General features: G+C 68.1%; 49 protein-coding genes, 3 tRNA genes and 1 other RNA gene (2 of these 53 only partly in view). 16 read left to right on the forward strand and 37 right to left on the reverse strand.

From position 1 onward, the window contains the following. The 14 genes from ACPYN9_RS02185 to ACPYN9_RS02250 all read right to left on the reverse strand — a co-directional run. Positions 1-254: the 5' portion of an isochorismatase family protein gene (locus tag ACPYN9_RS02185; protein ID WP_424463518.1), read on the reverse strand. The gene continues 313 nt to the left of window position 1, outside the view; the window shows 254 of its 567 coding nt (coding positions 1-254); the start codon lies at positions 252-254; its stop codon lies beyond the left edge, outside the window. A 113-nt stretch (positions 255-367) separates the two neighbouring features. Continuing rightward, a complete protein-coding gene (dacB, locus tag ACPYN9_RS02190) occupies positions 368-1,780 on the reverse strand; it encodes a D-alanyl-D-alanine carboxypeptidase/D-alanyl-D-alanine endopeptidase (RefSeq protein ID WP_424463520.1) in 1,413 nt (470 codons plus the stop codon). A 112-nt stretch (positions 1,781-1,892) separates the two neighbouring features. Further along, entirely contained in the window at positions 1,893-2,675 is a 783-nt protein-coding gene (locus ACPYN9_RS02195; RefSeq protein ID WP_424463522.1) for a dihydrofolate reductase family protein, read from the reverse strand. A gap of 62 nt (positions 2,676-2,737) precedes the next feature. Then, entirely contained in the window at positions 2,738-3,664 is a 927-nt protein-coding gene (folP, locus tag ACPYN9_RS02200; protein ID WP_424463523.1) for a dihydropteroate synthase, read from the reverse strand. 71 nt (positions 3,665-3,735) lie between these two features. Further along, positions 3,736-3,811 (reverse strand) — tRNA-Thr (locus ACPYN9_RS02205). A gap of 87 nt (positions 3,812-3,898) precedes the next feature. Further along, on the reverse strand, positions 3,899-5,497 hold the full coding sequence (locus tag ACPYN9_RS02210; protein ID WP_424463525.1) for an alpha/beta hydrolase: 1,599 nt from the start codon (positions 5,495-5,497) through the stop codon (positions 3,899-3,901). Then, positions 5,494-6,663: a DNA polymerase III subunit delta' gene (locus ACPYN9_RS02215; RefSeq protein ID WP_424463527.1), complete on the reverse strand. Its 1,170-nt coding sequence runs from the start codon at positions 6,661-6,663 to the stop codon at positions 5,494-5,496. Before ACPYN9_RS02215 ends, ACPYN9_RS02210 begins: the two co-directional genes overlap by 4 nt. Before the next feature lie 2 nt (positions 6,664-6,665). After that, positions 6,666-7,304, reverse strand: coding sequence for a dTMP kinase (gene tmk, locus ACPYN9_RS02220; protein ID WP_424463528.1), 639 nt, complete (start codon positions 7,302-7,304; stop codon positions 6,666-6,668). Then, on the reverse strand, positions 7,301-10,165 hold the full coding sequence (gene topA / locus ACPYN9_RS02225) for a type I DNA topoisomerase (RefSeq protein WP_424463530.1): 2,865 nt from the start codon (positions 10,163-10,165) through the stop codon (positions 7,301-7,303). Before topA ends, tmk begins: the two co-directional genes overlap by 4 nt. Before the next feature lie 169 nt (positions 10,166-10,334). After that, positions 10,335-10,685 (reverse strand): Rv3654c family TadE-like protein, encoded by a 351-nt coding sequence (locus ACPYN9_RS02230; RefSeq protein WP_424463531.1) that lies wholly within the window; start codon positions 10,683-10,685, stop codon positions 10,335-10,337. After that, entirely contained in the window at positions 10,682-11,047 is a 366-nt protein-coding gene (locus ACPYN9_RS02235; RefSeq protein ID WP_424463736.1) for a TadE/TadG family type IV pilus assembly protein, read from the reverse strand. The genes ACPYN9_RS02230 and ACPYN9_RS02235 overlap by 4 nt, the downstream gene beginning before the upstream one ends. Further along, positions 11,047-11,265 carry a DUF4244 domain-containing protein gene (locus ACPYN9_RS02240; RefSeq protein ID WP_424463533.1) on the reverse strand — a complete coding sequence of 73 codons (219 nt, stop codon included), beginning with the start codon at positions 11,263-11,265 and terminating at the stop codon, positions 11,047-11,049. Before ACPYN9_RS02240 ends, ACPYN9_RS02235 begins: the two co-directional genes overlap by 1 nt. Positions 11,266-11,326: 61 nt before the next feature. Then, the gene (locus ACPYN9_RS02245) at positions 11,327-12,397 is read right to left on the reverse strand and encodes a type II secretion system F family protein (protein ID WP_424463534.1); all 1,071 of its coding nucleotides are present in this window, start codon (positions 12,395-12,397) and stop codon (positions 11,327-11,329) included. Further along, on the reverse strand, positions 12,394-13,569 hold the full coding sequence (locus ACPYN9_RS02250) for a TadA family conjugal transfer-associated ATPase (RefSeq protein ID WP_424463536.1): 1,176 nt from the start codon (positions 13,567-13,569) through the stop codon (positions 12,394-12,396). The genes ACPYN9_RS02245 and ACPYN9_RS02250 overlap by 4 nt, the downstream gene beginning before the upstream one ends. Positions 13,570-14,181: 612 nt before the next feature. On the opposite strand from ACPYN9_RS02250, the gene acs reads away from it, so the two are divergent. Beyond that, on the forward strand, positions 14,182-16,149 hold the full coding sequence (gene acs, locus ACPYN9_RS02255; protein WP_424463537.1) for an acetate--CoA ligase: 1,968 nt from the start codon (positions 14,182-14,184) through the stop codon (positions 16,147-16,149). An 85-nt stretch (positions 16,150-16,234) separates the two neighbouring features. Here acs and ACPYN9_RS02260 read toward each other — a convergent pair whose 3' ends face one another. Together ACPYN9_RS02260 and ACPYN9_RS02265 are read right to left on the reverse strand one after the other, a co-directional pair. Then, positions 16,235-16,696: a RidA family protein gene (locus ACPYN9_RS02260; protein ID WP_068476798.1), complete on the reverse strand. Its 462-nt coding sequence runs from the start codon at positions 16,694-16,696 to the stop codon at positions 16,235-16,237. Next, positions 16,693-16,857, reverse strand: a complete 165-nt coding sequence (locus ACPYN9_RS02265) for a hypothetical protein (protein WP_424463539.1) — start codon at positions 16,855-16,857, stop codon at positions 16,693-16,695. The genes ACPYN9_RS02260 and ACPYN9_RS02265 overlap by 4 nt, the downstream gene beginning before the upstream one ends. Before the next feature lie 98 nt (positions 16,858-16,955). On the opposite strand from ACPYN9_RS02265, the gene ACPYN9_RS02270 reads away from it, so the two are divergent. The 5 genes from ACPYN9_RS02270 to ACPYN9_RS02290 all read left to right on the forward strand — a co-directional run bounded on the left by ACPYN9_RS02270 (position 16,956) and on the right by ACPYN9_RS02290 (position 24,235). After that, positions 16,956-19,478 (forward strand): transglycosylase domain-containing protein, encoded by a 2,523-nt coding sequence (locus ACPYN9_RS02270; RefSeq protein WP_424463541.1) that lies wholly within the window; start codon positions 16,956-16,958, stop codon positions 19,476-19,478. Positions 19,479-19,511: 33 nt separating this feature from the next. Continuing rightward, positions 19,512-20,465 carry a metallophosphoesterase gene (locus ACPYN9_RS02275; protein ID WP_424463542.1) on the forward strand — a complete coding sequence of 318 codons (954 nt, stop codon included), beginning with the start codon at positions 19,512-19,514 and terminating at the stop codon, positions 20,463-20,465. A gap of 4 nt (positions 20,466-20,469) precedes the next feature. After that, complete coding sequence (locus tag ACPYN9_RS02280; protein WP_424463544.1) at positions 20,470-22,998, forward strand: transglycosylase domain-containing protein; 2,529 nt, start codon at positions 20,470-20,472, stop codon at positions 22,996-22,998. Between the two features lie 78 nt (positions 22,999-23,076). Then, a tRNA-Pro gene (locus tag ACPYN9_RS02285) sits at positions 23,077-23,150 on the forward strand. 188 nt (positions 23,151-23,338) lie between these two features. Next, positions 23,339-24,235: an aminoglycoside phosphotransferase family protein gene (locus ACPYN9_RS02290; protein WP_424463546.1), complete on the forward strand. Its 897-nt coding sequence runs from the start codon at positions 23,339-23,341 to the stop codon at positions 24,233-24,235. 49 nt (positions 24,236-24,284) lie between these two features. On the opposite strand, the gene ACPYN9_RS02295 is transcribed toward ACPYN9_RS02290, so the two are convergent. Then, positions 24,285-24,797 carry a mycothiol transferase gene (locus tag ACPYN9_RS02295; protein ID WP_424463548.1) on the reverse strand — a complete coding sequence of 171 codons (513 nt, stop codon included), beginning with the start codon at positions 24,795-24,797 and terminating at the stop codon, positions 24,285-24,287. Then, positions 24,794-25,900 (reverse strand): glutathione S-transferase family protein, encoded by a 1,107-nt coding sequence (locus tag ACPYN9_RS02300; protein ID WP_424463550.1) that lies wholly within the window; start codon positions 25,898-25,900, stop codon positions 24,794-24,796. The genes ACPYN9_RS02295 and ACPYN9_RS02300 overlap by 4 nt, the downstream gene beginning before the upstream one ends. Before the next feature lie 158 nt (positions 25,901-26,058). On the opposite strand from ACPYN9_RS02300, the gene ACPYN9_RS02305 reads away from it, so the two are divergent. Both ACPYN9_RS02305 and ACPYN9_RS02310 read left to right on the forward strand, forming a co-directional pair. Beyond that, entirely contained in the window at positions 26,059-26,841 is a 783-nt protein-coding gene (locus tag ACPYN9_RS02305) for a glucose 1-dehydrogenase (RefSeq protein WP_424463552.1), read from the forward strand. A 62-nt stretch (positions 26,842-26,903) separates the two neighbouring features. Continuing rightward, positions 26,904-27,296 (forward strand): DUF1801 domain-containing protein, encoded by a 393-nt coding sequence (locus tag ACPYN9_RS02310; RefSeq protein ID WP_424463554.1) that lies wholly within the window; start codon positions 26,904-26,906, stop codon positions 27,294-27,296. Positions 27,297-27,307: 11 nt separating this feature from the next. Here the strand turns inward: ACPYN9_RS02310 and ACPYN9_RS02315 are convergent, their stop codons facing one another. The 3 genes from ACPYN9_RS02315 to ACPYN9_RS02325 form a co-directional block, all read right to left on the reverse strand. Then, on the reverse strand, positions 27,308-28,903 hold the full coding sequence (locus tag ACPYN9_RS02315) for a polysaccharide deacetylase family protein (RefSeq protein WP_424463556.1): 1,596 nt from the start codon (positions 28,901-28,903) through the stop codon (positions 27,308-27,310). Positions 28,904-28,986: 83 nt separating this feature from the next. Further along, positions 28,987-29,649 (reverse strand): hypothetical protein, encoded by a 663-nt coding sequence (locus ACPYN9_RS02320; protein ID WP_424463558.1) that lies wholly within the window; start codon positions 29,647-29,649, stop codon positions 28,987-28,989. Positions 29,650-29,773: 124 nt separating this feature from the next. Further along, on the reverse strand, positions 29,774-30,388 hold the full coding sequence (locus tag ACPYN9_RS02325; protein ID WP_424463560.1) for a TetR/AcrR family transcriptional regulator: 615 nt from the start codon (positions 30,386-30,388) through the stop codon (positions 29,774-29,776). A gap of 207 nt (positions 30,389-30,595) precedes the next feature. Between ACPYN9_RS02325 and ACPYN9_RS02330 the strand changes: the two genes are divergently transcribed. Further along, positions 30,596-31,858 carry an MFS transporter gene (locus ACPYN9_RS02330; RefSeq protein ID WP_424463562.1) on the forward strand — a complete coding sequence of 421 codons (1,263 nt, stop codon included), beginning with the start codon at positions 30,596-30,598 and terminating at the stop codon, positions 31,856-31,858. Beyond that, positions 31,855-33,495: an amidohydrolase gene (locus ACPYN9_RS02335; RefSeq protein WP_424463564.1), complete on the forward strand. Its 1,641-nt coding sequence runs from the start codon at positions 31,855-31,857 to the stop codon at positions 33,493-33,495. Before ACPYN9_RS02330 ends, ACPYN9_RS02335 begins: the two co-directional genes overlap by 4 nt. Before the next feature lie 38 nt (positions 33,496-33,533). Here ACPYN9_RS02335 and ACPYN9_RS02340 read toward each other — a convergent pair whose 3' ends face one another. From ACPYN9_RS02340 to ACPYN9_RS02350, 3 genes are all read right to left on the reverse strand, one after another. Next, a complete protein-coding gene (locus ACPYN9_RS02340) occupies positions 33,534-33,791 on the reverse strand; it encodes a type II toxin-antitoxin system RelE family toxin (protein ID WP_424463566.1) in 258 nt (85 codons plus the stop codon). Continuing rightward, positions 33,788-34,051 carry a type II toxin-antitoxin system Phd/YefM family antitoxin gene (locus ACPYN9_RS02345; RefSeq protein ID WP_424463567.1) on the reverse strand — a complete coding sequence of 88 codons (264 nt, stop codon included), beginning with the start codon at positions 34,049-34,051 and terminating at the stop codon, positions 33,788-33,790. Before ACPYN9_RS02345 ends, ACPYN9_RS02340 begins: the two co-directional genes overlap by 4 nt. A 93-nt stretch (positions 34,052-34,144) precedes the next feature. Beyond that, on the reverse strand, positions 34,145-35,086 hold the full coding sequence (locus ACPYN9_RS02350) for a LysR family transcriptional regulator (protein WP_424463569.1): 942 nt from the start codon (positions 35,084-35,086) through the stop codon (positions 34,145-34,147). A 121-nt stretch (positions 35,087-35,207) separates the two neighbouring features. Between ACPYN9_RS02350 and ACPYN9_RS02355 the strand changes: the two genes are divergently transcribed. Both ACPYN9_RS02355 and ACPYN9_RS02360 read left to right on the forward strand, forming a co-directional pair. Next, entirely contained in the window at positions 35,208-36,200 is a 993-nt protein-coding gene (locus ACPYN9_RS02355) for a DUF1852 domain-containing protein (protein ID WP_424463570.1), read from the forward strand. Positions 36,201-36,220: 20 nt separating this feature from the next. Beyond that, entirely contained in the window at positions 36,221-37,246 is a 1,026-nt protein-coding gene (locus ACPYN9_RS02360; RefSeq protein ID WP_424463572.1) for a methionine synthase, read from the forward strand. A 105-nt stretch (positions 37,247-37,351) separates the two neighbouring features. On the opposite strand, the gene ACPYN9_RS02365 is transcribed toward ACPYN9_RS02360, so the two are convergent. Beyond that, a complete protein-coding gene (locus ACPYN9_RS02365; protein ID WP_424463573.1) occupies positions 37,352-37,954 on the reverse strand; it encodes a thymidine kinase in 603 nt (200 codons plus the stop codon). A 104-nt stretch (positions 37,955-38,058) separates the two neighbouring features. Beyond that, positions 38,059-38,568, reverse strand: a complete 510-nt coding sequence (locus ACPYN9_RS02370; protein WP_424463575.1) for an N-acetyltransferase family protein — start codon at positions 38,566-38,568, stop codon at positions 38,059-38,061. 107 nt (positions 38,569-38,675) lie between these two features. Between ACPYN9_RS02370 and ACPYN9_RS02375 the strand changes: the two genes are divergently transcribed. Further along, complete coding sequence (locus tag ACPYN9_RS02375; RefSeq protein ID WP_424463576.1) at positions 38,676-39,917, forward strand: APC family permease; 1,242 nt, start codon at positions 38,676-38,678, stop codon at positions 39,915-39,917. 352 nt (positions 39,918-40,269) lie between these two features. Here the strand turns inward: ACPYN9_RS02375 and ACPYN9_RS02380 are convergent, their stop codons facing one another. The 7 genes from ACPYN9_RS02380 to pta form a co-directional block, all read right to left on the reverse strand. Then, positions 40,270-41,760 (reverse strand): malate:quinone oxidoreductase, encoded by a 1,491-nt coding sequence (locus ACPYN9_RS02380; RefSeq protein WP_424463578.1) that lies wholly within the window; start codon positions 41,758-41,760, stop codon positions 40,270-40,272. 190 nt (positions 41,761-41,950) lie between these two features. Beyond that, positions 41,951-43,003 carry an aspartate-semialdehyde dehydrogenase gene (locus ACPYN9_RS02385; protein WP_424463580.1) on the reverse strand — a complete coding sequence of 351 codons (1,053 nt, stop codon included), beginning with the start codon at positions 43,001-43,003 and terminating at the stop codon, positions 41,951-41,953. Positions 43,004-43,028: 25 nt separating this feature from the next. Beyond that, positions 43,029-44,300 carry an aspartate kinase gene (locus ACPYN9_RS02390; RefSeq protein ID WP_424463582.1) on the reverse strand — a complete coding sequence of 424 codons (1,272 nt, stop codon included), beginning with the start codon at positions 44,298-44,300 and terminating at the stop codon, positions 43,029-43,031. A 146-nt stretch (positions 44,301-44,446) separates the two neighbouring features. Beyond that, positions 44,447-45,043 (reverse strand): recombination mediator RecR, encoded by a 597-nt coding sequence (recR, locus tag ACPYN9_RS02395; protein WP_424463584.1) that lies wholly within the window; start codon positions 45,041-45,043, stop codon positions 44,447-44,449. 42 nt (positions 45,044-45,085) lie between these two features. Further along, positions 45,086-48,067, reverse strand: a complete 2,982-nt coding sequence (locus ACPYN9_RS02400) for a DNA polymerase III subunit gamma and tau (protein WP_424463586.1) — start codon at positions 48,065-48,067, stop codon at positions 45,086-45,088. A gap of 157 nt (positions 48,068-48,224) precedes the next feature. Beyond that, positions 48,225-49,412, reverse strand: coding sequence for an acetate/propionate family kinase (locus tag ACPYN9_RS02405; protein ID WP_424463588.1), 1,188 nt, complete (start codon positions 49,410-49,412; stop codon positions 48,225-48,227). Between the two features lie 54 nt (positions 49,413-49,466). Then, a complete protein-coding gene (gene pta / locus ACPYN9_RS02410; RefSeq protein ID WP_424463589.1) occupies positions 49,467-51,581 on the reverse strand; it encodes a phosphate acetyltransferase in 2,115 nt (704 codons plus the stop codon). A 102-nt stretch (positions 51,582-51,683) separates the two neighbouring features. Between pta and ffs the strand changes: the two genes are divergently transcribed. The 3 genes from ffs (at position 51,684) to ACPYN9_RS02425 (ending at position 52,822) form a co-directional block, all read left to right on the forward strand. Beyond that, an RNA gene (ffs, locus tag ACPYN9_RS02415) (signal recognition particle sRNA small type) lies at positions 51,684-51,780 on the forward strand. 194 nt (positions 51,781-51,974) lie between these two features. Then, entirely contained in the window at positions 51,975-52,628 is a 654-nt protein-coding gene (locus ACPYN9_RS02420; RefSeq protein WP_424463591.1) for an SDR family oxidoreductase, read from the forward strand. 106 nt (positions 52,629-52,734) lie between these two features. Continuing rightward, positions 52,735-52,822, forward strand: a tRNA-Ser gene (locus tag ACPYN9_RS02425). Positions 52,823-53,041: 219 nt separating this feature from the next. Here the strand turns inward: ACPYN9_RS02425 and ACPYN9_RS02430 are convergent. The 4 genes from ACPYN9_RS02430 to rplJ all read right to left on the reverse strand — a co-directional run. Further along, positions 53,042-54,181 (reverse strand): hypothetical protein, encoded by a 1,140-nt coding sequence (locus ACPYN9_RS02430; protein ID WP_424463593.1) that lies wholly within the window; start codon positions 54,179-54,181, stop codon positions 53,042-53,044. A gap of 266 nt (positions 54,182-54,447) precedes the next feature. Continuing rightward, positions 54,448-55,821, reverse strand: a complete 1,374-nt coding sequence (locus ACPYN9_RS02435) for a hypothetical protein (protein ID WP_424463594.1) — start codon at positions 55,819-55,821, stop codon at positions 54,448-54,450. A 249-nt stretch (positions 55,822-56,070) separates the two neighbouring features. Further along, the gene (gene rplL, locus ACPYN9_RS02440; protein ID WP_424463596.1) at positions 56,071-56,460 is read right to left on the reverse strand and encodes a 50S ribosomal protein L7/L12; all 390 of its coding nucleotides are present in this window, start codon (positions 56,458-56,460) and stop codon (positions 56,071-56,073) included. Between the two features lie 45 nt (positions 56,461-56,505). Beyond that, a protein-coding gene (rplJ, locus tag ACPYN9_RS02445) for a 50S ribosomal protein L10 (protein ID WP_424463597.1) crosses the window boundary here: on the reverse strand, positions 56,506-56,966 show its 3' portion. 55 nt of this gene lie beyond the right edge of the window; 461 of the gene's 516 nt are visible here — the last part of the coding sequence; the start codon falls outside the window, past its right edge; the stop codon is at positions 56,506-56,508.

The raw sequence follows: 56,966 nt of genomic DNA on the forward strand, positions 1-56,966 counted from the left end.
TCGGCGCCCGCAGTGCCTGCCACGCAGTGCTCGGGCCAGCTGTCGACGAAGTCGGGTTGCGGGTGGAAGTGGCCGCCGTTGTCGCTGTCTGGGTCGTGCCAATCGCGGGAGGCCGCGATGACCGTGTAGTCGCCGCTAGTGTCGGCCAGGTGCTCGGTGATGCCGGCGGCAACGGCCGCGCCTCCGTCGGTCTCGAGGGCGCCGCCCTCGGTGAAGTCGTTCTGGACGTCGACGATCAGCAGTGCTCGGCTCATGTGCCCAGTCTGCCGCAGGCCGCCTGGATGAGCGAGGGCGGGGTGGCTGGCTCGTCGTGCTGCTGCGGCGACGCGGGCTGCTGTTGGGGCGCCGTCACGCGCATCCGCACCGGTCACCAATTGGCGAGGGATGCTCCACACGAGTACGTGCGTGCGGCGATGGCGTCGAGAGCGTCGCGGTTGGCGGGCGTGACCGCACCGACGACGAAGAAAGCGAAGGTGAGGCGGCTTCCGTCGGCCGCGGTGACGTACCCGGCGAGCGCGTAGACCTCGTTGATCCACCCGGTCTTGGCGGTGATGGCGCCGGGTGGGACACCGAGCTGTGTCAGCCGGCTCTGGAGTGTGCCGGTCTGTCCGGAGGCCGGCAGATCGTCGAGAAGCTGGGACGCAGCGACCTCTGGCTTCGAGATGACCTGGAGCAGATCGGCGACGAGCTCGGGCGGCACGCGGTTGTCGGCGGAGAGGCCCGAGCCGTCGGCGAGCACAAGCCCTTCGGTGTCGAGCCCGAGTCCCGCGAGGGCTTGGCTCGTGGAAGCCTGGATGGCACCGAAGTCGGTTCCAACGCCCTGCTCGATCGCAACGAGCCGCGCGAGCATCTCGGCGACGTTGTTGTCGCTGTCGATGAGCGCGTAGTGCACCAGTTCTGAGACGGGTTGCGACCAGACCTCCGCGAGCAGTCTCGCGCCGTCCGGCACGTCGGCGGCGGCGCCCGTGGTTGCGACCCCCAGCTTGGCGGCGAAGGCCGACGCGGCGGCACCGCTCGGGTTGTCGGTGCGCGGCGAGACGAGGCTGGCGGGGTTCTGGCGGCCGCCGTCGACCATGAGCGCGGAGATGGGGCTGATGTAGCCGTCGGTGCGATCGGCCTGCGACCACGAGGGCTGCCATTGCGCTCCGCTGAAGGCAGACGTGTCGACGAGAACCTGTGAGAGCGGCGTGCTGGAGAGCGTGGGGTCGCTCGACCAGGCTGCGCGGGTCTGCGCCGCAAGCTCAGCGAGCGTGGCCGTGGCGCCGGAGTAGTAGCTTGCTGCGCCGCTGTCGGTCGAGGCGAGCGTCACGTCGCCCCCGCCCACGATGATGACGGTGCCTGGGTCGCTGCCTGCGAATACCCTCGTCGGAATGCGGAAGTCGGGGCCGAGGACCTCGATCGCGGCAGTCGTGGTGAGCAGCTTCATCACCGATGCGGTCGGGACGGCGTCCGTCGCCTTGCGTTCGTAGATGGCCTCGCCGCTCTCGGTGTCGACGACGACGCCGTGAAAGTCGAGGGCACCCGCTGCGCTCGCGACGTCCTCGATCGAGCAGGTGCGCACCGGCTCGGCAGCTGCGGGGGCCGAGGGAGCCTCCCTGACCGCGCCGAGCGTCTTCGGGGCGGGCTCCTGAGCCTCGCTGGCGAGGGCGGGAGCCACGAGGGCAAATCCACCGCCACCTACCGCGAAGCCCGCGCCGAGGGCGAGGATCCCGGCCAGGGCGAAGCCGATGATGCGGCCGGCGCCTGAGCGTCGCTGCCGCGAGCTTCCCGCTTCGGCCATGTCACCTCCGAGTGTGTCCGATCGCCGCTTCCTCGCTCGACGGCGCGGCAAGCTGCCAGTCTACTCGGCGCCCCGATGCGCCCTCCAGCGCGCGACCGCGCGACCGCCCGCGTCAGTTCAGGCCGGCGGAGCGACGGTAGTGCAGCAGGATGGTGTCGTCGCACTCGAGGACTCCGGCAAGGGCGAGCGGATGCTGCGCGAGCGTCTCGGAGTGCGCGATGCGGGTCCCCTGCCCGCCGACCACGGCTGGGGAAACGGTGAGGCAGAGTTCGTCGAACCCGCCCTGGGCGTTGACCTCGCCGAACAGCGATGGGCCGCCCTCGCAGAGCACCTCGCGGTGTCCGAGGTCGTGCAGCATGGCCCGCAGTTCGGCGACGTCGAGGTTCCCCGGGCGATCGGGGTGCTCGGGCACGCTGAGCACGGTCGCGACTTCGTTGAACGGCGCCAGCCGCTCGGGGTCGGACACGGGCGTCACGACGATCGGCGGGACCGGCGCATCCGCGAACATCTCATGCTTCGGGTCGAGGGCGAGCCGGTTCGAGACGATGCCGAGCGTCGGGTGTGCGGGACGCCCTCGTTCCTCCCGCCATGCAACGGAGGCTTCTGAGACCCTGAGCCCCACGTATCCCTCATCACGGAGGGTGCCCGCGCCGACGAGCACAAGGTCGGCGAGTCGCCTCAGCAGCTCGAAGACGCGGTGGTCGGCCGCGGTGCCAAGGCTCCCCGACCGCCCGTCGCCGCCCATCGCAGCCCCGTCGACGCTCGCGACGAAGTTCAGGCGAAACGCACCGTTCGCGGGGTAGGCGTAGTGCGCGAGCAGCTGCTCGTCGTCGAGCCATTCGCGGTGACCGGCGGGACCGAGGAGCGAACGGATCACGGGCGTTGGGGCGTTCATGCAGAGAGCATGCCACGCGGATGTGCGTGGCACTGGTGAATCGAATGCGAGGCGGGTGAGCGCTACACGTTGTGTCGCGTGTAGGCGGGGGCTCGCAGGCCGAGGATGGCCTCGGTCATGCGGGTCGCGTCGACGGCCTCTGGCACGTTGTGCATGCGGACGATCCGGGCGCCGAGCAGGATGCACGCCACGGCGGAGGCGAGCGACCCTGCGAGCCGCTCTCGTTTCTCCCGGTCGAGTGTCTCGCCGATGAAGTCCTTGTTGGAGACGGCCGCCAGCGATGGGAACCCGAGCGACGAGATCTCGTCGAAGCGACGAGTGAGTTCGAGCGTGTGCAGCGTGTTCTTGTTGAGGTCGTGCCCCGGATCGATGATCAGCTGGTCTTCCCCGACGCCCAGCTCGAGGGCACGATCGGCTCGGGTCTGCAGGAACGCACGCACCTCCCCCACGACGTCGCCGTACCGGGGACGGCTCAGCGTCGCCCTCGGCGCGGCAACGCTGTGCGTGATGACGAGTTGGGAGCCGGAGTCTGCGACAACTCGCGCCAGGTCCTCGTCTCGCAGGCCGCTCGTGTCGTTGATGATGCCGGCACCGGCCCGGATGCACGCCTCGGCGACGCGGGCCCGATAGGTCTCTGCCGAGATGGGCACGGAGGTGCGTTCCCGCACGGCTCGGATCACGGGCACGACCCGCTCGATCTCCTCAGCTTCGGAGAGCTCCTCGCCCGGCGCGAAGGGCTGCCCGCCGATGTCGACGATGTCGGCACCGGCGCGCTCGGCGGCGAGCACCGCATCCACGGCGCTCTGCAGGCCGAACGTCGCGCCGCCGTCGTAGAACGAGTCGGGCGTGCGGTTCACGATCGCCATGACGGCGATGTGGCGGGAGAAGTCGAACGCCTCGCCGGAGCCGAGCCGGTGTGCCGGATACCGCAGCTTCGGGAAGGCGAGCGGCGGATGCGGCTGGGGGTCGTGGTGCCGAGACTCGAGCATCCCCTCAGGGTACGGGAGGGGACTTCAGGGGAATGACAAAAGCCCCTCCGCACCGAAGTGCGGAGGGGCTGTGGGGCCGCCTGCGAGAATCGAACTCGCGACCTATTCATTACGAGTGAATCGCTCTGCCGACTGAGCTAAGGCGGCCTGCCTGCAGTTCAACTCCCTCAGGCGCTGAACTCGACACCAAAGCATAACGCACACTTTGCTCAAGTGCACATCGGGGTGTCGGGGTCAGCAGACAAGCCCCTCGGCTGGCACGGTTCCGTCGATGAAGTAGGCGTCGACGGCGCCCGTGATGCAGCTGTCGCCCTGCGTGTACGCGAGGTGCCCCTCCCCCTCGAAGGTGACGAGCACTGCCGACTCGAGCTGCTCGGTCACGGCCTCAGCCCACGCGTAGGGCGTCGCGGGGTCGCCGGTCGTGCCGATGACCAGCACCGGGTCCGCGCCCGCACCCGTGACCGGGGCGAGCTCGTTGGTCGAGGGGAACGCCCACTGCTGGCAGGTTGTGTCGCCGAGCGCCTCGGGACCAGGGATGCCGATGGGGGTCGATTCAGCGATCTGGCGGTTGAAGTCGGCGATCTTCGCCGGGTCGGTCTCGACGGGGTAGTCGAGGCAGTTGATCGCGGTGAAGGCCTCGAACATGTTGTCGGCGTACGTGCCGTCGGGCCCGCGACCGTAGTAGGAGTCGCTGAGCGCGAAGAAGCCCGCCGGGTCGCCCGCGGTCTCGTAGGCGGCGAAGGCGTCGCTCAGGTAGGGCCAGCTCTGGTCGTTGTAGAGGGCTGAGCTGATGGCGGTGTCAATGACGCCGCTCGTCAGCTTCCGTCCGTCGGCGTTCACCGGGAGGTTGTCGTCAGCCTCGGCCATGATCGCGTTGATCTTCGCGATGGCGTCGTCAACGCTGCCGGTGAAGGGGCAGGCGGTCGTCGTGAGGCAATCCTCGAGGTAGGTGCGAGTTGCTTCGCCGAATGCCCCCTGCTGTGCGAGGACAACCTCGAACGTCGACAGCGTCGGGTCCGTGGCGCCGTCGAGCACGACCCTGCCCACGGTCTCCGGGAACATGTCGATGTACTGGGCGCCAATGTCGGTGCCGTACGAGAAGCCGAAGTAATTGACCTTCGGGTCGCCGACCAGCGCGCGCATCATGTCGAGGTCCTTCACGGTGCTCTTCGTGTCCACGAACTCGAGCAACGCCCCCGTGTTCTCGAGGCAGTCGTCGGCGAACTCCTTCGAGTTGGCGGTGACCGCCGCGATGATCTGCTCGTCGGTCGCGGTGTCGGCGTCGAGGCTCTCATCGACGCCGTAGAACCATTCATCCATGCCTGCGTCGTCGCGGCAGTCGACGGCGCTCGATTCCCCGACGCCGCGGGGGTCCCATCCCACGATGTCGAAGTCCTCGAGCAGCTCAGGGGTGAACACGTACTCGGCGCTGTCACGCACGAAGGAGACGCCGGATGCGCCGGGGCCGCCGGGGTTCGTGAAGATCGTGCCGAGGGGGTCGCCGCTCGCCGCGGGCACCTTCACCATGGCGAGCTCGATCTTCTCGGAGGCGCCGTCCTCCCAGTTCATGGGTGCCTCGGCAGTCGCGCACTCTCGCCCGTTGCCGCAGGCATCCCAGTCGAGATCCTGTTCGTAGAACGCCTGGATGCTCGGCTCGAGGCCCGAGGGGATGACGTCGACGTCGCCCTGGGGGTCGGCGCCGCCCGTGGAACCGCCACCCGCGAGCGTCGTGATGAGCGTGCATCCGCTGAGCGCGAAGATGACCGCACCGGTGAGGATCGCGGCACCGATGCTCCGACCTGGAGCACGGCGGCGGGTGGTCGGTGTGCTCATGATGCTCCCTGCTGCTTGGGCGTCCAGCTGATCAAGAATGCCTCCAGAACCAGCGCGACCGGTACGTTTGCGGCGAGTCGCGCCCTGGCGCTGCTGACGGCGTCGATGCTCGTGAGCACGTCGTCGGCGCTCCGCGAGGTGGTCGCGGCCTCGAGTTCGGTCCTTCGATGCTCGTTGACGAGCTCGACCGGCAGCGCCAGCTGCAGCATGAGCAGGTCGCGCAGCAGGGAGACCGCATCGGTGAGGATGCGGTCGATCGCATCGACCTGACCGCGCTTGGCTCTGCGTTTCTGGTGCTCTTCGAGCTCCCGGATTTGGCCGCGCAACTGCCGCGGCACGGCCTGCCCCGGGGTGAGACCGAGCGAGCGGAACGCGGCGGCCCGTTCTTTCTCGTCCCGGTCGGCCGCGTTGGCGGTCGCATCCTCGTCGGCGATTGCGACGAGCTGGGCGGCTTTTCGGACGGCGTCGCCGGTCGTTCGGATGTCGAGGAGCCCGTCGAGTGACGCGTCGCGGCGCCCCCAGGCTTCCTCGCTCGTCGCGAGGCGCTTGGCCATGCCCACGTGACTCTGCGCCTCGCGGGCTGCGCGCAGGGCAACCTCCGGTGCGATGCCGTCGCGGCGCACCAGCAGCCCGGCCACATCGCGGACTTCTGGCACCCGCAGCCGAACGCTGCGGACTCGGGACCGGATGGTGGGCAGCAGATCTGCCTCGCTCGGCGCACAGAGCACCCAGACCGTCGACTCCGGCGGCTCCTCGATCGCCTTGAGGAGCGTGTTGGAGGTACGGGCGACCATGCGGTCCGCGTCTTCGACGATGATGACGCGGTAGCGACCGGTCATGGGCGACATAGATGCGCGTTCGACGAGCTCGCGCGCGGTCTTGATGTCGAGCTGCACGGTTTCGGTGACGACGGCCGTGAGGTCGGGGTGTGAGCGCGCGCGGACTTGCACGCAGGACGGGCAGACGCCGCATCCGTCGTTGGGGCACAGGAGTGCTGCCGCGAAGGCGTACCCCATGGTGCTGCGGCCTGAGCCGGGAGGCCCGGTGATGAGCCACGAGTTGGTCATGCTGCTCGTGTCGACGACCCCGCGCTTGGAGGCTTTCGCCGCGCTCGAGAACAGGGCGATCGCGTCGTCTTGACCGGAGAGGTCGTCCCAGACGGTCACGATTACTCGCCTGCCGGCTGCCGCTCGAGGAGCTCGGCGACGCGCGAGCGGATGCGTTCGGCCACATGCTCGCGCGGCTGCGTCGCGTCGATCACGAGGAACCGGTGAGGCTCGGCCGCCGCGAGGCGGAGGAAGGCGGAGCGAACGGAGTCGTGGAACGCCTTCGACTCGGCCTCAAGCCGGTCGTAGGTGCCTCGTGTGGCGCCGATGCGCCTGCGACCCTCGTCTGGGTCGAGGTCGAAGAGCACCGTGAGGTCGGGGAGGAGCCCGCGCGCGGCCCACAGCGAGAGATCTCTCACCTCGTCGGCGCCGAGCTCACGCCCGGTGCCCTGGTAGGCGACGGAGGAGTCGAGGTAGCGATCCTGCACGACGATATCGCCGCGCACGAGCGCCGGGCGAACGACGGTCGCGATGTGGTGGGCGCGGTCAGCGGCGTACAGGAGCGCCTCGGCGCGTGCATCCATGTGCCCCTTGCGGTGCAGCACCAGCTCGCGGATGTCGTCCCCGAGGTCGGTCCCACCGGGTTCGCGCGTGCGCACCACGGAGTGGCCGAGCGACGTCAGCCAGCTCTCGAGCAGCCCAGAGTGGGTCGATTTGCCCGCGCCGTCGCCGCCTTCGAGCGTGATGAAGAGGCCCGTCATTCGGTCGTTGCTGCCTCGCTCGCCTGAGCCGCCGGCTTCTTCGCTGCGGTCGTCTTGGTGGCTGCAGCCTTCGCCGCGGCGGGCTTCTTCGCGGCCGGCTTCTTCGCAGCGGGCTTCTTCGCTGCAGGCTTGCGCTTCACCGGCCCCTTGGCGCGCTTGTCGGCGAGCATCTGCACGGCCTCCTCGAAGGTGACCTCCTCGGGGTTCGCGCCCCGCGGCACCGTCACGTTCGTCTCGCCATCGGTCACATACGGGCCGAAGCGGCCGTCCTTGATCTTGATCGGCTTGCCGCTCACCGGGTCGGCCTCGAACTCCTTGATCGCCGCCTTGGTGGTGCGCGCACCGTACTTCGGCTGGGCGAACAGCTCCTGGGCGGCCTCGAGCGTCACCGTGAAGATCTCGTCCTCGCTGGTGAGCGACCGCGTCTCGGTCCCCTTCTTCAGGTAGGGCCCGTATCGGCCGTTCTGCGCGGTGATCTCAGCACCAGTCTCGGCGTCGGCGCCGACGACGCGCGGCAGCTCGAGCAGCCCGATGGCCTGCTCGTACGTGACCTGCTCGGGGAGCATCGACTTGAACAGCGACGCCGTGCGGGGCTTCTCCGCCGCCGCGGCCTTCTTCGCACGCGGCTTCTTGACGGGGCGCCCTTCGGCTGCGGCGGCCTTGGCCTCGGCCTCCTCAGCCAACGCCTTCGCCTTCGCCTCAGCCTCCGCGGCCGCTTCCTCAGCCTCCGACGGAGCCTCGGTCACGTACGGGCCGAAGCGACCGTCCTTCACAACGATGCGCTTGCCGGTCTCCGGGACGACGCCGAGGACCCGGTCGGTCTGGACGGGTGCCTCGACGAGTTCGACAGCCTTCTCGGCTGTCAGCTCGTCTGGCGCGAGGTCTTCCGGCACGTTGACGCGGCGCGGGGTCGCGCCTTCTGTCTCGGGCGCGACCTCGAGGTACGGGCCGTAGCGCCCGATGCGGAGCACGATGCCGTCCGCGAGCGGGGTCGAGTTGATCTCGCGGGCGTCGATCTCGCCGAGGTTGTCGATGACCCCGCGGAGGCCCTTGTGGTCTTCCGTTCCGAAGTAGAACCCCTGCAGCCAGTCATTGCGCTGCTCGGAGCCGGCCGCGATGCGGTCGAGGTCGCCTTCCATCTGCGCCGTGAAGTTGTACTCGACGAGATCGTGGAAGTGCTCCTCGAGGAGTCGCACAACCGAGAAGGCGGTCCAGCTGGGAACGAGCGCGCTGCCGCGGGGAGCGACGTAGCCGCGGTCGATGATCGTGGAGATGATGGATGCGTAGGTCGAGGGGCGACCGATGCCGAGCTCGTCCAGGGTCTTGACGAGGCTGGCCTCGGTGTAGCGCGGCGGCGGGCTCGTCTCGTGGCTCTTCGCATCTGCCGTCTCCGCGTCCAGCTTCTGCCCCTTGGTGAGCGGTGGCAGCTTGGCCTCTGCCGTCGCCGAGTCGTCGCGTGCCTCGTCTTTGCCTTCCTCGTACGCGGCGAGGAACCCGCGGAAGGTGATGACGGTGCCTGACGCCTGGAACTCGGCAGCGCGGCTCGTGACCGTGCCCTGGGCGTCGGAGACGTCGACGGGCGACGCGTCGATCGTGACGGTCGCGGTCTGTCCCTTCGCGTCGGCCATCTGCGACGCGATCGTGCGCTTCCAGATGAGGTCGTAGAGCTTGAAGTCGTTCGGGCTCAGCTTGGGCCGCAGCTCGCTCGGGAGCGCGAACGTCGATCCGGCTGGCCTGACGGCTTCGTGGGCCTCTTGGGCGTTTTTCGACTTCGAACCGTACAGGCGGGGCGAGGCCGGCACCGTCTCGGCGCCGTAGAGCTTGGCGGCCTGGGTGCGGGCAGCGTTCAAGGCTTGCGAGGAGAGCGAGGACGAGTCCGTACGCATGTACGTGATGTAGCCGTTCTCGTACAGCGATTGGGCGACGCTCATCGTCTGCCGTGCGGTGAAGCGAAGCTTTCGCGCCGCTTCCTGCTGCAACGTCGAGGTCGTGAAGGGCGCGGCGGGGCGACGCGTGTACGGCTTCGACTCGACCGAGGAGACCGTGACGGGTACGGTGCCCGCGGTGAGCTGCACCGTGAGGGTCGTCGCCTCGGCCTCGCCGAGGATCACGGAGTTGTTCTTCAGGACACCGTGGTCGTCGAAGTCGCGACCGGTAGCAACGCGTTCTCCGTCGAGCTTCGTCAGGCGGGCGACGAACGCCGAACCGTCCTGACCTGCCTCGGGGGCGAACCGCGCTTCGACGCCCCAGTAGCTCGCCTTCACGAACGCGAGTCGTTCGCGTTCGCGGTCGACGATGAGGCGGGTTGCGGCGGACTGCACGCGGCCGGCCGAGAGCCCGGGGCCGACTTTGCGCCAGAGCACGGGCGAGACTTCGTAACCGTAGAGCCGGTCGAGGATTCTCCTCGTCTCCTGCGCGTCGACGAGGTGCACGTCGATGTCGCGGGTGCGGTCCTTCGCGGCCTCGATGGCCTCGCGGGTGATCTCGTGGAAGACCATGCGCTTGACGGGGACCTTCGGCTGGAGCACCTGCAGCAGGTGCCAGGCGATGGCTTCCCCTTCGCGGTCCTCATCAGTTGCGAGAATGAGTTCGTCGGCGTCCTTCAGCGCTCGCTTGAGCTCCGCGACCGTCTTCTTCTTCTGGTCGGACACCACGTAGTAGGGCTCGAACCCGTTGTCGACGTCGACGCTGAACTTGCCGAGGGAGCCCTTCTTGAGCTCCGGCGGAAGGTTCTTGGGCTCGATGAGGTCGCGGATGTGTCCGACGGAGGCGAGCACGGTGTAGTCATCACCGAGATACTGCGAGATGCTCTTCACTTTGGTCGGCGACTCGACGATGACCAGTGTGTTGCTGCCTGACACAAGCGTTCCTTGGATGGGTCTGCGTGCTCTCGCACGACGGTTCCGGCTGACCGGAGTGATGTGGGGGGCTGTTGCCACCCGTCGGCGCCCATTATATGGACGGGCCGATTTGTGGACGGCTGGCTGGACGGAAGGCCTCCAACTGCTGGTGGCTCCGCACCACGCCTTCTCAGTCCGGCGGCGGTCCTGCCCTCGACGGTTCCGAAAAGACGAACGGGCCGGACTCTACACGAACTCGCACAACGGCCTCACGGCCGATGATCGTGCACGCCTCGAGAGACGCCCCGTTCGCGTGCGCGAGACGGGCGGCTTCGTCGCACGGTTCGCCTGCGCTGAGACCGGAGGCGACGTCGGCGGCGGCGAGCGCTGCTGCATCGGCCGCAGCGTGCGCGGCCTGCCTCGCGGGGAACGCGGCGAGCACGCCGACCGCCCCGATCGTCGCTGCGAGGAGCAGCAGCGCGACGGCGAGCATGGCGACTCCTCCCGCTCCGCGTTCTCCCGCCAGCGCCCGCGCCTTCATCGCCCCCCGTCGAGCGCACAGGCCCGGGCAGCGGCGTCGACCGGCAGTTCTCGCTCGCCGAGCGCCAAGGGTGTGGATGCACGCACGCAGATGAGGCCAGCTGGGCGCGAGAACTCGAGTTGGGCCGTCGGGGCGAGGGCGAGCAGGTGCTCCCGAGCAAGCTCCTCGCCCTCACCGCGCGCAACGAGCCTCGCCGCGTCGGCGACCGCATCCTGAAGCCGCACCTGCAGGACAACCCCCTGCAGGCCTGCGAGGCAGAAGGCGAGGAGCAGGACGACGGCGGGTGCGACGATGGCGACCTCTGCCGTTGCCGAGCCCCGCGCTGAGCTCGCGAGCGACCGCCACCGCTGCACCCGACGCATCACTCGTCCACGGTGAGCGCCGTGCGAATGATGTTCTCGAGCAGCCCTCGCACCTCGTCGCTCTGCATGATGACGACGAGCAGTCCGGCGAAGGCGACTGCGGCCATGGTCGCGATCGCGTACTCGGCGGTCGCCGCCCCCTCGTCTCGGCGGAGCCGCCGGTGGAGACCGGCCAGCAGCGCCTCTGATCGGTGGGCGAGACGATGGATCTGAGTCATGGGTGTACCTCTCTTATTGCGAGTTGTCCGTTCGGGTTCGGCACGAGCGTTTGGGAGCGGTTCAGAGCCGCGAGACCGTCTGGGTGATGACGGCGAGGATGAGCGGTGCGACGCCGAGGAGCAGGAACGAGGGGAGCACGCAGAGGCCGAGCGGCAGCATGAGGCGCACGCCGAGCTCGGCCGCGCTTCTGGCCGCTGCAGCCCTCGCCTCGCGTCGAGCGAGGGCGGCTTCGCTGCGAAGCAGTGAAGCCGCCGGAACACCGGCCTCTCTGGCCAAGGTGAGCACGCGCTCGACCCGACGGTCCGCGGTCGGGGCGCCAGTCGTGGCCCGGTTCCCGGCCAGCCGCTGAGGCCCGGGCGTGCCACGACCGTCGAGGCCTGCGCGCTGAAGCGCCAGATCGACCTGACCGCGCACTGCGGTCGCGGATGCTCCGCCGAGCATGCCGAGCGCCGTCAAGTCGAGCGCGAACCCGGGGAGCTGCTCTCGGTTGGAGGCGGAGGCGATGAGCCCACGGTTCCAGATGTGCGCGATGGCCAAGAGCACGAGACCCGCCAGGAGACAGAACGCTCCGACCGCCGATCCGAACAGCACCCCGAGACTGTCGAACCCCAGGGCGACGCCGAGCAGGACCCCGACAGCGGGGAGCGCCATGACGAGGCGTGCCGCACTGCTCGGTCCAGCGAGCGCGAGCTCGACCTCCCGTTCGGAAGCGCCGAAGTCGCGAAACGTCTGCGCCAGATCGGAGAGCCCCTGGGCGAGCGGCGCCCCGGTGCGTTCCGCGAGCGCCCAGGCACACCCGAGCGCCCGCCAGCTGAGCTCGTGCCGGTGCACGAGGATCGCTCCGGCGGACTGACCCGCGCGCATGCCTCTGGCCACGCTCATCTCGACGGGTTCGAGCTCTGGTGGCGATCCGCGAAACCGGGGCGAGAGGCGCAAGCGGAGCGTTCGAAAAACCCTGGCCGCGGTCTGTCCGGACGGGCGGCGGCCTGTGTCTCGAGCATCCTCCGCCGCGCCGAAGCCCGCGACATGCTGCCACGCGGAGGCCGGGGTCGCGCCACCGGCGAGCAGCGCCGCCAAGCGCTCGATGACCGCCGCAGCGTGCTCGGCCTCGTCGGCGCCGCGCCGTGTCATCGCCGACCAGGCTCTCTGAGTTCCGCCCCGGCTGGCCCGCCGGTGACGGCATGCGAGAGCTTCGTGACGTTCTGCGCCTGTTCGGGGTCGCGCCGTCGCACCGAGACGACCGTGAGCCGCCCGGCGTCGTCCAGGCGGAACTCCCCGATGTCCGCAAGGCGCCGATGCCCGGAGGAAGTGCGTTCGACGTGCATGACGAGGTCGATGGCACTCACCGTCTGCCGGGCGACGGCCTCCTGGGGCATGTCGGCGAGCGCGCCGAGTGCCTCCAGCCGTGAGGGGACGTCGGCCAGCGAGTTTGCGTGCAGCGTGCCCGCGCCACCGTCGTGCCCGGTGTTGAGCGCCGCGAGCAGCTCACGCAACTCCGCGCCGCGGCACTCACCGAGCACGAGCCGGTCCGGGCGCATCCGCAGCGACTCCCGAACGAGCCGCTCGAGCGGGACGCTCCCCGCGCCTTCGATGTTCGCCTGTCGCGCCTCGAGCGAGACGACGTGCGGGTGGGCGATGCGCAGCTCGGCCACGTCTTCGATCACGATGATGCGGTCACGCGGGTCCGCCTCCGAGAGCATGGCGGCGAGGAACGTGGTCTTGCCGCTGCCGCCCGCCCCGGTCACGAGCACGTTCGCGCGAGCGCGGACCGCTTCGCGGACGAGCTCCTCCGCGCCGGGGGCGAAGAACGCCTGCCGATCGAGCTGCTCGAGTGTGAGTTGGCGCACCCTCGGCGCCCTGATGGAAAGGAGCGTGCCCGAGATCGAGACCGGCGGCAGCACGGCGTGCACCCGGATGCCGTCGGCGATGCGCACGTCGACGCAGGGTGCCGCCTCATCGAGGTGCCGCCCGCCGGCCGCGACGATCCGAACGGCGAGCTCCCGGAGCGCGCGCTCGCTCGGTGCCAGCCACGAGTCCTCCCGCTCCGCACCACGGCCTCGGTCGATATACAGCCCGTCAGTCCCATTGACGAACAGATCGGTGACCTCGCCGTCGGCGACGTACGCGGCCAGTGGGCCGAAGGCCTCCGCCTGTCCTCGCGTCAGCGACCGCTGAGAGCGTGGAGCTCCCTCCACGCCATTCGCCGATCGCGGCGGCAGGGTCAGGGTCGCCGCGCGCTGGGCTGCCGGGCGGGCGACAAACCGGCGGCCGGGCGCCGGAACGGGAGCTGAGTCGAAGGACATGCGGGAAGCGTAGGAACGCCGACCAGGCGCCGGCGCATCAACAGTCGCGATTGTGGAGAAGCGCTGTGCACAGGTCTGTCGACACCGGAGTGAGCGCGCAGTGCGGGTGGGGCCTGCCTGCGAGCGGATGCGCGCCCTGCATCGACACGGGAATCGTGTTAACGAAGAGGCGCCCGGACAGGGGGATATCCGAGCGCCTCAGCTCATGCAGCGTTCAGGGGGGGTTGATTGCTGCAGAGCAACGATAATTGCGACAGAGAGCGAAACCATCGATGTCCATGCTAGTGCATATTTCGTCCGGAAAAGTATCCACGTGCCCCGGAATCGAAAAAAGTTCGACCCAGGCCGCACTTCCGCATGGAATCACGGTTCCTGCCTGACATTTCACCCTCGACACGCCGGGGAAACGGCCGCCTCCTTGGCACAGTCTGCCGCTGTTGTGGCACATTCCTCGGTTCACTTCGCCCTCCTCGGGCGCGAACACCGGGCACGAAATCCGACGGCACTCCCCCCGAAAGGTGGGAGCCAGCGCACGCCTACGCTCCGTAGACTTCTGGCACACTGCGCCGCAACGAGGCGGCCCAGCATCGCAACGACGCGAAAGGATCTGTGGTGGCTGACAAGATCGAACACCTTCTGGAAGACCTCGAGACCTTCCCGCCCAGCGAAGACTTCACCTCATCCTCCCCCGTGCCAGCAGACCTCGCGGCCCGCGCGGAAGAGGACCGCCTCGAGTTCTGGGCCGACCAGGCGAGGCAACTGCACTGGGCGACCCCGTTCACCGAGGTGCTCGACTGGAGCGATGCCCCGTTCGCGAAGTGGTTCGGCGACGGCACCCTCAACGCGAGCTACAACTGCGTCGACCGCCACGTGCTCGCCGGCAACGGTGACCGCGTCGCGATCCACTGGGAGGGCGAGCCGGGCGACACGCGAACCATCACCTACGCCGACCTCCTCGGAGACGTCAAGCGCGCCGCGAACCTCCTCGAGAGCCTCGGAGTCACAGCGGGCGACGTCGTCGCGATCTACATGCCGATGATCCCGGAGACCGTCGTGGCCATGCTCGCCTGTGCGCGAATCGGCGCGGTGCACTCCGTCATCTTTGGCGGTTTCAGCGCCGACTCCATCCGCAGCAGAGTCGACGACGCGAACGCGAAGCTCGTCATCACCAGCGATGGCAGCATCCGGAAGGGCCGCATCTTCCCGCTCAAGGAGACGGTGGATGCGGCACTCGAAGCCGACGGGCACACCGTGGAACACGTCCTCGTCGTCCGCCGTGCCGAGAACGAGCCGACCCTCACCCCAGGACGGGACCTGTGGTGGCACGAGGAGATCGCACAGGTGAGCGACGAGCATGTCGCGAAGCCGTTCCCCGCCGAGCATCCGCTCTTCATCCTCTACACCTCCGGCACGACCGGAAAGCCCAAGGGGCTGCTGCACACAACCGGCGGCTACCTCACCCAGACGTCCTTCACGCACCGCACGATCTTCGACCTGAAGCCGGAACAGGACGTGTACTGGTGCTCCGCCGACGTGGGCTGGGTGACCGGGCACAGCTACTTCGTCTACGGCCCCCTCGCGAACGGCGCGACGCAGGTCATGTACGAGGGCACCCACGACACCCCGGATCTGGGCCGCTGGTTCGACATCATCCAACGCTACGGGGTCACGATCTTCTACACCGCCCCGACGGCGATCCGCGGGTACATGAAGTCCGGCCGTCAGATCCCCGCAAAGTACGACCTCTCCTCCATCCGCCTGCTGGGCTCGGTGGGCGAGCCCATCAACCCCGAAGCCTGGGCCTGGTACCGCGAGGTCATCGGCGGCAACCGGGTGCCGGTGGTCGACACCTGGTGGCAGACTGAGACGGGGGCCATCATGATCTCGGCGATCCCGAGCCAGGTCGCGCTGAAGCCCGGGGCCGCGCAGGTGCCGGTGCCCGGGGTGGTCGTCGAGGTGGTCGACGACCAGGGCGAGCGCGTGAACCCGGGCGAGATGGGGCTGCTGACGATCACCGAGCCGTGGCCGTCGATGGCGCGCGGCATCTACGGCGATCGCGAACGCTACATCGAGACCTACTGGTCGCAGTTCCCGGGGCGCTACTTCGCGGGCGACGGTGCCGGGGTCGACAAAGATGGCCACCTGTGGCTCCTTGGCCGCGTCGACGATGTCATGAACGTCTCGGGGCACCGCCTCTCGACGACGGAGATCGAGTCGGCACTCGTCGACCACCCGTTCGTCGCAGAGTCAGCGGTCGTCGGGGCCAGCGATGACACCACCGGACAGGCGGTCGTGGCCTTCGTCGTGCTCAAGGAGAGCAAGAAGGCGGAGATCGAGGCGTCGGATGCGCCGCAGGTGCTGCGCTCGCACGTGTCGTCGAAGATCGGCGCGATCGCCAGGCCGCGACAGGTGTACGTCGTGGCGGAGCTGCCGAAGACGCGTTCGGGCAAGATCATGCGTCGCTTGCTGCGTGACGTGGCGGACGGCAAGGCGGTTGGCGATACGACGACGCTCACGGACGCATCGGTCATGTCCGCGATCTCGGCCGGAGTCGCCTCCGGGAGCGCCGACGACGACTGACCTTCCAGAGATGAACGAAGCCCTGCATCCCTCGAGAGGGAGGTGCAGGGCTTCGGTCTGCGCGGATGCGCGGATGCGCGGATGACTACTCGTAGGCGACGATGAGGTCGACCTCCACCGGGGAGTCGAGCGGGAGGACGGCGACGCCCACGGCGGCGCGCACATGCGTGCCCGCATCGCCGAACGCGAGGCCGAGCATTTCGGAGACGCCGTTGGCGACGAGCGGCTGCTCGGTGAAGTCGGGAGCGGATGCCACGTAGACAGTGACCTTCACGACGCGCGTGACGCGGTCGAGGTCGCCGATGACCGACTTGATCGCCGCGAGGGCGTTGAGGCCGGCGAACGCCGCGAACTCGATCGCGTCGTCGCGTGGGACCTCGGCACCGACCTTGCCCGTCTCGGGGAGCGCACCCTCGATGAATGGCAGCTGGCCGGAGGTGTAGACGAGTCCGCCGTGCTCGACGGCTGGCACATAGGCGGCAACCGGTGCGGCGACGGGTGGCACCGCGAGACCCATGGCGCCGAGGCGTTCTTCGACCTGGCTCATGCCTGCTCCCCCGCGACCGGACGCTTCATGTAGGCGACGGATCCGCCCTCGGCGTTCGTGGAAACCTGCACCAGCTCCCAGCCCTGAGCACCCCAGTTGTTGAGGATGACAGTGGGGGTGTGCAACGGGAGCGGGGTGATGAAATATTCCCACTTCTGCATGGACGTCCTCCTGTGCGGTGAGCGCTCAGGCGCTTCATGGAGTTCTCATTGAACACTCCTGGAGACGCCGTAAGCGGGTGTGACTTACCCTTGATCCTATGTCTGTCACGAATCCAGGGGCGCCCAAACGCAACATTCTGGGTGGCCTCCTAGGGCTGCTGGGGATGAGCGGAGTCGCGGGCGTGCTCGTCACGGCCATGATCACTCCACTTATCGCGGTCACCGGTGTGGCCGCGAACAGCACCATCTCGCTGTTCGAGAACCTGCCGACGTACCTCGAGATCGGCTCCCTGCAGCAGAAGACCGAGCTGTACGCCGCCAACGGCCAGAAGTTCGCCGAGTTCTACAACCAGAACCGCGAAGAGGTTTCGCTCGACCAGATCTCCCCGTACGTCGCGGCCGCCGCGATCTCTGTGGAGGATCCCCGCTTCCGCGAGCACGGTGGCGTCGATGTCATCTCCGCCGCCCGCGCCCTCGCACAGTCGGTCATCGGGGACGGCGCGGCAGGCGCATCCACGATCACCATGCAGTACGTCCGCAACGTCCGAGTGCAGACGGCCGAGGCGATCCCCAACGAAGAGGAACGCGACAAGGCCTACCTCGAGGCGACCGAGACCACGACGGGCCGCAAGCTGCAAGAGATGCGGCTCGCGATCGGCGTCGAGAAGCAGTTCTCCAAAGACGAGATCCTGCAGGGCTACCTGAACATCGCGCTCTTCGGCGGCACCACCTACGGCATCGAGTCGGCAGCCCAGCGCTACTTCGGCAAGTCGGCGCTCGACCTGAACCTGCAGGAATCCGCGAGCCTCATCGCCATCGTGCAGGAGCCGAACGCGTACCGCCTCGACGTGCCCGAAAACATCGAGGCCAACAAGGTCCGCCGCGACTACATACTCATGCGCATGATGGAGGAGGGCGCGATCGACCAGGCCACCTACGAGGCCACGATCGCGACGCCCGTCGAGCCACGCCCAACCGAGCCGCGGCACGGCTGCGGCGCCGCCGAGGGCAACGCCCAGTACTTCTGCGACTACGTGCGCCTCATCATGGTGCAGGATCCGGCCTTCGGCGAGACCTACGAGGAACGCCAGTTCAACTTCCAGACCAAGGGCTACCAGATCCACACCACCCTCGACCTCGACATGCAGGCGCAGGGCCAGGCCACGATGGCCTCGGCGGTGCCCGCCTACGTCGACGGCATGGACATGGGCTCCGCGGCGTCGATGGTCGAAGAGGGCACGGGCCGAGTGCTGATGATGGTCCAGAACACCGCCTTCGGTGACACCGAGGAGCTGGCCGCGCAACCGGGCTACACGTCGGTCAACTACAACACCGACTACGACTTCGGTGGTTCGACGGGCTTCCAGGTCGGGTCGACCTACAAGATGTTCACGCTCGCCGAATGGCTGGCGTCGGGCAAATCCTTGAACGCCTCCGTCAACGGCAAGGACCGCGCGTTCAACCTCATCAACTTCCAGAACTCCTGCCTCGGCGCCGACGGCGGCTCCTGGTCGCCAACGAACGACGGCGGCCAGAAAGTCAACAACGTCTCGGTCAGGCAGGCGACGTCGTCCTCGATCAACACGGCGTACGTGGCGATGGCCGAGCAGCTCGACCAGTGCCGCATTCGCGACACAGCCATGGCCATGGGCGCGCACCGCGCCGACGGAGCGGTCAACGAGTCGAACCCCGCTGCCGTGCTCGGTACCAACACCATCGCGCCGCTCTCGATGGCGACCGCCGTGGCCGGATTCGCGAATGGCGGCGTCACCTGCTCGCCGATCGCAATCGACAGCATCACGTTGCGCGACGGCTCTTCCATCGAAGCCCCGAAGTCGACCTGCAATCAGGCCGTGACCCCGGAGGTTGCGGCGGGCGTGACGTCGGCGCTACAGGGCGTCACGAACGGTGGAACTGGTAGCGCCTCGAACCCCGGTATCACGCCACTCATGGGCAAGACGGGCACGACAGACAGCGGCCTTCAGACCTGGATGGTCGGGGCCACGACCAAGGTCGGCCTCGCGGTGTGGGTCGGCAACGCGAGCGGCCAGGTGCCGATGTACGGCGTCGACCTCCCGCGCGCCGTGGGCAGCCAGACCCGTCACGTGATCTTCAACGACATCATCGCCCAGGCGATGCGCGTCTACGGCGGGGACAGCTTCCCCCAGCCGACGGGGAGCGCGGTGCAGAACGAGCAGGTCACTGTTCCGGACCTCACCGGCAAATCGACCGCAGAGGCCAAGACCTCACTCGAGGGCCTCGGCTTCAGCGTCTCCGTCGGCAACCCCGTCGCATCGGACCAGCCTGAGGGCACGGTCGCAAGCACGCTGCCAAGCGCCAACACGCGGGTCACGCAAGGCACGACGATCACCATCAACCCGTCGCGCGGGCCAGACACCCAGCCGACATCAGACACGCTCGCGGCCCCAGACCTGGCCGGTCAGACGCAGGAGCAGGCGCAAGCCACACTCTCGCAGCTCGGGTTCAGCGGCACCATGGCGATCCTGACCGAGAAGAGCGCCACCGTGCCAAGCGGCCAGGTGATTCGCACCGACCCCGCCGCCGGTGTCGAGCTCGAACGCAGCGGCTCCATCCAGGTCTACGTCTCTTCCGGCCCCTAGCAGGCCATCGCACCAACTGAAACGAGTTTCACCATGGCGAATTCCCTCGCCACATCGACCTCCGGAAGACGTTCCGGGGTCGGAGCCGTCGCCCTCACCCTCCTCGGGGTAGGGGCGGCGACCGCCGTCTACGGCACCATGATCGAGCGTCGGGCGTTCCGATTGCGCCGCGTCGAAGCCCGCATCCTGCCACCCGGGTCAGCCCCGTTGCGCGTGCTGCACCTGAGCGACTTCCACGTCGCCCCGTGGCAGCGCAAGAAGCAGGAGTTCGTCAGAGGGCTCGCAGCCCTGCGGCCAGACCTCATCATCGGCACAGGCGACAATCTCGGGCACGTCGACGCCGTCCCGACGGTCGCCCACATGCTCGAGCCGTTCGAGGGCATCCCCTCCGTGCACGTCTACGGGTCCAACGACTACCTCGGCCCGGTGCTCAAGAACCCCTTCACCTACTTCGGCCGTGCGGCGCACATCGCCAAGAAGGCCCCGAAACTCGATACCGAGAGCCTGACCGGCCACTTCAATCGCCTCGGGTGGACGCCCCTCAACAACATGGCGGCCGTTCTGGAAGTCGGGGGTAGGCGCATCCGGTTCTTCGGTGTCAACGACCCGCACATCGACGGCGACGACTTCGCCGCGACCGGCGAAGCGCTGCGCACCGCGTCCGAGGGCCAGACGTGGGACCTCACGATCGCGCTCGCGCACGCCCCGTACCAGCGCGTGCTCAGCGGCCTCGTCGACCTCGGGGCTGACGCGATCTTCGCGGGTCACACGCACGGCGGCCAGGTCTGCGTGCCCGGCTACGGTGCGCTCGTCACCAATTGCGACATCCCACGCAAGCAGGTCAAGGGCCTCAGCAGCTGGACCTCGCGCGGCCGCAGCGCCGCACTCCACGTCTCGGCCGGTCTCGGCACGTCGATCTACGCGCCTGTGCGCTTCGCGTGCCCGCCGGAGGCGACCCTCCTGACCTTCCTACCCCGGGTATCGTGACGCCATGGCAACAAAGAAACGTGGAAGCTGGAAGCGCGGTCGTCTGACGCGTGCCCTCGGACTCGTCGGGGTGAGCGGCCTCGCGGCGGTCCTCATCACCGCACTGGTGACTCCACTCGTCTCCGTCGCCAACATCGCCGAGAACAGCTCGATCAACCTCTTCGAGAGCCTCCCCGACTACCTGGAAATCAACGAGCTCCAGCAGGTCACCGAGCTCTACGCCAAGCAGGGCGGGCAGGACGTCAAGTTCGCCCAGTTCTACAACCAGAACCGCATCGAAGTTCCCCTCGACCAGATCTCCCCATGGGTCCCCCTCGCCGCGATCTCCGTCGAAGACCCCCGCTTCCGCGAGCACGACGGCGTCGACGTCATCTCGGCGGCACGCGCGCTCATCACCTCGGTTATCGGCGACTCCTCGGCCGGAGCCTCCACGATCACCATGCAGTGGGTCCGCAACGTGCGCGTGCAGGAAGCCGAGGCGATCCTCGACCCTGCCGAGAGCGAAAAGGCCTACATCGAGGCGACCGACCCGAACACAGGCCGCAAGCTGCAGGAGATGCGCCTCGCGATCGGCGTCGAACAACAGTATTCGAAGGACGAGATCCTCCAGGGCTACCTGAACATCGCCCTCTTCGGCGGCACCACCTACGGCATCGAGTCTGCAGCCCAGCGCTACTTCGGCAAGCCCGCACTCGACCTGAACCTGCAAGAGGCCGCGAGCCTCATCGCCATCGTGCAGGAGCCGAACGCCTACCGACTCGACCGTGAAGAGAACATCGAAGGCAACAAAGAGCGCCGCGACTACATCCTCATGCGCATGATGGAAGAGGGTGCCATCGACCAGGCCACCTACGAAGCCACCATCGCGCTGCCCGTCGAGCCGAACGTCAAAGACCCGAACCACGGCTGCGAATTCGCGGAGGGCAACGCGAAGTACTTCTGCAAGTTCGTGCAGCTGACCGTGCTGCAAGATGAGGCGTTCGGCGCCACCGAAGCCGAGCGCATGTTCAACCTCGCCGGTAAGGGCTACAAGATCTACACCTCGCTCGACCTCGACATGCAGGGCGTCGCGACACAGTCCATGCAGAACGCCGTACCGTCGAGCTACCCGGGCACCGAGCTCGGGGCCGCCGCCTCCATGGTCGAGAACGGCACAGGGCGCATCCTCGCCATGGTGCAGAACACCCAGTTCAGCGAAGTGGCCGAGAACCAGGGCCTCCCAGGCGTGACCTCCGTGAACTACAACACCGACTACGAGTACGGCGGTTCCACCGGCTTCCAGACCGGGTCGACGTACAAGATCTTCACGCTCGCCGAGTGGCTGGCCTCAGGCAAGTCGCTGTACTCGTCCGTGCCAGGGCAGAACCGCACCTTCTACCTCGAGAACTTCTCGAACACGTGCGAGCCCGAATCCGACGGGCCATGGGCGCCGACGAACGACAGCGGACAGCGCATCGGCACCGTGTCCATCAAGTCGGCGACCGCCTCGTCGTACAACACCGCCTACGTGGCGATGGCCGAGCGGCTCGACCAGTGCCGCATCCGCGACACCGCGATGGCGCTCGGCGGCCACCGCGCCGATGGACAGATCAATCAGTCGGTGCCCGCCGCCATTCTCGGCGCGGCCAACGAGATGGCGCCGCTCTCGATGGCGACCGTCATGTCGGGTCTCGCCAACAGCGGCGTCACCTGCACGCCGACCGGCATCGACCGCGTGACCCTTCGCGATGGCACGGAAGTCGCCGGGCCCGAGTCCCGCTGCATCCAGGCCGTCTCACCTCAGGTCGCGGCTGGCGTCGACGAAGCGCTCGCAGGGGTTGTGAACGGCGGTACCGGTTCGCGCTCGAACCCGGGCATCGTGCCGCTCATCGGCAAAACGGGAACCACCGACAACGGTTTGCAGACGTGGATGGTCGGCGCGACGACCAAGGTCGGCCTCGCCGTCTGGGTGGGCAACGCCAACGGCCTGCTGCCCATGTACGACGTCAATCTCCCGCTCGCGGCCGGAAGCCAGACTCGCCACGTGCTCTTCAATGAGATCATAGGGGCGGCCATGAGCACCTACGGCGGAGGCGACTTCCCCGAGTACATCGAAGACGAGGACGCCCTGGTGCTCGCGACGGTGCCCGACCTCACAGGTCGTTCCACCGAAGAGGCACGCCAGGTGCTCGAAGGCCTCGGGTTTGGCGTCTCGATCGGGGCGTCGGTCAGCTCCGACCAGCCGCCCGGCAGCGTCGCGAACACGCTGCCCACCGCGAATACGCGGGTCGATAAGGGCACGACGATCACCATCCATCCCTCTGCGCTGCCGGACGACGCGAACAGCGGCCTGCTCGCCCCGGACGTCGCGGGCAAGACGCAGGACGAGGCGACCGCGTTGCTCGCCGGGGCCGGTTTCAGCGGGACCGTGACGGTCATCGCCGAGAAGAACGCAACCGTTCCGAGCGGGCAGGCCATTCGCACAGACCCGGCGACCGGCACGCCGATCGAACCGAACGGCCAGTTGCGGCTGTTCGTCTCGTCAGGCCCCTAACGGCTTCGAGGGTCTCGGTTGGCGGCGCGCGCCAGCTTCGGGTACTCTTGGGGAGTTCGCCGCTCGGCGGTGAACGATCGGGGTGTGGCGCAGTTTGGTAGCGCGCTTCGTTCGGGACGAAGAGGTCGTGGGTTCAAATCCCGCTACCCCGACAAATGGGCCCGAGTTTGCTTCTGCAAGCTCGGGTCTTTTTTGTGCGCCTCTGGTTTGCGTGCACCCGGTTCATCCACGCGGGAAAAGCGGCTTCCTTGCGAAACGAACCTCCCTTTCTCGTGTGGATGCGGCAGCGCTCTGTGGATGCGGCAGAACTGCAGCCGGGAGGGTGGTGTAGCTTCAACGCGTGGCCCCCGTGCTGATTCCCGACGACCTTGTCCGACGCCTCACGGGTCGACCAGCCGATGTCGGCGATGACGGCGACGCGTGGCTGCGCCGGCTGCCCACGCTGGTCGAAGAACGCCTCAACGCCTGGGACCTGACCGTCGATGGCCAGGCCAGGAATGGGCACAACGCATTTGTGCTGCCGGTCCGACAGCGTGACGAAGCGCAGATGCTGAAGCTCAGCTGGCCGCACGCCGAAGCGGCTGTCGAACACCTCGGCCTTCGGCACTGGCACGGTGACGGGATCGTCCGACTCACGGCCGCGCATCCGGCCGACTTCGCGATGCTCCTCGAGCCGCTCAACGCCGGCCGCGACCTGCACTCCATCGAGACCGACGACGCTTGCCTCGTCATCGGCGGGCTGCTACGCCGGTTGAACGTCGCTCCCCCGCGCTCGGTGCCCGACTTCCGCGAGGAGGCGAGCGGATGGGTGGAGCCGCTCCGCGCGTATCCGCCGTCGTTGCCGCGTCGCTGGGTAGATCGCGCCCTCGACACCTTCGATGCGAGACCGTACGACCCGAAGCTGCTGCACCTCGACCTGCACTACGGGAACGTGCTCGCCGCCGACCGGGAACCCTGGCTGGCCATCGACCCAAAGCCGGTGGCGGGGCCGCCCGGCTTCGAGGTGTACCCGGCGCTGCGCACACGCGTCGAAGACTACCGCGGGGGCACACTCATGCACGCCGAAGTTCGCAGCCGGGTTGAACTCATCAGCGGCGAGGCGGGCATCGACCTCGACGACGCCAGGGAATGGTGCATCGCCCACGCCGTGCTGAATGCGCACCAGGTCGCGGAGGAAGGCTGGCCCACGCTCGTGACACTGCATCTCGCCATCGCGAAGGCATTGTCCGACCTGTGACCCGGCCGCTCCCCGGCCCGGAGCGGCCTGAGCGCCCGGCCCGTCGGTTTCAGCCCCGCAGGATCCCCGCGGCGTACGCAGCCTGACCGACGTGCTGGGCCGCATCGTCGATGATGCTCACGATGCGGGCAGCCCGGGTGACGGGCGGGTCCCAGTCCTCGTCGATGATCTCCCCGAGCCCATCGGGGCCGAGCGAACGGATGTGCGCCCGCAGCGCATCCGTCGACGCGCGCAGGTAGTCGAGCAGCAGCGCCGCATCGTCGACCACCACGGCACGCGCATCCGCCGGCGAATGGCCGTAGCCCACCGAGTCGCCGAGCTCCCCTAGGCCGAAGCGCTTGTCGAACCCCTGAGACGACCAGACCTCGCGCTCACCGGTGAGGGGAGCGACCTGCGCGTCGATCTCGCGCCCCGCGTGCCAGAGCAGCCAGGCGATCGAGTTGTCGTGGCCGCCCGGATGCGCGTTGAGGTCGGCTGCGCTCAGGTCACGCGCGAGCCGTTCGGCCGCCTCGACGGGTCGGCTCGCGAAGTCGTCGAGGACGTCACGCGCGTCGACGCTCACGGCCGCGGACGCCCGAGGTGCACGAGGTCGTGGTTCGCCTCGATGGGTTCGAGATTCGGGCCTGGTGGGGTGCCGTCACCGAACGGTGAGCCGCCGAGCTGCTCGCGGAAGTGCGGCAGGTTCCAGTTGTGGAGCTCGGGGCCGGCGGGCACGATGCCGCTCGGGTTGATGTCGCGGTGCACCTCGTAGTAGTGCCGCTTGATGTCGACGAAGTCGGTCGTGTCGCCAAAGCCGGGCGTCTGGAAGAGGTCTCGCGCGTAGGCCCAGAGCACCGGCATCTCGCTCAGCTTCTGGCGGTTGCACTTGAAGTGGCCGTGGTAGACGGCGTCGAAGCGCGCGAGGGTCGTGAAGAGGCGCACGTCGGCCTCGGTGATGGTGTCGCCCATGAGGTAGCGGCGAGTCTCGAGGCGCTCGGAGACGATGTCGAGTGCCGCGAAGAGCCGGTCGTAGGCCTCGTCGTAGGCCTCCTGCGAGCCGGCGAAGCCGCACCGGTAGACGCCGTTGTTGATCTCCGTGTAGATGTGTTTCATGACGGCGTCCATCTCGTCGCGTAGCGCTTCCGGGTACAGGTCGGGCGCGCCGTCGCGGTGGAAGTCGGTCCACTCGGTCGAGAAGTCGAGCGTGATCCATGGGTAGTCGTTGGTGACGACGCCGCCGCTCGGCACGTCGACGATCGCCGGGACCGTGATGCCGCGTGGGTAGTCGGGGAAGCGCTTGAGGTACGCGTCCTGGATGCGTGGGATGCCGAGCACCGGGTCGACCCCGCCCGGGTCCTTGTCAAAGGTCCATGACCGCTTGTCGTGCACTGGCCCGCAGATGCCCATCGAGATCGCGTCCTCGAGGCCAAGGAGCCGGCGCACGATCGTCGCCCGGTTCGCCCACGGGCACGCACGGGCCACGACGAGGCGGTAGCGACCTGCCTCGACGGGCCAGGTCTGGATGCCCTCCCCGACGGACCGCGCATCCTTCGTGATGCGGTCGCCGATGTAGTTCGTGTCGCGGTCGAAGGGCTGGCCCGCCTTCGAGTACACCCCTTGTTCTTCCGCTCCCTTGCGTGCTGCCTCGTCTTCGCCTGGCCGTGCATCCTGCGTCGCCTCAGTCATGGCGCAATCCTAGGAAGCGGATGTGGATGCTCCCTGGGACGCACGTCGTGCGGCGGTGCGGCGCGTTCCCGGCGGGTCGGGAATACTTTTGCTGACTCACGACATAACCAAAGTGTCGCCCTGCGACTGCCGGGCGATGCGATCAACGAAGGAGCATCATGCCTCGGTTCACCGACAAAGTCGTTCTCATTACTGGCGGGGGTTCGGGCCTCGGCCGCGCGACCGCGATTCACGTCGCGAGCGAGGGAGCGAAGCTCGCACTCGTCGACATCTCAGAGCAGGGCCTCGAGGCGAGCAAGGCCGCCGTCCTCGAAGCCGCACCAGACGCCGAGGTCTTCACGACCACCGCGGACGTCTCCAGCGAGGCCGACACCGACGCGTACGTCGCAGCGACGATCGAGCGCTTCGGCCGCATCGACGGCTTCTTCAACAACGCCGGCATCGAAGGGCGTCAGAACCTGACCGAGGACTTCGGCTCGGAGGAGTTCGACCGCGTCATCGCCATCAACCTGCGCGGCGTCTTCCTGGGCCTCGAGAAGGTGCTCAAGGTCATGCGAGAGCAGGGCTCTGGCTACGTCGTCAACACGGCGTCCGTCGGTGGCATCCGCGGCGTCGGCAACCAGTCTGGCTACGCGGCCGCCAAGCACGGCGTCGTCGGGCTCACCCGCAACTCCGCGATCGAGTACGGCCAGTTCGGTGTGCGCATCAACGCGATTGCCCCAGGCGCCATCTGGACGCCGATGGTCGAGAACTCGATGCGGCAGCTCGATGCGGAGAACCCGGAGAAGGCCGCCGAGCAGTTCATCCAGATCAACCCGACGAAGCGCTACGGACAGCCGGACGAGATCGGCGCGGTCGTCGCGTTCCTCCTCTCTGACGACGCGAGCTACATCAACGCCGCGGTCGTGCCCATCGACGGCGGCCAGTCGGCGAAGTACTAGCGAGGCAGCGGCCTCGCGCACGTGTTCGCGCCGCCAGCTGGCCCGAGGGCTACGCTGGCGGCATGACCGCTACCCCGTCGACGGATGTCGATGCCTACTTCGCCGAGCTCGAGCATCCGCTGAAGGACATCGCGCTCGGACTGCGGGAGCTCCTGCGTGACGCACACCCAGGTGTCGTCGAGAGCATCAAGTGGAAGGCCCCGAACTACGAGGTCGCCGACGACTTCGCGACCCTGAACCTGCGCCGCCCGACCGCCGTGCAGCTCGTGCTGCACACGGGCGCGAAGGTGAAGCCCGAACACCCCGAGGTCGTGGTCGAGGCACCGACGGGGCTGCTCAAATGGCCGGGCCGCAACCGTGCCGTCGCGTCGTTCTCGGGCCTCGCCGAGTTCCAGGATGCGCGCCAAGCCCTCGCGGGCGTCGTGCGTTCCTGGGCCGCCCAAGTTCGGGCGTAGGAGCCTGCACGCTACCGAGCAGACGTGTAGCTGTTGCCCGCCGCTGGCGTGCCGTCGAAGATCTGCTCGATCGTCACGAGCACGAACCCTCGGTCGTGGAGGCCCTTGAGGATCTCGGGCACCGCATCGACGGTCGAGTCGTGGATGTCGTGCATGAGGATGATCGAGCCCGCCTCGGCTTCGTTCGCGCCGCGGTCGACGAGCGTATCGTGCGGCGGCCCTTCCCAGTCGAGCGTGTCGATATCCCAGAGAATCGATGGCATGCCGACCTTCGTGAGCACTCGGGCGTCGAGGTCCCCGTACGGGGGACGGAACACGCTGGGGCGCTCGCCCGTGGCCGCCGCGATCGCGTCGTTGGTCTTCTTGATCTCTTCCTCGATCTTCTTGTCGTCGAGGGTGGTGAACTGTGGGTGCGTCCAGGAGTGATTCCCGAGCTGGTGGCCGTCGGCGTCGATCTGCCGCGCGATCTCGGGGTACCGCTGCACGTTCGGGCCGACGAGGAAGAACGTCGCGGTCGCGTCGTGCTCGCGCAGCTGTCCGAGCAGGGTCTCGGTGATCGGCGCTGGCCCGTCGTCGAACGTGAGCGCGACGCAGGGGAAGAGGTCGCAGTCGACCTCGCGCTCGCCGGCGAGCGGCCGGGTGCCGGCGACCAGCGGCTGCGGGGTCGCTGACGCGGCGACAAGTTCGCGCCCCAGATCGGTGAGCATGGGGGTGGCGACCTCGGGGCCGATGTGGATGCTCGGGAACCGGTGCGCGATCGGTTCGCCGACGACAAGCGTGGTCTCGCCGTCGGGCGACACGGGCGGGGCTGAGCCGTCGCCGCCGGACACGTCCATCTCGGGGGTGACGAGACCCGCGGGGATGCCGATGCGCAGCCCGCCGTCCGGTGTGGGGGTGACGTCGGCGAAGCCCTGTGCCAGCACCGCCGCATTCGCGTCACTGGGTGCCGCCACCTCCGTGTCCCAGAGGGCGCCGAGCTCGCGCCGGGCCGCGAGCACCAGCTCGTTCCAGATCGCGAGCGCGGCGTCGGCCGTGATGACGTCGGCGCCGCCGGCTTGCTCAGCGGTGGCGGTGTCTGCGAAGAACACGTAGCTCTCATCGCGGGTCACCGCTGGCACCGACCCGACGGTTCCTTCGACGACCCGCAGTCGCTCCCCGAATTCGCTGCCGCTCGCGACGACGATCTCGCAGGTGATGACAAGCGCGTCGCCTTCGGTCGCTCCGCCCTGCGCGAGCACCTCCGCGGCAGGCGTGCTGCTCGAGCCGGCCTCGCAGCCTCGACTGCCGAGTCCGGCGCCGGCGGCCGCCGCCTCGGGCTCGTAGACGGTGCCGAGTCGCGTTGCGAACGCGCCGACAGTGTCGACGACGAGCGAGCGGATGCGCGTATTCAGCTCGGTCTGCCCTGGCACCTCCGTCCACCTCGCGTCGACGGCGGGCGCGGAGTCGCGGATGCGGTAGTGGTCGAGCGGCGTCGCCCCGGCCTCCGCGCCGGTCACGTCGCCCGCGGCCTCGTCGAAGCTCGTGACGGCGGCGCGCACGGGCGGCTGCCACGCGAGGTCAGGAGCCGGCGTGCAGGCGGAGAGCGCGAGGGTTGTGACGGCGAGCATCGCGCCTGCGAGCAACCGTTGCAGGCGACGCGACCGCCTGCCAGGCGCTGCGCCACGCTTCCCCGAGTTCCGCATCCCGCGCCTCATGCGCCTGGCACGCCGATGCTCTCGAGGATCTGGGCGATGGCTGGGCGATACCGGTCGAGATCGTCGGCGCTGGCGGTGAAGAGCACGGCGGCGCTCGGCGAGGTCGCGCCAGCGCTCGAGACCGCAACGGCGCCCACCATCACGCCGGGAGCGCCCTGACCGTCGGCTACGGGCTGCCCGTACTCGTAGCTGGCATGGCGGACCGCGAGCCCATCCTTCGGGGACTCGTCGATCCAGAAGAGGTTGCCTGCCCCGGAGGCCATGACACCCTCCGGCTCCTGCCCCTGAGCATCGAGGGCCGCACTGGCCTCGACGACCGCCGCCTCGGCCGCATCCACCATCGACTGGGGCTGGGCCGGTACCTGCAGGGTGATCTCAAGGCGAGCATCCGGACTTCTGAGGGTCACGATGTCGGTCCCGAAGTAGTGGGGCACGATCACCCAGCCGGTCGGCGCGACGACCGAGACCGCCTCCGCGTCGCTGCCCACCGTGACCGCCTCGTCGGCTTCCGCCGCGCGGCTCGTCGCCTGCGTGAGCAGTGCGCCGCCAAAAAAGAAACCAAGCACCGCGAGCGCCGCCACAAGGATAACCCCGAGCGCCACGAACAGCCACGGGCTGGTGCGCGTGCGCTCAGGCGCGGCGCTGTGCGAGAACGTCATCAAGGCTCCGTGCGGTCGGGAGGGGGCTACTGCCACCAGGCTACTGAGTCAGCACCCCCGCCGCCCAGGAATCGCACGTCGACACAGGCTCCGGACCACCGAACCGCCGAGCACCGAGCTCGACTCACTCGCGTGGGTGCACGAACCGCCGCTCCCGAAGCGCCGCGAGCAGCACCGCGAGCGCGAGCTCGAAGGAGCGCTCGACGCGCTCGGAACCGGACGGGGACTCGGCGAGGAGCCTGCCGAAGAGCCGGGTGTGCGCATCCGGCTGCCAGACCTGTTCAGGTGACGCGAGCTCGAGGCCGGAGCCGAGCGCGAACGCGTCGATCATCCCGATGAGCGTGAGGATCTCCCCGTCAGGGAAGCCCCCTGACTGCAGGGCGACCGCCAGGTCGTCGTAGGCCTCGATGACCGATGGACTCGTAATGGTCTTCCCGATAAGGAACGGGAGCAGCGCAGGGTGGTCGGCGTACATGCGCCGCTGGAGCCGCACCACCTGCTCGACGAACTCGTCCCAGGCGAGCCCGTCGGGCACCGCCCGGTAGCCCTCGACGAGGCGTCCGCGCATCAGCTCGACGATGTCGTCGAGGCCCGAGACGTGCTTGTAGAGCGACGACGGCCGCACCCCGAGCTTGCGCGCGATGGCGTTGACGCCGAAGGGCTCCCCCTGCTCGACGAGCGCGAGACCGGCCTCGGCGATGCGGTCGGGCGTGAGCCCGACGATCCTGCGTCCGTCCATATCCCGGCCCCTTCGTGCGCTACGTCGTGGTGCGTCCTGAATCCGGGATCCGAGGAAAATGTTCCGGATGTCTTCCACTCGAGCCCGTCTCCGTGCATACTAGCGAACACCATTCGCTGGCGAATGGTGTTCGCCAAACTCGAACCGCTCGACCCCAGCACGTAGCGACCCGGCACCTCGCCGAGCCCAGATTCCACCTGGAGCCCCATGACCACTGCAGCCGAACTCACCACGCGGGTGCCTCTGCGCCCCGCCCCGGCCTCGGCGACGTTCGCCATAGCGATCGCGGGGTACCTCGCCGTCAACCTGTCGCCGTACATGATCACCGCCACGCAAGATGCGATCGGCCTCGACGTCCTCGGCGCAAGCTGGCTCGTCACCGGCACGCTCCTCCTGATTGCACTCGCGGGGCTCGCGACGGCGGGCCTGTGCGCCGGCGCACGCCGCCACCAGGTCGCCCGCATCGGGCTCGCCGTGGCCACGCTCGGGTTCCTCGCCGCCGCGCTCGTCCCATCGCTCACGATTCCAGGCCTGCTGATCGGCGGGATCGGAGCGGGCGGCGCCGTCGCCGCTGCTGGGGCCGCGATGGCGTCATTCCGCAACCCGGACCGTGTCGCGGGGTGGAACGGCTTCGCGAACCGAGGCGTGATCTCGATCGTCCTGGCCACCCTGCCGGTGCTCGGACTCGCGCCGCTCAACGTCTTCGGTTCGCTCGCCCTTTTCTCTGCCATCGGACTGGTCATGACCCGCTGGCTTCCCCGCGCACCAATGCTCGATCCGAGCGCTCGCCTCGGCGCAGCGGGTGCCGCCACCGGCGAGGCCATGCCGATCAAGATCCCGCCGACCGGCACGATCCGCACGCAGGCCATCGCGTCATCCCGGCTCCTCACCGTCAGCGGGTTCGGCATCCTCATCGTGTTCGCGCTCTGGGCGACGAGCGAGGATTCGTTGTGGGCCATGATCGGCATCATCGGCGCTGAAACGAGCGGCCTGACCACGGAAGGGCTGGGCATCGCGCTCTCCGGTGCGACCGCCGGCGGACTGCTCGGCTCGCTCGCCCTCATGGCCGTCGGCAACCGGCTCGGCCGCGCCGTCCCGCTTGTCGTGCTGCTCGTGCTCGGTGGCATCCTGAAGATCGTGCAGGGCACGCTCACCGACGAGACGGCCCTCATTGTGGCCTTCATCGCCTGGAACTCCATCTACGCGGTTGCGTTCATGTACTTCCTGTCGACGGCGGCGGCACTGGATGCCCGCGGCCGCTGGTCGGGGCCTCTCCTCTCCGTCTACCTCGTCGGCTCCGCGCTCACGCCACTCATCGGCGCAAGCCTCACCGAGCTCCTCGGCGCCCAGGGGTTCACGCTGGTGCTCGGCATCACGAGCTTCGTGCTCGCCGTCCCCACCGGCATCATTGCCGCCATCTCCACTCGCACCGAACGTTCCACTCAGACCACTGCGGAGGCCTTCGCATGACCACCACCCTCTACCGCAACGCCCGCGTCTTCCAGGCGCCCGCATCCGGTTTCTCGGCGGATGCTGCACCACTGGCGAGCGCGTTCGTCGTGCGCGACGGCGCGTTTGCGTTCGTCGGGAGCGAGGCGGATGCACGGAGCTTTGCCGCGGGGCCGGACGCGACAGTCGACCTCGGCGGGCAGCTTGTCCTCCCCGGCATCACGGACGCGCACACGCACCTCGTCATGATGGGAGAGGCCCTCGGCCAGGTCGGGCTCACGGACGCCCGCGACCTCGCCGAGATTCAGCGACTCCTTGTCGAGGCGCGCGCCGCGGACCCGGACGCACGGGTGCTGCGTGGCCGCGGCTGGCTGTTCGACTCCATCCCCGGCGGCGCCCCGACGGCGGCAATGATCGACGAGGTCGTCGCCGACATCCCCGTGTACCTGGACGCCAACGACTACCACTCGTGCTGGGTCAACAGCGCAGCCCTACGCGAGCTTGGCATTACGCGGGAGACACCCGACCCGAGCGGCGGCCGCATCGAGCGCGACACCAACGGAGAGCCGAACGGCATGCTGTTCGAGACCGCCGCCGTCGAGTACGCGTGGGTGCAGCGCGACCTCGCCATGACGGATGCGGACCGCGACGCAGCCGTCGAGCGGGTGCTCGCCGCCTACAGCGAGGCCGGGGTGACCGGAGTTGTCGACATGGCGCTCAACGAGGTGGCGCTCGACGCCTTGCAGCGCGCCGCGGAGCGACGAGGCGGCGAGCTGCCGTTGCGGGTGGCCGCTCACTGGCTCGTCGCCAACACCGACGACGATGCTGCGAACCTGGAGCAGGTCGAGCGCGCTGCCTCGCTGGCCGCCAGCTACACCTCGCCGTGGCTGCGGGTCGTGGGCATCAAGCTCATCCTCGACGGCACGATCGACGCCTGCACGGCAGCGATGAGCCTGCCGTACGCGGACGGTTCGAACGCCGAGCCGATCTGGCCAGCGGCCCGGCTGTTCCCCGTAGTTGCCGCGGCGGATGTCGCTGGCCTGCAGATCGCGATGCACGCGATCGGCGACGCGGCGAGCGGCATGGCGCTCGACGCGCTGGAGGCGGCGTTCGAGGCCAACGGCAACCGCGAGCGCCGCCACCGCATCGAGCACCTCGAATACGCGGCACCTGGCACGGCCGAGCGCCTCGCTGCCCTCGGCGTGACCGCATCCATGCAGCCCGTGCACGCTGACCCGGCGATCCTCGACAACTGGGTCGCACAGCTCGACGACGACCGCGTCGAGCGCGGCTTCGCCTGGCACGAGTACCAGGAAGCACACGCACTGCTCGCCTTCTCGACCGACGCCCCGACCGCCCCGTACGGCCCGTTCGCGAACCTCTACGTCGCGGCGACCCGCGAGTCGGCGCTCGACCCGAGCTTCCCCGCGACCCAGGGCGTTGGCCGCGCGGTGCCGGTCGAGCGCGCGATCGTGCACGCGACCCGGGATGCGGCCGCCTCGGTCGGCGACGCGAGCTGGCGCGGCGAGATCCGGGAGGGCTTCGCCGCCGACTTCCTCGTCGTCGACACAGACGTGCTCAGCGAACCCGCCACGAGCCTGCTGACCGCGCGCACGGTGCTGACGGTTGTCGGCGGGCGGGTCACGTTCGAGGGGTGAGCTCGCGACGCGTCTTGAGTCCTCGCCGCGGTGCACGCCTACCTGTCGTAGACCTCGCGTCGATGGCCGGCGTGAACAACCACGACGGTCAAGACATCGTCTTCGATGCGATAGAGCACGCGGTAGTCCCCCGTCCGCACTCGCCATTCCGGGCGACCCGTGAGCTTCTTGGAAGCAGGAGGGCGCGGATTCTCTGCGAGCAGTTCAACCGCTGCTTGGATGCGACGCTTTGCTTCCGGCGGTAACTTCTTGATGAACCTGACCGCAGCCGGGAGGACCAGTATCCGGTAGCTCACAGAACGAGACCGAGGTCACGCTTCACGGCGTCCCACGGGATCGGTTCCTCCCCTAATTTCTGGGTCTCCTCCCACGCAGCGTCCACTGCGCGAATGTCAGCCAGCTCTTCGGCATCTTCAAGGAGCCGCTGGAGCTGCCCGGCGTCGATCACCGCGGCGACGGGCCGGTTCCGGCGAGTCAGATACACGGGCTCGATCCGCGCATCGTCGATGATCGAGGCCAGGCGGGCGCGGGCATCGGTGATAGCTATCTGACTCATGTGGACAGTTTACGTTGAATCGACTGAAGCGTACAGAACGCGCTACTATGTGCAAACGCGTGGAGTGGCCCTGGAGCATACCCAAGCTTGTCGCTACCCGAGCAGCTCCACCCCGGCCTCCGCGACGACCGCCCGGACCTCGTCGAGGTACCGCTGCGCCTGCTCCGTGAGCGGAATCGCGGAGTGGCCGATCCAACCGATCTCGATGCGCTCATCCACTTCCAACGGAACGGCGACGATGCCCGGGTCGAGGTCGTCGCTGATGATGCCCGTCGAGATCGTGTAGCCATCGAGTCCGATCATGAGGTTGAAGATCGTCGCCCGGTCAGCGACACGGATCTCGCGCTTGCTCGACAGCGTCGAGAGGATTTCTTCGGCGAAGTAGAAGGAGTTATTCGCGCCCTGGTCGAAGGTAAGCCGCGGCAGGTCCGTGAGGTCATCGAGGGTCGCGCGCGCCTTCGAGGCCAGCGAATTGCGGCGGGAGACGAAGATATGCGGCTGCGCGAGGAAGAGCGGATGGAACACCAAGCCAGAATCGCGCAGCAGCTTGTCGATGACGTTGCCGTTGAAGTCGTTCCGATAGAGGAGACCGAGCTCGCTCCGGAGCGTCCGCACATCCTCGATGATGTCCCATGTGCGCGTCTCCCGTAGCGAGAACTCGTATTCGTCGGCACCGGTAACCTTGACCATCCGCACGAACGCGTCGACCGCGAACGAATAGTGCTGCGCGGACACCCCGAGGAGCCGCCTCGACGGCGGACGACCGAGGTAGCGCTGCTCAAGGAGCGCCATCTGCTCAACGACCTGCTTGGCATAGCGAAGGAACTCCGTGCCGTCAGTCGTCAGCGACACCCCGCGCGCCGAACGGACAAGCAGTGCGCGACCCACCCGGGCCTCGAGATCCTTCATCGCCGCCGACATGGTCGGCTGGGCGACGTAGAGCACATCAGCGGCCGCGCTAATCGATCGCTCGGCCGCAACCTCCACGAAGTAGTGCAGCTGCTGCAGGGTCACCCCGTTCGATCGCTTGGTCATAGCCGAAGCCTATAGTGACGAATAGTTGCGACGGATTACCCGATAGCCTCCGGCCGCCTGCACAATTGACGCATCCACGACCACAGGCCAACCGGCCTCACGACTCCCGGATTGGCTTCCCATGGCGGACGACATCACGTTCAACATCACCACCACGCGCTTCGACGAGCACTACGCCCCCTCCGAGAGCTCCCGCATCACCACCAACTTCGCCAACCTGGCCCGAGGCGAGCACCGTCAGCAGAACCTCCGGAACGCGCTGACCATGATCGACAACCGCTTCAACGACCTCGCCCGCTGGGACAACCCGAACGGCGACCGCTACACACTCGAGCTCGACATCATCTCGGCCTCGCTGCAGTTCGACGATGACGGCGACGACCGGGAGTTCCCGCTGCTCGAGGTGCTCGACATCGGCATCCTCGACCGCACAACCGGCGAGCGCCACCAGGGCATCGTCGGCAACAACTTCTCGTCGTACCTCCGCGACTACGACTTCAGCGTGCTGCTCCCCGCAGCCAACGCCGGCGGCGGCGGCTTCACCCTCCCCGACGGCTTCGGCGAGCTGCACGGCAAGCTCTTCCAGCACTTCCTCGACTCGAGCGCCTACCAGGCACGCTTCCCGAAATCGCCCGTCATCTGCATCAGCGTCTCCACCAGCAAGACGTACACGCGCACCGACAACCACCACCCGGTCCTCGGCGTCGAGTACCGGCAGGACGACTACTCGCTGACCGACCAGTACTTCGGCAAAATGGGCCTCCAGGTGCGCTACTTCATGCCCCCGGGCAGCGTCGCACCGCTCGCGTTCTACTTCCGCGGCGACCTGCTCAGCGACTACTCCACCCTCGAGCTCATCGGAACGATCAGCACGATGGAGGCATTCCAGAAGATCTACCGACCGGAGATCTACAACGCCAACTCGGCGGCCGCGAACGTCTACAGCCCCACGCTCGACCAGCAGGACTTCTCCCGCACCGAGATCGGCTACGACCGCGAAGAGCGCAGCCAGCTCGCGAAGATCCAAGGCGCCTACACGGCAGAGCACTTCGTGAAGCCGCACGGTGACGTGCTGGACGCGTGGGCCGCCAACTACTCCGTCTCCGCACGATGACCGACGAAGGATCGACGATCATGAACACACTCCTCCCCGTAGCCAGCGTTGGCAGCCTCCCCAAGCCGTCCTGGCTCGCGAAGCCGGAGGTGCTCTGGTCTCCGTGGGAGCTCGAGGGCGCCGCGCTCATCGAGGGCAAGCAGGATGCGCTGCGCATCGCCGTGCACGAGCAGCGCCGCCGCGGCGTCGACATCATCAGCGATGGTGAGCAAACCCGCCAGCACTTCGTCACCACGTTCATCGAGCACCTCGAGGGGGTCGACTTCGAGAACCGCGAGACGGTGCGCATCCGCGACCGCTACGACGCAAGCGTGCCCACCGTCGTCGGCGCCGTGAGCCGCAAGCAGCCGGTCTTCCTCGACGACGCGAAGTTCCTGCGTGCGCAGACCGACCAGCCCATCAAGTGGGCCCTCCCAGGGCCGATGACGATGATCGACACTCTCTCCGACCGGCACTACAAGAGCCGCGAGAAGCTCGCGTGGGAGTTCGCGACCATCCTCAACCAGGAAGCCAAGGAACTCGAGGCTGCCGGCGTCGACATCATCCAGTTCGACGAGCCCGCCTTCAACGTCTTCTTCGACGACGTGGCCGACTGGGGCGTCGCGGCCCTCGAACGCGCAGCCGAGGGGCTCCGCGCCGAGACCGTCGTGCACATCTGCTACGGCTACGGCATCAAGGCCAACAACGACTGGAAGGCGACCCTCGGAGCCGAGTGGCGCCAGTACGAGAAGACGTTCCCGCTCATCCAGAAGTCGTCCATCGACATCGTCTCGCTCGAGAGCCACCACTCGCACGTGCCGACCGACCTCATCGAGCTGATCCGAGGCAAGAAGGTCATGCTCGGCGCGATCGACGTGGCCAGCGATCAAGTCGAGACGCCCGAGGAAGTCGCGGACACCCTCCGCAAGGCGCTCCAGTTTGTCGACGCCGACAAGCTCATTGCGAGCACGAACTGCGGCATGGCCCCGCTGGCGCGCGACGTCGCCTACGGGAAGCTCAGCGCCCTCGCAGCAGGCGCCGACATCCTCCGCGCAGAACTCAGCTGAGCAGACGGCGCACCCGTACCGGCCGCCAGGATCGCCCACGCGAACCTGGCGGCCGGACTCGTCGCTGCGACGGCGAGGCGCAGAGTGGTCGCGCGGTCGCGGAAGCTAAGCCCGCCCCGCGCCGAGCCGCCCGTGTGACGCCTCGAGGTAGCAGTTGCCGCACATCGACTCGTAGCTCACCTCGCCTTGATCGATGGCGACCTGGCCGCCATCAAACACAAACGCGCCCGCGATGCGCCGACCGTTGAAGATGGCCTTCCGGCCGCAACGGCAGATGGTCTTCAGCTCCTCAAGCGAATGCGCGATCTCGAGCAGTCGCTGGCTACCGGGAAACGCGATCGTCTGGAAGTCCGTGCGGATGCCGTAGGCCAGCACCGGGATGCCGTCCAGCACGGCGATGCGCAGCAGTTCGTCGACCTGCCAAGTCGCGAGGAACTGCGCCTCGTCGACGAGCAAGCACGAGATCGGCTGCCCGTCCGCGACGAGCGCGGCAAGCTGCTCGCGCGGGCTGTCCTCGGCCCCAACAAGAATCTCCACGCGCCGCGTCATACCGAGGCGCGAGGAGATCTCCCCCTCGGCCTTCGTGTCGATGGCAGGCTTCGCGAGCACGACACGGTGCCCGCGTTCCTCGTAGTTGAACGCGGCCTGCAGCAGCGCCGTCGACTTGCCCGAGTTCATCGCCCCGTAGCGGAAGTACAGCTTGGCCATGGTTCTCCTCGTTTCAGGGCTGAGCCCGGTCGATCGTACCCGCACCACGGGCATCCGCTCACCTCACCCCAGGGAGCAGGCCTCGCAGCCGTCCTCCCCGCAGGTCAGAGGCACTTCACCATCTCGATCTCTCGCTGGCGTCGGTTGAGCGGGTACGGAATCGTGGACCCCGTCGCGACAAAGCCCCGCCGCTCGTACGCGCTCCTCGCCCGCGCATTGTCTTCATGCACGTGCAGCATGAGACCGGATGCGCGCGACCCGGCCCAGGCCTCGACCTCGGCGAGCAGCGCATCCGTCACCCCAACACCTCTGCCCCGGTACTCCTCCGCGACGTACACGCTGACCAGCATGGGCCACGGCTCATCACGGAACGACACGCACCCCATGGTGCCGACCCAGTTGCCATCGGAGAGCACAGCCACGAGCGAAATGCCGTCGGCCGCGTCACCACGCGCGCCTCGCCTGCGCCACTCGGCTTCACTGTGCCCGAAGGCCTCCTGCAGGGTCTCGGTGTACGCGAGCGGGGTGTCCTGCAACATCTCGAGCCGAAGCGCCCGCACCTTCCGCCAGTCGTCAGGCGTCGTCGCGCGGATCGTGAAGTCGGCCGTAGTCATCGCCTGAGCGTACCCGCCGCACCCAGTACACCGTCGCGCGCAGTTCACCGTGAGCTTCTAGGGTCAGGCGAGCAGCCAGATCGGCGCACACAACGAAGGGGCGGCGAATGCAGCAGGTCGCGGAACCGAAGAAGACCGGCACGCTCGGCGCGACCGCCATCGGCGTCTCCGCGATGCTCGGCGCTGGGGTCTTCTCGGCGTTTGCACCAGCGGCCGAGGCTGCGGGCAGCTGGCTGCTCATGAGCCTCGCCATCGCGCTGGTCGTTGCCGCGAGCAACGCAGCCTCAACCGCCCAGCTCGCCAGGCAGCACCCGGGTGCGGGCGGCGTATACCTCTACGGGCGGGAACAGCTCGGCGCATGGCCCGGGTTCGTCGCAGGCTGGGGGTTCGTGATCGGTAAGACCGCGTCAGTCGCAGCCATGGCCATCACGGCCGCCGCCTACCTCGTGCCCGAACCCTTCGCACGGCCGGCCGCACTCGTCGTGCTGCTCGCCGTGACCGCGGCTGGAATGCTCGGCATCACGCGAACCGCTGCCATCGCGACGGTCATCGGCAGTGTCGTCACCGTCGGGCTGCTCGGCGCCCTGGTCACGTCGCAGCTCTCGCCACCCCTCTTCGGGTCGGCGTCCGAGGACGACGCGGTCTTCTCCGCCCTAGGGGTCCTGCAGGGGGCCGGCATCCTCTTCTTCGCGTTCGCGGGGTACGCCCGAGTCGCCACCCTCTCCGAAGAGGTACGAGACCCACGGCGGACGGTCCCCCGCGCGATGCTGCTGTCGTTCAGCATCGTGAGCGCCTTGTTGGCGGCGCTCGGGTGGACCCTGCTTGCGACCCTCGGCCCGGGCAGGCTCGCGCTCTCCCCCGCCCCGGTGGCGGCCCTCGTCGAGACGCAACCCGTCGCTGTCACCGTGGTCAGCGTGCTCGCCGCGGTCTCCTCGATCGGGGCGCTTTCTGCAGTACTCGCAGGCAGCTCCCGCACGGCAATGGCGATGGGGCGGCGCCGCGATCTGCCCGGCCTCCTGGCGCGACAGCAGGCGTCAACCGCCGTTCCCCGATTCGCGGTGCTCGCCGTCGCGGCCGGCGCCACACTCCTGATCTGCGTCGGCGATATTCGAGAAGTCATCGGGTTCTCGAGCGCTGGCGTGCTCGTCTACTACCTGATCGCCAACCTCAGCGCTCTCACGCAGAGCCGAGAGCACCGTACGGTGCCGCGCGCGGTGTCAGTGTTTGGTGCGGTCGGCTGCGCGGTCCTCGTCGCGACACTTCCGCCGCTCTCGCTCGCCTCAGCCCTCGGAGTCCTGGTCGTGGGCGTCCTCGCGCGGCTCGCGCTGCGCCGCGACATCGTCTCGTGACGCAGGGAGTCGGGGCATCGGGGCATCGGCCGGTCGCCCGGTCTGAAGGCCCGCGCATCGGTGCCGCTTGGGTGCGGCATCGGCATGTGCGGCGTCTCCGCACACTCAGGGTGACGAGGCGACGTAGGTCGACCGCCCAGGGCCGCTGATCGTGCTCACGTCACGCTGAGTGTCACGACGGCACCGCGCTCACGTGAGTGCGCAGCGTCGCGGCTCAGCGGCGCGGCTCCGCGTCAGGGCTCAGGGTCGAGGCTGCGGTTCGGGCACCTCGCCGGACGCGACGAAGCCGCCCCGCGTTGTGCGGGGCGGCTTCGATGCGGACACGGCGGGCCGTGCCACCGTGTGCAAGCTGCTAGTGCGCGTTGAGCTCGAGCGCTTTTGCGCTCGCGCTCTGGGTCGAGTCGGCGAGTTCGGCGGAGGAGTTGACGTCGGTGCCGAGGCTCGGCACGAGCGCCTCGAGCTTGGGAGCCCATTCCGCCTTCTTGTCGGGGTAGCAGCGGCCGAGCAGGTCGATCATGACCGGCACGGCGACGGAAGCTCCGGGTGAGGCGCCGAGCAGGCCAGCGATGGATCCATCCTTCTTCGCGACGACCTCGGTGCCCATCTGCAGGATGCCGCCCTTCTTGGCGTCCTTCTTCATCACCTGCACGCGCTGACCGGCCGTGATGAGGCGCCAGTCGGCGGCGTTCGCCTCGGGGAAGAACTCCTTCAGCTGCTCGAACTTCTTGTCCTTGCTGGCGAGGACCTGGCCCACGAGGTACGTGACGAGGTCAAAGTTGTCCTTCGCGACCGCGAGCATCGGAATGAGGTTGTGCGGGCGCAGCGACTTGATGAGGTCGAGGTAGCTGCCCGTCTTGAGGTACTTGGGGCTGAAGCCTGCGTACGGACCGAACATGAGGGCCGGCTTGCCGTCGACGACTCGGGTGTCGAGGTGCGGCACCGACATGGGTGGTGCGCCGACGGAGGCCTTGCCGTAGACCTTCGCGAGGTGCTTCTCGACGACAGCTGGATTGTCGGTGCGCAGGAACTGGCCGGAGATGGGGAACCCACCGTAGCCCTTGATCTCTTCGATGCCCGACTTCTGCAGCAGGGGAAGCGCGCCGCCACCGGCCCCGACGAACACGAAGCGCGCGCGGGTGACGTTCTTGCGCCCCTTCTGCTCGCCTGCGAGCTGCTGGGTCGCGATCTGCCAGACGCCATCGCGCTGCTGACGCAGCGCGATGACCTCGGTGTTGAGGCGCAGCACGGCGCCGCGGTCGACGAGGCCCTGGACGAGCTTGTGCGTGAGCGAGCCGAAGTCGACGTCGGTGCCAGCAGCAACGCGGGTCGCGGCGACCTTCTCGCCCGCGGGGCGCCCTTCGATGAGGGTCGGAGCCCAAGCCTTGATGACCTCGGGATCGTCGGAGAACTCCATCGTGGAGAAGAGTGGCTCGGTCTTCAACAGCTCGAAGCGGCGGCGGAGGAAATCGACGTTCTCGGCGCCGCGCACGAAGGTCATGTGCGGCACGGAGTTGATGAATCCGGACGGCTCAGGCAGCTCGCCGGCTTCGACAAGCGTGGCCCAGAACTGGCGCGAGACCTGGAACTGCTCGTTGATCTGGATCGCCTTGGACGCGTCGATGACGCCGTCCTTCTCTGGCGTGTAGTTGAGCTCGCACAGCGCCGCGTGGCCCGTGCCCGCGTTGTTCCACGGGCTCGAGCTCTCCTGAGCCAGCCCGTCGAGTCGCTCGATGATCTTGATGCTCCACTCGGGCTCGAGCTTGCTGAGAAGCGAGCCGAGGGTGGCACTCATGATGCCCCCGCCGATCAGAACGACGTCGTAGATCTTCTGTGAATCAGTCACCGAGACAGTCTACGTCGGGGGCGCTTGCGCGTCCGCTTCGAGACGGACAAGCCTGCGGTACATTCGTCGATTTTTGCTGTTTTCGAATGCGTCAGGCCCGGACTGGTCACTACTCGTTCGACATGCTGTCCTGGAAACGCAAAAACGGACGCCCGTGAGGGCGTCCGTTCTGCGTGTGCGAGCTCTGTGGCTACGCCTTCGCGGCGACAAGCTCGGCGATCTGAACCGCGTTGAGGGCGGCACCCTTGCGGAGGTTGTCGTTCGAAATGAAGAGGGCGAGGCCTCGGTTGCCATCGACGGACTGGTCCTGGCGGATGCGGCCGACGAGGCTCGGGTCTGCGCCAGCGGCCTGAAGCGGCGTCGGCACATCGACCAACGCAACGCCGGGGGCGTCGGCGAGCAGCTCGCGGGCACGGTCGGGCGTCAGTGCATCGGCGAACTCCGCGTTGATGGAGAGCGAGTGCCCGGTGAAGACGGGGACGCGCACGCAGGTTCCGCTGACGCGAAGCTCGGGGATGCCGAGGATCTTGCGGCTCTCGTTGCGCAGCTTCTGCTCTTCGTCGGTCTCTTCCGAACCGTCGTCAACGACCGAGCCGGCGAGCGGCAGCACGTTGAAGAGCACAGGGGCGGCGAACTTCTCGGGAGCCGGGAACTCGACGGAGGAGCCATCGTGCACAAGCCCGAGGAGCGCATCCTCACCCTGGGCGACGGCGGCGACAGCCTGGCCGGAGAGCTCCTGAGCGCCAGCGAGGCCAGCGCCCGAGGTGGCCTGGTAGGTCGAAACGATGAGGCGCTCGAGGCCAGCGGCCTCGTGCAGCACCTTGAGCACCGGCATCGCGGCCATCGTGGTGCAGTTGGGGTTCGCGATGATGCCCTTGGGCGGCGAGGCGATCGCTTCGGGGTTGACCTCGGAGACGACGAGCGGGACCTCGGGGTCGCGACGCCAGGCGCTCGAGTTGTCGATCACCACAGCACCCGCTGCGGCGAAGCGCTCGGCCTGCGCGCGCGACGTCGTCGCTCCGGCCGAAAAGAGGGCGATGTCGATGCCGCTCACGTCAGCGACGGCAACGTCTTCGACGGTGATGTCCTCGCCGCGGAACGGGAGGGTCGTGCCAGCGGAGCGCGCGGACGCGAAGAAGCGAATGTTCTCGACGGGGAAGTCACGCTCTTCGAGGAGGGTGCGCATGACGGCGCCGACCTGGCCTGTCGCGCCGACGACGGCGACGTTCAACTTGGTGCTCATGAGTGCTCTTTTCTGCTCAGCCGGGTCAGCGGCCGGTGCCGGCGTAGACGACTGCCTCGGCGTCGCCGTCGAGGTCGAATGCGGTGTGGATGACGCGGGTGGCCTCGGTGACGAGGTCGGCCTGCGTGATGATCGAGATGCGGATTTCGGAGGTGGAGATCATGTCGATGTTGATGCCCGCGTCCTTGAGTGCCGTGAAGAGCTTCGCGGTGACGCCGATATTGGTGCGCATGCCGGAGCCGACGAGGGAGATCTTGCCGATGTCCTCGGTGAGGCGCAGGGACGCGTAGCCGATCTGCTCGCCTTCGGAGGCGATGGCGTCGAGCACGCGCTGCGCGTCGGCCTTGGGCAGCGTGAACGAGATGTCGGTGACCTTCGTGTCCTGCTCGGAGACGTTCTGCACGATCATGTCGATGTTGGCGCCCTGCTCGGCGACGATCGTGAAGATCGCAGCCGCCTTGCCTGGCACATCCGGGACCCCGGCGATGGTGATCTTGGCCTGGCTCAGGTCGTGGGCGACACCCGCGATCATTGCTGCTTCCACTTCGTACTCCTCTGCCCGGTCTGGGTTGTAGACGATGGTGCCCTCGTGGTCGGAGAACGACGAGCGGACGTGGAGCGTGACTCCCTGTCGGCGTGCGTACTCGACGGCGCGGATGTGCAGGACCTTCGCGCCGGAGGCGGCGAGCTCGAGCATCTCCTCGCTTGAGATGTAGTTCAGTTTGTGGGCCTTCGGCACGATGCGGGGGTCGGCCGAGAAGACGCCGTCGACGTCGGTGTAGATCTCGCAGACGTCGGCGCCGAGTGCTGCGGCGAGCGCGACGGCGGTCGTGTCTGAGCCGCCACGGCCGAGCGTCGTGATGTCTTTCGAGTCTCGGTTGAAGCCTTGGAAGCCTGCGACGATGGCGATGGCCCCTTCGTCGAGCGCTTCACGCACGCGCACGGGGGTGACGTCGACGATGCGGGCGTCTCCGTGCGTGGAGTCGGTGATCATTCCGGCTTGGCTGCCCGTGTAGCTGCGCGCGTCCATGCCCAGGTCCTTGATGGCCATCGCGAGGAGCGCCATGGAAACGCGCTCGCCGGTCGTGACGAGCATGTCGAACTCACGGGCGTCCGGAATCGTCGCGATCTGGTGCGCCAGGTCGATGAGGTCGTCGGTGGTGTCTCCCATTGCCGAGACAGCCACGACGACGTCGTTGCCCGCTTTGCGGGTCTCGACGATTCGGCGGGCCACCCGCTTGATGCTCTCGGCATCAGCGACCGATGATCCGCCGTACTTCTGGACGATCAGACTCACGTGTCTTGTCTCCTCCGGTTCGGGATGCGCGTCGAGCGTCGCTCGCGCGCCACAAGCTCCCATCTTATGCGGCGGGGGCAATGGGCTCCTAGCGCGGGCGGGCTTCGTTTCCTTTGGTTGCGCGGCGGGTGGATGCGCGTCGCCGGTCAGTCGATGGCTCGCCGCCCTGAGAAGGCCCGGCCCAGGGTGATCTCGTCGGCGTACTCGAGGTCTCCGCCGACGGGGAGGCCGGAGGCAAGCCTGGAGACAGGGACGCCGATGCTCGTGAGAAGTCGGCTCAGGTAGGACGCTGTTGCGTCGCCTTCGAGGTTCGGGTCGGTCGCGACGATGACTTCTTTTACCTCGCCGGACTCGAGCCGCGCGAGCAGGGTGCGGATGTTGAGGTCGTCCGGCCCGATGCCTTCCATGGGGTTGATGGCCCCGCCGAGCACATGGAAGAGGCCGTTGAACTCGCGGGTGCGTTCGATGGCGGCCACGTCCTTCGGCTCCTCGACGACGCAGATGACGGTGCGGTCGCGGCGAGGGTCGCGGCACACGTTGCACTCGGGCCCCTCGCTGACGTTGCCGCAGACGGTGCAGAACTGGACCCGCTCGCGGACGGTGGAGAGGATCTGCGCGAGTCGTGAGACGTCGAACGACTGCGTCTGCACGATGTGGAACGCGATGCGCTGCGCGGACTTGGGGCCGACCCCTGGCAGGCGCCCGAGTTCGTCGATGAGGTCCTGGATGATGCCTTCGTACATGGGTCAGAGTCCCCGGACTTCGAAAGTGGATGACGACACGGCTCAGTAGCCCCCGTCTTCGGGTGGTGGTGGCGCGGAGAAGTCGTCCTCAGGCGGCAGCTCGATGACTTCTGGTTCGGGCACGATGATGTCCTCGCCGATGAATCGGGCACCGAGACGCTCGCGGACGATCGCCTCACCGTAGCGCTCGACGCCCGGAATGACGGGTGCGCTGGCGATGCGCTCGGTGCGCTTCGGGGCAGGGGCGACAACCGGCGTCGAGGCGACGGGCACCGCCTGCTCGGGTGCGGCCTGCTCGGCCACCGTCGCTGCCGGCGCCTGGTTCGATCGCGCAGCCGCTGGAGCTCCTGGGGCCGAGGTGATCGAGGAGCCCGGCACGGCTGGCGCGGGCGACATGGCCGGTTCGGGCGTCCGGGCAGCGGTCGCGGCGGCCCCCGGGATAGCGGCGGTGGCCCATCCGGAGCCGGGACCGTCGTCGGGGACGGACTCCTGGCCGGGAATCTTGGCGACGGTCCAGTTCAGGCCGCCTGATGGGCCGGGCGCGTTCGCGGAGGGCCGTGACTGCTTGCCGGCTGTGGTGTCGGCGTCGGTGGTGGTCGAGGCTGCGGATGCTGCTCGGGCACGTGCCGGGTCAGGCTCCGCGGGTGCCGGAGCTGGCTCGTCGTTTCGGTTTGGTGCCGGCGTTCCCGCCGCCGGTCCGGCGGGGCTCGCGCCCCCGGGGCGCTGGGGTTGGAATTTGACCGTGATGCCGAACATCTCGTTGATCGCGGTGCGCAGCACGGCGCTGGGCGAATCGGTTGCGCCTCGTTCACCGCGGAACTGCTCGAGCACCGCGCGGGAGGGCACTTCGAAGACCAGCAGGTCGCCAACGAGGTCGCGCGCGTGCACCGACTGCGCGACGGTCCAGGCGTGAGCGCCGCCGAGGTCGCGCATGCGCTCCACGAGGGTCGGCCACGCGTCGCGAAGCTGTGCGAATGCGGGGGGTTCAGCGGATGCGCTCGCCGCCGTCGCGTGCGGGGCTGGCGACTGCGCGGGACCGGCTGACGGGGCGTCAGCTGCCTCAGCGGCCGGCGCGGGCGCGGGCTCGGGCTCGGGCTCGGGCTCCGAAATGCGTTCCTGCTCTGGGGCCGGCTCTCCGTCGGGCGTAGCGTCCGTCGCCGTGGGCCGCGGCTCGTTCGAGGGTTCTGGCTGCCCCGCTGGCTCAGGCTGGGACGCTGAGTCGTCGTGCTCGGCGGACGCGGACGGTGACACAGCATCGCGCTGCCCGCCGCGTTCGGGTTGGGGCTGGGGCTCGGACTCGGCATCCGGCGCCGATGCAGCGTCGAGTGAGGTCAACGATGCAGCTTCGTGCGGCGCAGCCGCGTCAGTCGTACCTTCGCCCAATCCGGCGGCGCCCGGCGCAGCGTCGTCCGGCGCAGCGTCGTCCCGCGCAGCGTCGTCCCGCGCAGCGTCGTCCCGCGCAACGTCGTCCCGCGCAGCGTCGTCCCGCGCAGCGTCGTCCCGCGCACCGGTGTCCGGCACAGCAGCGTGGGGTGCAGCTACAGCCGGTGCGGCACCGGAGCCGGGGGCGGCAGCCGCCCAGGACGCGGCAGCCAGTCGCGCGGCGGACGCCGTGTCGGTTTCGGTTGCCACGGGCACGTCGGTCGCGGCAGCTGCCGGTCCACTCGGAACAGAGACAGCGGCAGCAGCGGGTGCAGGAGCAGCAGCGGGAGCAGAACCAGATGCAGCGACCGCGGCCGGGCGCTCGACCCGAGCAGCCTGCGACTCACGCGCTGGTGCTGGCACCGGCGCGCTCCCGCCCGACGCGCCCGTTGGAGCCGCTGGAGCTACGGGCGCCGCCGACTCCGCCGCCGCGAGGCGCGTCGGCGACGTGCCCGGCGCATCCGCGACCGCCAGGAGGGTTCCCGCGTCGATGAAGTTGGCCCGCGACGCGACGAGGATGCGCGCGACAAGCAGCTCGAGGTGGAGCTTCGGCGACGTCACGCCGCTCATCTCGGTGAGCGTCTCGTTGACGAGGTCGGCAATGCCCGTGAGCGCCGCGGGCGAGAATCGGCCCGCCTGCACACGAAGGGCCTCGACCTCGTCGGCGCCGAGCCCGCGGAGCACGGCACCGGCACCGGGGCCCGTCGCCTTCGCGACGATGAGGTCGCGGAGGCGCTCGAGCAGGTCCTCGACGTAGCGTCGGGGGTCTTGGCCAGACTGGATGACCCGGTCGACCGCCGTGTAGGCTGCCGCGGGGTCGGCGTCGGCGAAGGCGTCGATGGACTCGTCGAGGAGCTCCTGGCCCGTGAACCCAAGGAGCGCCGCGGCGCGCTGGTACCCGAGAAGGCCGGTCTCGGATCCGGCGATGATCTGGTCGAGCAGCGAGAGCGTGTCTCGCGCCGACCCGCCACCCGCACGCACGACGAGCGGCAAGACGCCGGGTTCGGCGGTGACCCCCTCGCTCGTGCAGAGCTCTTCGACGTACTCGAGCATGAGCGCGGGCGGGATGAGCCTGAACGGGTAGTGGTGCGTACGCGAGCGGATCGTGCCGATGACCTTCTCAGGCTCGGTCGTCGCGAACACGAACCGCACGTGCTCCGGCGGCTCCTCGACGACCTTCAGCAGAGCGTTGAAGCCGGCCGAGGTCACCATATGCGCCTCGTCGATGATGAAGATCTTGTAGCGGTCGCGGCTGGGCGCGAGGATGGCGCGCTCTCGAAGCTCGCGCGCGTCTTCCACGCCACCGTGGCTGGCGGCGTCGATCTCGAAGACGTCGAGCGAACCTCCGCCGTCTCGGGCGAGCTCGACACAGCTCTGGCAGACGCCGCACGGGGTGTCGGTCGGCCCTTCAGCGCAGTTGAGGCATCGGGCAAGGATGCGCGCCGAGCTCGTCTTGCCACAGCCTCGCGGCCCGGAGAAGAGGTAGGCGTGGTTGACGCGGCCCGTTCGGAGCGCGGTCATCAGTGGTTCGGTGACCTGCGACTGCCCGATCATCTCGGCGAAGTTCTCAGGCCGATAGCGGCGATACAGGGCTGTGGCCATGCGCACCATCGTAGACGGCACCACCGACAGAGAGCGCGGCCCCGCATGGCCACCCTCGACAAAACGTGTTCGCTGCCCGGCGTTTCGCCCTCTGCTGGTACGCCTCGAGGGTGAAACGCCGGGCAGTGATGGCGCGGGAGCCCCGCGCCACGATGGCTCAGGCGATCGCGGCCAGGCTCTGCCGTGCGATCTCGAGCTCCTCGTTGGTCGGCACGACCAGCACCTCGATCCGCGAGTCGTCTGCCGAGATGCGACGCGCATCCCTCGACGGGGAGGCGTTGCGCTCTGGCGACAGCTTCACGCCGAGCCACTCGAGCCCTTCGAGCACCTCCGCGCGCAGCTGCGCGTCGTTCTCGCCGATGCCGGCCGTGAACACGATCGCGTCGGCGCCGCCGAGCAGCAGCATGTAAGCGCCGAGGTAGTGGCGGATGCGGTGGGCGTAGACCGCGAGCCCGAGCTGCGCCCGCGCGTCCCCCGCGTTGGCCTTCTGGCGCACGTCTCGCATGTCACCAGAGCCGGTCAGCCCAAGGAGCCCGGACTTCCTGTTCAGCAGGTCGTCGAGCTGGTCGATCGTGTAGCCGCCGCGGCGCGAGAGGTGCACGAGCACGGCCGGATCGAGGTCACCGGTGCGCGTGCCCATGACGAGCCCCTCGAGCGGCGTCATACCCATGCTCGTCTCGATGGATCGACCCCCGTCCACGGCGCACATGCTCGCGCCGTTGCCGATGTGCAGCACAATCGTCTTCAACTCGCCAAGCTCACGCCCGAGGAATCGGGCGGTCTCCTCCGAGACAAACTTGTGGCTCGTGCCGTGCGCACCGTACTTGCGCACCCGGTGCTCCCTCGCGACCTCCGCATCCAGGGCATACAGCGACGACGCGTCGCTCATGCTCGTGTGGAACGCGGTGTCGAAGACCGCGACGTGCGGGGTCTCGGCGAAGACATCGCGTGCGCCGACGATGCCTTCCAGGTTCGCCGGGTTGTGCAGCGGGGCGAGCGGGATGAGGTCCTCGATGTCCTGCAGCACCTTCCCGTCGATGACGGCGGCGTCGAAGAACCGACGCCCGCCGTGCACCACCCGGTGGCCGACAACGACCGGCGGGAACTCGGCGAGGCTCGGCCCGTGCTCCTCGAACCCTTCGAGCATCGCCTCGAAGCCGCGAGTGTGGTCGGGGATGTCAGCCTCCCTGGCGAATGTCGCTCCCCCGGTCTTGTGGGTGACGCTCGCCACCGGCTCGCCGATGCGCTCCACGAGCCCGGACGCGAGCGTCAGCTCGCGTCCCATGTCGATCAGCTGATATTTGAAGGACGATGAGCCGGAGTTGACGACCAGGACGATGCTCATGAGCACCCTTTCTCGAGACCCGCACCGGGCGGGCTGGATGTGCGGCGGGCGCGATCAGGAACGCTGCGCCTGAATCGCCGTGATGGCGACGGTGTTGATGATGTCGGAGACGAGTGCCCCGCGGGACAGGTCATTGATGGGCTTGCCCAGGCCCTGCAGGATCGGCCCGATCGCGACGGCTCCCGCCGAACGCTGCACCGCCTTGTACGTGTTGTTGCCCGTGTTCAGGTCGGGGAAGATGAACACCGTCGCGCGCCCAGCCACCTGGCTGCCAGGCATCTTCTTGCTCGCGACCGCAGCATCCGTCGCCGCGTCGTACTGGATCGGACCCTCGACGAGCAGCTCGGGCATCCGCTCCCGCACGAGTCCCGTCGCGGTGCGCACCTTGTCGACGTCAGCGCCGGAACCCGATTCGCCCGTCGAGTACGAGAGCATCGCCACGCGGGGTGCGATGTCGAACTGGCTGGCGGTCTCGGCGGACGAGATCGCGATGTCGGCGAGCTGCTCGGCCGTCGGGTCCGGGTTGACGGCGCAGTCGCCGTAGACGAGCACGCGGTCGGCAAGGGCCATGAGGAACACGCTCGACACCACCGAGACGCCGGGCTTCGTCTTGACGATCTCGAAACCAGGGCGGATGGTGTGCGCCGTCGTGTGCGCCGCACCCGAAACCATGCCGTCGGCGAGTCCGAGATGCACCATGAGCGTGCCGAAGTAGCTGACGTCTCGAACTCGTTCGGTCGCCGCCTCGATTGTGACGCCCTTGTGGGCTCGCAACCTCGCGTACTCCTCCGCGAACCTCGTGACGTAGTCCGGGTCGTTCGTGCTGAGCACGCGCGCCGACGAGATGTCGACGCCCAACGCAGAGGCACGACCTCGCACCTCGGACTCCTCGCCCAGGATCGTGATCTCCGCGACTTCGCGCGCGAGCAGCGACCCTGCGGCCACAAGGATGCGGTCGTCGCTGCCCTCGGGAAGCACGATGTGCTTGCGGTCCGATCGGGCGCGATCGAGGAGCGTGTTCTCGAACATCAGCGGCGTAACCACCGTCGACTGCTTGACGTTGAGCAGCGCGACCACCTCGATGGCCGGGATGTGCTGCTCGAACTTCGCGAGCGCGAGGTCGATCTTGCGGCGCGAGATGCCGGCTGCGGCGAGACGGCCGCGCGTCTGCATGATGCGCTGTGCCGTGTCGAAGGTGCCGAAGTTGGTGCGGATGATCGGCACCTCGACGTTGAGCCCGCTGATGAGACGCTCGATGGCGCGCGGGAACTCGAACGGCCCGTTAACCACGATGCCGGTGAGCGAAGGGAAGGTCTCTGCGCGCTGCGCGAGGAGCACGGCGAGCAGGACCTCGGTGCGGTCGGCCGCGATGACGACGACCCCGCCCTCCTTGAGTCGTTCGAGGACGTTCTGCATCGACATGCCCGCGAGCACGATGCCGAGCACTTCACGCCCCAGCAGTTCGCGGTCGCCGTAGACAAGCTCGCCGCCCACCGCATCCAGCAGTTGCGACAGCGACGGAGCCATCAGCAGTGGCGTCTCCGGTATCGCCCAGACCGGCACCTTGTGTCCGAGCTCGCGCAGCGCGCGCTCGGCAACTGCCGTGCGGACCTCCTCGGTCGCGGTCTCATCGGCGCGGTTGATGGTGATGGCCAGTAGCGTCGCGTGGGCCGCGTCGAGTTCGGGCAGGGTCACCTCGAGCGCCTGCGCGAGCTGCTCCGGCGTGCGCGGCTGCCCCTTGTCGGCGTCGAAGCCTGTGAGCACGAGAAGGACCGGCGCGCCGAGGTTCGCGGCGACGCGGGCATTGAAGCCCAGCTCGGCCGGGTTACCGACGTCGGTGAAGTCGCTACCGACGATCACCACCGTGTCGCATCGCCGCTCCAGCGCGCGGTAGCGGGTGACGATGCGCGAGAGCGCTTCATCGGGATCTGCGTGCACGTCGTCGTAGGTGACGCCGAAACCTGACTCGTACTCGAAGCCGCGGTTCTGCGGATCGAGCTGCGAGAGCAGCAGCTCGAGGATGTCGTCTCGCGCCTCCGCGCTCTGCACGATGGGGCGGAAGACGCCGACCCGGCCGATCGAGCGGCTGAGCGCGTTCACGACCCCGAGAGCGACGGCTGACTTGCCAGAGTGACCCTCTGATGACGTGATGTAGATGCTTGTCCCCACGTCTGGCAATGGTAGTCGGGTGAGGAGTCAGCGGGCTGTCGCGATCCTGCCAATTCAGAGCGCCCTCGATTCGCGTCTCGCGACGGTCGCGCTATGATGGCTGACGGCTCCTCGCGTGGCGCCATCCAGGCCAACTCCCCCAGGGCGGAAACGCAGCAAGGGTAACCGGGCTCTGGCGGGTGCGCGGGGGGTCTTTTTCTTTGCCCTCCCGGGCGGCCCGGTGCCGAACGGCCGCAGTCGGGCGGCGGAAGATTGTGGCGAGGTGCAGTTCCGACGATCCTGGGCAGCAGAACGCCACAACTCTGCGACTGCCAGGGCGAACGCGTCTCGAACGCAGATCGCTCGCCGCGAACGCTGGCCGCGATCTCAGACTGACCCGTTTGACTGGCGGACATGAGAATCGCAGTCATCGGTGGAAACGGTCAGATCGCACGCTTGCTCACGGGCCAGCTCATCCAGCGCGGGCACCGCGTCACGAGCGTCGTCCGCAACCCAGACCACGTCGAGTCGCTCAAGGAGCTTGGCGCCGACCCCGTCGTCGCCGACCTCGAGCAGAGCACGCCCACGGACCTCGCCAAGCAGCTCGGGCACGTCGACGCGGTCGTCTTCGCCGCCGGTGCGGGCCCCGGCAGCACGGCAGAGCGCAAGCTCACGCTCGACCGGGACGGGGCCATCCTCTCGGCCGACGCAGCGGAGCTGGCGAACATCCGCAGGTTCGTGGTGGTCTCTGCGATCGGCACCGACACCTACGACAGGGACTCCGATGACGTCTACCAGGTCTACCTCCGCGCGAAGAGCGAGGCGGACGCCGACATCCGCGCGCGCAGCGCCAAGCTTGACTGGACGATCGTCCGTCCGGGTGGACTCACCGACGACGAGCCGACGGGCCACGTGAAGGTGGGCGAGCAGGTCGACCGCGGCTCAATTCCTCGCGCCGACGTGGCCGCTGTGATCGCGGCGCTCCTCGATCGCCACGCCGGCATCCACACGCAGTTCGAGGTCGTTTCCGGCGACGACGAGATCGGGGCGGCCGTCAAGAAGCTCTGATCGGGGGCAGTCCCGGGCGCGTCCCCCGAGGAGATTTGCCGCTCGCGTTCACGAACAGTCGCGGGAACCGCTATGCTCTTTCGAGGTGAGCGCCTGGCGCTCCCACGGAGGATTCGCCTAGTGGCCTATGGCGCACGCTTGGAAAGCGTGTTGGGTGAAAGCCCTCAGGGGTTCGAATCCCCTATCCTCCGCCACGCGCACGAAAGCTCCGACCAGGGAAACCCGGTCGGGGCTTTCGTCGTTTGCGGCTTCCTTGCCTCACCCGTCCCGTACATCGCCACAGGTGCGAGCGGATGCGCGCCTGCAGGGCGCGCCGGGACCCGGCCTTGCGGAGGGCCGAGGATGCGCAGGGCGCAGACACGCGAAGAGGGCGCCACCCGAAGGTGACGCCCTCTCAGCGAAGAACTCTAAGCCTAGGCCTTCTTGGCTGCGAGGCGACGTGCAACGAGCACGCCTGCGCCGGTCGCCAGGGCGAGGAGGCCAATGCCTGCCGCACCGAAGGCGTCCTCTGCGCCAGTGGTGGCGAGCTCAGGCGACGTGTGGCCCGTGTTCGTGCCGCCACCGTTGCCACCGTTGCCACCGGGAACCGGTGCGGTCGTCGCGGTCGGTGCCGTCGTCGTGCCGGGGTTCGCCTCGGCGACGAGGAACGTGAAGCTCGCCGACAGGCCGCTCGACTGCGAGAGGGTCACCGTGTACTCGCCGAGCGGCAGCGGAGCGCCGGACTGGTTGATGAGCGCACCCGAGAACGTGCCGTCCTCTGCGACGACCGAGTCGTCGATCGGCTCGACCTCGACGGAGGCTCCATCGGGGTAGACAACCGTGATGTCGAGCGCCAGACCCGGCGTGAAGTTCTGCGCCGTGTAGTCGATGTCATCGGTCGGCAGGAAGCTGCTGGCGTTCGCGTAGGCGACCGGTGCCTCGACGGTCGGCGTGGTCGTCGGCGACGGCGTCGCAGTGCTCGTCGGCGTCGGCGTGGCCGTCTCCGTCGGAACGGGCGTCGCGGTCGGCTCCGCCGTGGCAGTGGGCTCCGTGGTTGCGGAGGGCTCCGTGGTCGGCGTCGGCGTCGACGTCGACTCGGCCGCGATCGTGAACGTGAACGTCACGACGTGCTGAGCCGGACCCGAAGCATCGGTGTAGTCCTGCGTGATCGTCACGTCGTAGTTGCCCTCAGGCAGCGGGGCGCTCGCGATGAACTCGCCGGCGTAGTTGCCTTCGGAGTCGACGACCCACGAGGTCTCGTTGACCGGCTCGACCGAGATGGACGCACCGCCGGGAGCCGTGATCGTGATGGTGGACAGCGACACGTCTGGTGCGAGTCCCGTGATCCAGTACGTGACCTTCTCGGTTGGCGCGAAGCTCGGCTTCGTTGCCTCCGCCACCGCCTCGGGCGTCGTCGTCGCCGTTGGGGACGCCGAGTCCGCGGGAGGTGTGGGTGCGGTGGTTGCCGCGAAGGCCGGAGCGGCGGTCATCATGGCACCACCGGCGAGCACGCCGAAGGCGATCGAAAGAGCAGAGGCGCGTTTGCGCCGCGAGGAAGTCAGAGAGGAAGCCATGACTAAAGAGTGGCCTGACTCACAGGCGATGTCCAGAAGGCCACGGACGATTGAAACGGGCTACGACCGATTTTCGACGCATCAGGTCGTGAAAAACTCCTGATCAAGAGGCACATAACCCACACGAGGCACATACGCGATCCACCCGGGGACTTCTCCCCGAACACGTGATTCCTCATAGAGATTAGGCCGCCGTACACAGAGAGCGGGGCCGAATACCTTTCGGTATCCGGCCCCGATCACGCTGTGGTCGCGCGCGCTGTGCGTCAGCTCTCGCGGCGGCGGCTCAGGAAGCGCGCGCCGGTGACAGCCGCGGCCCCGAGGCCCAGCACGAGCAGCCCAACACCGGCCGCCCCGAACGCATCCTCAACTCCGGTGGCCGCGAGCGTCTTGCTCTGCGCCTTGCCGCTCGTGTCACTGGAGCCCGAACCACTGCCACCGGTGCCAGCTGGTGCTTCGCTTGCGGTTGGCGCTGTGCCTCCGGTCGACGGCGTCTCGCCGGTGACAACGAACGACGTCGTCGCCGTCTGCTCACCAACCTCGGCGGCGGGCTCAGGTGCCAGCTCCACCTCGGCGGATGACTCGTCGGTGGCCGTGAGCTGCGACTCGTCCTCAACGATGAGCGGAACTGACCGCGCTGTGTCGGCCGCAGGAGCGTCGGTAGTCTCCCCAGCTTCCGGACTGATGGTCGTCAGCGTGATGCCGTAGTCACCGACGAGCCAGGCTGCGTCGTACGTGATGATGCCGGCGTAGTTACCCTCGGCGTCCGGAACAATCGGTTCGGCCGACTCGAACTCGGCGGTCTCGCCGCCCGGAAGCAGGAGGGTCAGGCCGAGTTCGACGCCCGGGGCGAAGCCGGTGGCCACGTAGGTGATGCCTTCTGCGGCCTCAGCCTGGGTGTAGCTGGCCTGTTCGGTCGCCACCGCGGGCGCCGCCACGGGTGCCTCGGTCTCGGTTGGCGATGGAGTCGCCGTCTCGGTCGTCGTCGGCGCCGCCGTGGCGGTCTCCGTCGGCTCAAGCGTCGGTTCTTCGGTTGGCGTCGGCTCGAGCGTCGGCTCCTCGGTGAGCGTCGGCTCGACCGTCTCAGTCGGTTCAGGCGTGGCCGTCTCGGTCTCGGTCGGCTCAGGGGTGGCCGTCTCGGTCGCGGTCGGCTCAGGCGTGGCCGTCTCCGTGGTGGTCGGCTCTGGCGTCTCGGTTCCGACGGGCGCCTCGGCCGCGAACCCGGTGGATGCCTGGACGTTGTCGGACTCGAAGAGCACGACCGAGTAGTCGCCTTCGGCCCACGCCTCGTCGCTGGTCAGTTCTGCACTCACGGCACCGCTGGCGTCGACTTCATGCGACTGCGTACCCCAGGACCAGTTCGTCTGCCCCTCTGGGCCGACGACACGCACGTAGACGAGGTTGCCGGGGGTGAAGCCGGAGCCCGTGACCGTCACGGCCGACTCGTCTGCGGAGATTGTCTCCTGCGAGACGGAAGCGGATGCGGTGCTCGTGTCTCCATCGACACTTGCATCGACCTGGTCGCCGTTCGCGGCGAACGAAGGTGCGGCCGTGACCGCGACGCCACCGGCGACGACGCCGAAGGCGACGACGAGAGCCGTGGTGCGGGCGCGGGCGCTCTTAAAGGTGTCGGAAAGCATGAGGGGACGCTAACACGGCGGATTATTGTGCGTCGAGGCCGAAATCTGATCAAGCGACACGCGGTAAATCACGATTCCGAGTTGGAACATCAGTCACATTGGTCACACTGACCTCAAAAATCGCACCTTCAACAGGGGTTTCCCGGGCAAACGGAACGAGGCACCGCATCCGGATTCCGGATGCGATGCCTCGCGAAAAAAGTTCCATCGGCGTGTCGGAACACGCCGCGCAGAACCGGAGAGGGGTGACTACTTGAGGGTCACCGAAGCGCCGGCGCCCTCGAGGGCTTCCTTTGCCTTCTCAGCGGCTTCCTTGTTGACGCCCTCAAGGACGGCCTTCGGAGCGCCGTCAACGAGTGCCTTCGCCTCACCGAGACCGAGGCTCGTGAGTGCGCGCACCTCCTTGATGACCTGGATCTTCTTGTCGCCAGCAGCCTCGAGGATGACGTCGAACTCGTCCTTCTCCTCCTCGGCAGGTGCGTCAGCAGCGCCACCGGCAGCTGCAACGCCTGCAACTGCGACGGGAGCAGCAGCGGTGACCTCGAAGGTCTCCTCGAACGCCTTGACGAACTCGCTGAGCTCGATGAGCGTGAGCTCCTTGAATGCTGCGATGAGCTCTTCAGTCGTGAGCTTTGCCATGTGTTTTCTCCTTGTGTGTTGTTCTAGCCGCGAGATCCCGTAGGACTAGTTCGCGGACTCCTGCTTTTCGCGCAATGCCTCGACCGTGCGAACAGCCTTGGCTGCCGGCGCGGTGAACAGGTATGCGGCACCGAACAGCGAGGCCTTGAAGGCGCCGGCAAGCTTGCCGAGCAGAACTTCGCGGGACTCGAGGTCGGCGAGCTTGTTGACCTCTTCTGCGCTGAGGGGGTTTCCGTCGAAGAAACCACCCTTCAGCACGAGCTGAGGGTTTTCCTTGGCGAAGGTACGAAGACTCTTCGCGACTGCGACGGGGTCGCCGTGCACGAACGCGATTGCGGTCGGTCCAGCGAGCTCGTCGTCAAACGCGGTGATTCCGGCGTTGTTCGCCGCAATCTTCGTCAGCGTGTTCTTCACCACGGCGTAGCTTGCGTGCTCACTGATCGAACGACGCAGCGTCTTGAGCTGCGCAACAGTGAGACCGCGGTACTCAGTCAGCAGAACGGCGG

This window comes from Pseudoclavibacter helvolus, from assembly GCF_049707175.1.
In the GTDB taxonomy this organism is placed as follows: domain Bacteria; phylum Actinomycetota; class Actinomycetes; order Actinomycetales; family Microbacteriaceae; genus Pseudoclavibacter; species Pseudoclavibacter helvolus_A.

Coding starts and splice junctions, on each gene's coding strand:
- dacB (WP_424463520.1), bottom strand. CDS start 1,780: ATGGCCGAAGCGGGAAGCTCGCGGCAGCGACGCTCAGGCGCCGGCCGC.
- ACPYN9_RS02195 (WP_424463522.1), bottom strand. CDS start 2,675: ATGAACGCCCCAACGCCCGTGATCCGTTCGCTCCTCGGTCCCGCCGGT.
- folP (WP_424463523.1), bottom strand. CDS start 3,664: ATGCTCGAGTCTCGGCACCACGACCCCCAGCCGCATCCGCCGCTCGCC.
- ACPYN9_RS02210 (WP_424463525.1), bottom strand. CDS start 5,497: ATGAGCACACCGACCACCCGCCGCCGTGCTCCAGGTCGGAGCATCGGT.
- tmk (WP_424463528.1), bottom strand. CDS start 7,304: ATGACGGGCCTCTTCATCACGCTCGAAGGCGGCGACGGCGCGGGCAAA.
- ACPYN9_RS02230 (WP_424463531.1), bottom strand. CDS start 10,685: ATGAAGGCGCGGGCGCTGGCGGGAGAACGCGGAGCGGGAGGAGTCGCC.
- ACPYN9_RS02235 (WP_424463736.1), bottom strand. CDS start 11,047: ATGCGTCGGGTGCAGCGGTGGCGGTCGCTCGCGAGCTCAGCGCGGGGC.
- ACPYN9_RS02240 (WP_424463533.1), bottom strand. CDS start 11,265: ATGACTCAGATCCATCGTCTCGCCCACCGATCAGAGGCGCTGCTGGCC.
- ACPYN9_RS02245 (WP_424463534.1), bottom strand. CDS start 12,397: ATGACACGGCGCGGCGCCGACGAGGCCGAGCACGCTGCGGCGGTCATC.
- ACPYN9_RS02250 (WP_424463536.1), bottom strand. CDS start 13,569: ATGTCCTTCGACTCAGCTCCCGTTCCGGCGCCCGGCCGCCGGTTTGTC.
- ACPYN9_RS02260 (WP_068476798.1), bottom strand. CDS start 16,696: ATGAGCCAGGTCGAAGAACGCCTCGGCGCCATGGGTCTCGCGGTGCCA.
- ACPYN9_RS02265 (WP_424463539.1), bottom strand. CDS start 16,857: ATGCAGAAGTGGGAATATTTCATCACCCCGCTCCCGTTGCACACCCCC.
- ACPYN9_RS02270 (WP_424463541.1), top strand. CDS start 16,956: ATGTCTGTCACGAATCCAGGGGCGCCCAAACGCAACATTCTGGGTGGC.
- ACPYN9_RS02275 (WP_424463542.1), top strand. CDS start 19,512: ATGGCGAATTCCCTCGCCACATCGACCTCCGGAAGACGTTCCGGGGTC.
- ACPYN9_RS02280 (WP_424463544.1), top strand. CDS start 20,470: ATGGCAACAAAGAAACGTGGAAGCTGGAAGCGCGGTCGTCTGACGCGT.
- ACPYN9_RS02300 (WP_424463550.1), bottom strand. CDS start 25,900: ATGACTGAGGCGACGCAGGATGCACGGCCAGGCGAAGACGAGGCAGCA.
- ACPYN9_RS02305 (WP_424463552.1), top strand. CDS start 26,059: ATGCCTCGGTTCACCGACAAAGTCGTTCTCATTACTGGCGGGGGTTCG.
- ACPYN9_RS02310 (WP_424463554.1), top strand. CDS start 26,904: ATGACCGCTACCCCGTCGACGGATGTCGATGCCTACTTCGCCGAGCTC.
- ACPYN9_RS02315 (WP_424463556.1), bottom strand. CDS start 28,903: ATGCTCGCCGTCACAACCCTCGCGCTCTCCGCCTGCACGCCGGCTCCT.
- ACPYN9_RS02320 (WP_424463558.1), bottom strand. CDS start 29,649: ATGACGTTCTCGCACAGCGCCGCGCCTGAGCGCACGCGCACCAGCCCG.
- ACPYN9_RS02325 (WP_424463560.1), bottom strand. CDS start 30,388: ATGGACGGACGCAGGATCGTCGGGCTCACGCCCGACCGCATCGCCGAG.
- ACPYN9_RS02330 (WP_424463562.1), top strand. CDS start 30,596: ATGACCACTGCAGCCGAACTCACCACGCGGGTGCCTCTGCGCCCCGCC.
- ACPYN9_RS02335 (WP_424463564.1), top strand. CDS start 31,855: ATGACCACCACCCTCTACCGCAACGCCCGCGTCTTCCAGGCGCCCGCA.
- ACPYN9_RS02345 (WP_424463567.1), bottom strand. CDS start 34,051: ATGAGTCAGATAGCTATCACCGATGCCCGCGCCCGCCTGGCCTCGATC.
- ACPYN9_RS02350 (WP_424463569.1), bottom strand. CDS start 35,086: ATGACCAAGCGATCGAACGGGGTGACCCTGCAGCAGCTGCACTACTTC.
- ACPYN9_RS02355 (WP_424463570.1), top strand. CDS start 35,208: ATGGCGGACGACATCACGTTCAACATCACCACCACGCGCTTCGACGAG.
- ACPYN9_RS02360 (WP_424463572.1), top strand. CDS start 36,221: ATGAACACACTCCTCCCCGTAGCCAGCGTTGGCAGCCTCCCCAAGCCG.
- ACPYN9_RS02365 (WP_424463573.1), bottom strand. CDS start 37,954: ATGGCCAAGCTGTACTTCCGCTACGGGGCGATGAACTCGGGCAAGTCG.
- ACPYN9_RS02370 (WP_424463575.1), bottom strand. CDS start 38,568: ATGACTACGGCCGACTTCACGATCCGCGCGACGACGCCTGACGACTGG.
- ACPYN9_RS02375 (WP_424463576.1), top strand. CDS start 38,676: ATGCAGCAGGTCGCGGAACCGAAGAAGACCGGCACGCTCGGCGCGACC.
- ACPYN9_RS02385 (WP_424463580.1), bottom strand. CDS start 43,003: ATGAGCACCAAGTTGAACGTCGCCGTCGTCGGCGCGACAGGCCAGGTC.
- recR (WP_424463584.1), bottom strand. CDS start 45,043: ATGTACGAAGGCATCATCCAGGACCTCATCGACGAACTCGGGCGCCTG.
- ACPYN9_RS02400 (WP_424463586.1), bottom strand. CDS start 48,067: ATGGCCACAGCCCTGTATCGCCGCTATCGGCCTGAGAACTTCGCCGAG.
- ACPYN9_RS02405 (WP_424463588.1), bottom strand. CDS start 49,412: ATGAGCATCGTCCTGGTCGTCAACTCCGGCTCATCGTCCTTCAAATAT.
- ACPYN9_RS02420 (WP_424463591.1), top strand. CDS start 51,975: ATGAGAATCGCAGTCATCGGTGGAAACGGTCAGATCGCACGCTTGCTC.
- ACPYN9_RS02430 (WP_424463593.1), bottom strand. CDS start 54,181: ATGGCTTCCTCTCTGACTTCCTCGCGGCGCAAACGCGCCTCTGCTCTT.
- ACPYN9_RS02435 (WP_424463594.1), bottom strand. CDS start 55,821: ATGCTTTCCGACACCTTTAAGAGCGCCCGCGCCCGCACCACGGCTCTC.
- rplL (WP_424463596.1), bottom strand. CDS start 56,460: ATGGCAAAGCTCACGACTGAAGAGCTCATCGCAGCATTCAAGGAGCTC.